Raw genomic sequence first — 57,671 nt, forward strand, 5'->3', positions numbered from 1 at the left:
ATTGGTTATACATATCGGAATTTTCAAAAAGATTTAACCTTATACCTTCCTCTTCTAAATCTAAGGTTGCCCAGAAAACACCACTGAAGTCACCATTTCTCCACTGACCTGTATATTTTCTAATATAGAACTCTGCTAATTGCCTATAAGATGCTGTAGTTAAACGCTCTTTTACAATTTCCTTACAAGCATTCTCTATATCTTCATAATCATCATTATATTTATCAACAATTCTAGCATCCTCTTCATTCCATCTTCCCCAACTATCGAAGTTAGTCCCCTTTAATATTGAAGTCCAAGAGGATTCGCTACCTTTCCAAAGATTAAACTCTGTAATAGTACTAACTCTTAACAATGTACTTACTAATATTAGTGGAATTATAAATGCTCCTACTATATAAATTATTGCAACAGCCTTTTCTTTAATTGATTTTTCAAAGTATATTAATAAATACATTATATATGCAATAACTACTACTGGCGCAACCATTCTAAAGAAATTGCCTATTGTTAAGCTCAATGCAGAAAAAAACAAAAATTTTAAAGGTTTCTTGCCTTTTATAACTAAAATGAAAAAGTATACGCTTAATAAATAGAATGGAATGGCCATATTTTCGCCACAATACACTGCGGTGTATAAAATAATTGGAGGATAGATGGCAGCTATAAAGCTTGCCCATATTCCTTTTACTTTACTGCCAAATACTTCCTTAACAATAAAATAGATAAGAATCACACTAACTGTTGAACATAAGACGTTTATTATTTTTATGGTTATCAAAGGATAAGTAAAAAACCTCCTAATAACTGCAAAGTATAAAACTATAATTGTTAAATGAGGAAATCTAGCGTAATAATGGTTTCCTTTAAAAATATAATAATCTCCTTCCAAGACCAATTGACTTCGCTCATACATTCCTGCAAAGTCTGATACTGGGATACTGTCTATAGACCAGATCCATATTAACCTTATAATTAATGAAAATGTTATTATTGCTACTAATATTTTATTTGTTTTAATATTTTTCTTTAATGCTATATATGTAACCAATCCGCATAAAAGAAAAAAAACTATAAAATATAAACCTTGCTTTTCAACATCTTTATATTGATCTTTCAATTCATCATAAGTAGTAAAAACAATTAAAAGAAACAATAGTTTTAAAGTTATATTTACGAATCTCGAAAATCCATCTTGAAAAGTTCCTATTGAATTTTTTATTTTTAGAAAACCTAATTGCACTTCTCTTATGTTTGTCACCTCCTGTTTTGTTTGCAACTGTTATTTTATCTCATACAATCATATATATCAACTATTTTATTGAATTTTTATTTATTTTTTATATTTATGTATTTTAATTTAAAATAAGATAAATAACAGTTAGTTATAGATATAATATCTACAATATAAAACAATCGGTTGTCTAGATAAATTTATGAAGTTCATATGTTTCTTCTATTTTATTGTCTTTTAACAAATCTTTATCCTATAATTCTCTATTTTTTAGCTTTTCCTTTTCCTTCAAAATAAACGACTAAACTAAAGCCAAGCAATATTACAAATTTAAAAATCCATTGTTTTTCTGTTCCCGGTTTAGCAATAAACAATACAAACCAAATTCCACAAACAACAATCAGCGTAGGACATATTAATCCTAAAAAAGAATGTTTCCTTCTACTCAAAATATGCTGAAGTATTAAAAATAAAACGCATATTACAACCGCTATTAGTGCTGCCATTTATTCCACCTTATTCCTTTCTATCAAGTTCTAATATGAACTATTATCTACAGTTGAGGTAATTACTGGCTTTCCTTCTCTATCTAATAAAACAGTAAGGCCACCGCCATAACCATTTATCGTAAACAGATAATTCACTCCAGTTTTTTTATCAACAATTACTTTTATCTGTTGCAAAGTCCCTTGCTGATAAGTCACTATAAATCTATCTCCGTCACTATTCTTTTTATTCCCAAACATCCTAATAACATCTCCTCACTATTTTTATTTAATATATTTATTACTTCTAATTCTAAAATTTATTATAACATATGTTTTCAATAGTATATTCCACAATATAAAATTTTTTCCATATGAAAATTTAACACCTCTACAATATGTATATTACAGAATCATAACTTTTATAATCCTTATGTATTTACTGATAAGTATTATAAACCCTACAAAAATTTATTTAGTAGAGAATTTCTAATGTCGTCAAGTCTGTAAGAATTTAATCAAACTTAATTAAAATCCCTTCCCTTTGACGACACCGTAAAAAAGCCCACCTGTCTAAGTAACAGATGGACTTTCTGCTTTATTGTCTAATACTTAAAAGCTTATTCTTCAATTGTTCTTCAATGTTTCTTAACTCTACTTCCGCTTCTTTACGTTTTTGACGTCCTTCAGTTTGTATACGAAGTACTTCATCAAGAGTTGAAATTAATGATTCATTTGTCGCTCTAAGTGTCTCAATATCAACAATTCCTCGTTCTGATTCTTTAGCAGTTTCTATAGTTGATATTTTAAGGGTTTCTGCATTTTTTCTTAAAAGTTCATTTGTCATATTTGTTACTTCACTTTGAACTTTTGCTGCCTTGCTGGAATGAGCTACTCCAAGAGCAAGAACTATTTGACTTTTCCAAAGAGGAATTGTATTTACAATAGTAGATTGTATCTTCTCAGACATTAAAGTATCATTATTTTGAATTAATCTAATCTGAGGAGCCATCTGAAGGGAAATCATCCTAGTTAACTCTAAGTCATGGATTTTTTTCTCAAAGCGATTGCAAAGGGATACAAAATCATTTGTTGCCTGTGCATCCTCTGGAAGTCCGCTTTTTGTTGCTTTCTCTACTAAAAGAGGCAATTCTTCTTTTTCTAATTTTTGAAGTTTCTTTTTACCTGCTAAAATATACATAGAAAGTTCTTTAAAGTACACCTTATTTATCTCATACATTTTATCTAACATCGCAATATCTTTTAAAAGTTGTATTTGATGATTTTCAAGGGTAGTACAAATTCTATTTATATTGTTTTCAACTTTATCATACTTTGTTTTCATCTGTGAGAACTTTTCTGCAGGTTTTTTAAATAGTCCTAAAAATCCTTTTTTCTCTTCTACTGCTTCAAAAGTCTTTAGTTCTCCTACTACGTTAGTAAGCATATCGCCTATTTCCCCTAAATCCTTTGTCTTTACATTATCTAAAGCTGACTCAGAGAAATCTGCTATTTTCTTTTGGGCACCTACCCCATATTGTAAAATAGAATTTGAATTCGTTACATCTATCTTTTTAACAAACTCATCTACCATTCTTTTTTCTTCTTCCGATAAAAAGCTATCATCAAAAACCTCTGTTGGTTTCTTTTCTTCAACTTTAGCTACAGGTGCCTCCTCTTGAAAAGGCTCAAAGCTTAAGCTTGGTGCTATATTGATATCGTCTTTAAATTCATTACTCATTTTCAATTCCCCCTTCGTTATAATTATTGCTTCTTAAGATCATCTTTAGTCAATCCTTCTTGAGAAAATAAAGTTTCTAAAACAGAAATATCTGTAGATATGTCCATAGCCATCTTTCCAAACAAATCGTCTAACATTTTCTCAAAGGCAACATTTATTAGATCTAAACTCTTTTCAATTTCATTTTTTGCATTTTTTATATTATCTCCTTGAACAGGAAGATCATTTAAATCTTTATATGAATTAACCAACTTTAAGGTAATAGGAAGATAGTGGTTCATAAATTTGTTAACTTCTCTAAGTTTTTCAGGATTGCTCTCTAAATAATTGAAGATTTCATTTACAATCTTCTCAAGTCTGAATAATTTTTCAGAAATTTCTTCGCCTTCAATAGCATCATTTGCAACTTTAATTTGGTCTATATAATTTTTACCTAATTCAAGAGCAGTTCTTAATTCCTTCTTATCTGGATCATTCATTTCTTCTTTTATCTTTTCTTGTCTTTTTAATTCTTCTTCTTTACGCTTATTCAATTCTTCTTGCATACTTAAATAATTTTGATAAACCTCATCGCTTATCATAAAATAAGTTTGCTTTTCATCAATATGCGCTTGTTTAAACATTCCCAAAGAAATCATTCTTCTTAAATCTTTAATAACAAAGTTTTGCTTCATATTAGTAGTTTTTGCTATCTCCTCAATAGAACAATAGCTTTTATTATTAAGAGCCTTTACATAACCTTTAAAACGCTTTATCCTTTTTCTTAGATTTATACCCCTAAAAAGCATACCTATACTTGACACAAAGAAGAAAGCTATAGCTGCTAAAGCTAAATATCTAACAGTTGTAAATGACTTCACAAGACAAAAAACAAGGTAAGCTATTAATACTACTCCTAATGTAGCAGATCCCATACTCCCAAAGACCACATAAAGTATTCCAGATACTCGTCCAACTGGTTTCTTAGAAACATACTTTCGAATACTATTGATATCACTAGGATCTGCAGTAGCTATATCAGCATATTTATCTTTATATTTATCTTTATCTCTAGTTCTATGGTGATGTCTATTTACTTGATCATAAACCTTATCATTAAGCTTTTCATCAAAGTATTCTACCTTATCCCTCAACTTTGATTTCACATAATGTTCCTTTGATTTAGCATACTCTATAGCATCGAATGTATTTTCTAGTGTATTTTCTAGTGTATGTCTAATTTGGTCTTCCAACCAAAAGAAATCTTTCCTTCCCATATCCATGCCTCCAATTTTACTTACATCTCACTTATAATTATATATACTATTTTATTTTAGCATCTACCTATCTAAAATACAATTTGTAACAACATAGCTTTCTATAATTTAACGTAGTGTATTATAGTTAAAATTATATTACTAATTCAAGTTATATTACTAGTTTAGATTATATTACCACTTCATCCTATACGTTACAAAGTTTTTTATAACAATTTAAAAGGTATAAAAACTAGAACGAGTCTTTATACCTTTTAATAGTTACTTACAAAATTCATTATATAATTTTATATATAGCTTTTCTTTTCTATCATTTTTTATATTAAACTTTATTCTATAGTCCTTAACATTTTCAACATTTATATCTCCTATTACTAGTCCTTGATCATTAATTTTTTCAGTAATAACCTCTCCATAAGGATTTATTATCATAGAATTGCCATTATACAGGAGATTATCTCCTGAGCCAACTCTATTAACGCCAGCTATATAACATTGATTCTCTATAGCTCGTGCCTTTAACAAAGTCCTCCAATGTTCTATTCTACTTTTAGGCCAGTTAGCAATAACTATAATCAATGAGCTTTTATATGAACAAGCTTGAAATATTTCTGGAAATCTTAAATCATAGCAAATCAACGGTGAAATTATAATTCCATTTACCTCACAGTGTTGTATTTCTTCTCCACTAGAATAGTGCTTAGTTTCATTTCCATATGAGAAAGGATGTATTTTAGTATAATTACTTATGATTTGTCCCTGTGCACTAATAATGATAAACTTATTTAAAGCAGTATTTTGTTTTTTTTCAACATATCCAAAACCAATATTTATACTTTTACTTATTGCCTGTTTTCTGAAAAAATCAATGGTTGTAGACTTATCAAATATCTCACCAATTTCTTCTATATTCATAGAAAAACCTGTTAAGGTCATCTCCGGAAACACAAGTAAATCAACATTTTGGTCTTTTGCCTCATTAATTAATTCTATACAATTTATTTTATTCTTGCTCTTATCTTCCCAAACTATATCAATTTGTGCTAAGCCTAATTTCAAAATTCTCATCCTTCCATGTTATTAGATCACTCTTTAGACTAATGTAAAAAACACTTAACTTTTATGCTTTCGCCTAAAATTTCTATGGATATTTCATCTCGCAAAGCTGCTTGTACATAAAAGTATATATAGTGTTTATCTAGCGCTACTTTTACAATAACTATCTTTGCTAATAATCTATTATCCTCAAATAATTCAGGTATATTGAGAACTGATTCAAGTATTTCGAATTTCTCTTTAATATTATCATTATTACTAATATCAATATACGGTAAATACCAATTTTCTTTATATTTATGTTGGTACACCCGCTTATTGTCTTTATCATGGGAGATTCTAAACACTCCTTGTTCTTTCACAGTTTCTCTGATTATAGTAATAATATCCTTTTGACATATTGTTCCTAGAATCTCAACTCTTTCGCAACATATTTCTTCTACTATTTCTAGCATAAAAAACTTTTCATGTTTGAAAGTTTCAAAAGCTTCTGGCTGACTATCTCTGTTTTTATCATCATAAAAGGTCAATTCTTTAAATAGCTTTGTATTTACGAAATTAGAAATATCATATTGTTTTACCGGTAAAATTTCCCTTATAAATATTTCTATCTCATTTTTTTCTTTTTTTATATCATTTCTATTCTTCCCTTTTGCTGACATAAAATTTTCTATAACTTGATTAAGCATTCCTTCGTAGCATTTTACTAATTCTTCTATAGCTCTTTGAGAATAGTTGTTTTTGTTATACCATACCTCCATATTAAACTCTCCATCAATAACAGAACCATTGAATATAATGTTACTAAATACGTTATCTTTTGAAATATCATTGCCTCTAGATAAATATGAGTTTTCAAACTTACCTTTAACATCATCTCTTATCTTGAACTCTCCAAGATAATTAAAAGAAATATCTACTTCCATTTCAGGCATTTCATAAATACCACTTTGTTTAATCACATTATATCCTATTCCATGCTCTGGAATATTTCTTAACATTTCTTTTGTATTAACAATACTTTTCTCAAGGGAGTCTGTTGCTTCAAGGACTATAGGAAAAATACTTGTAAACCATCCTACTGTTCTGTCTATTTGTATTTTTTCACTAATCCTTTCTCTTCCATGATCTTCTAGTTTCAAAACCAATTTCTTTTTACCTCTCCATAGCTTATATGCCATTACTAGTGAACCAAGTAAAACATCATTGATTTCAGTATCATATATTTTTCCTACTTCATGCAATAACTTGCTTGTTTTCTCTAAATCAAAGTGAAATGTAAACTTACCATATCCATATTCCTTGCCACTTGAATTATTGGCTATTTTACCATAAATCAAGTCTTTATTAATCTTTTCCCAATACTCTATTTCTTTTAATATTTTCTCACTTTGACTATATTCACTTAACTCATTTGCCCATTCTTTATATGATGTTAATTTCTTAGGTAAGCTTATTTCTTCATTATCAATATATTGATTATATCCTGTTTGAAAATCTTCAATTAATATTCTCCACGAAAAACTATCAACAACTAGATGATGTATACATACTATTAAATGATCTCCGTCAACGGTCTGATATAAAGCAGCTTTTACTAACGGCCCATTTGATAAATCAAAAGTACTTTGTAATTTATTATTTTCGTATCTTACTGTTTCCTCTATATCACTATTACTTAAATCACGTAGATCATACTTTTTAAATTGAAACAGTTTGCTATTATTTATACTAAGTATTTCTTGATTTCCACTTTTAAATACGGCTCTTAAAATATCATGATGTTTCACTATAGCAGTTAAAGTTTCCTTTATTGCTTTCTCACTAAAGCCCTCCTTAGCCATTATCATAATAGACTGATTAAATTGATTTGGCTTAAATAACTTCCAACTAAAGAAAGTCTTTTGAATAGGCGTCAATGGTACTTCCCCTGTGATTTCTTCTTGACTATCTATTTTTTCTATATGCTGGAGATCACTAATTGGCAACCATCTAACTAATTCTACTTCCATACCAGTTGGTATCAAGCTATTATATATATCTACAAGTCGTTTATATAAAAGTGAAATATCCAACTGATCAATTATTAAGTGATGAAATTTTAATAATATATGATTTCTTTCTTCTGCAATTTTAATCAGTACAACTTTAAACATTCCTTCATATATATTAAAAGCTTTTGTAAACTCTTTTTTTTGCCATTCAATTGAATATTCTCTTGAATCTTTATAAACAGCAAAATCATGATATTCTATTTTGTAATTCATTCTTGGAAGAAATTTATAAAAAGGTTCACCTTCTCTTTCACCCATTATTATCCTTAGTATATCATCCTCATTAACAACAATATTTAAAGCCTCACTTAACATGTCATAATCTACTTCACCATTAACCTCTATATATCCCCCAATATTATAGAAAGGCATTTCAGAATGTATTTTCTGCTGCATCCATATATCCTTCTGGTAAGAAGTTAATGGATATTCCTTCGTAAACGTATCCATTTTTGCTGTACCATTTCCCATAACTTATTCCTCCAAGCAACATTTTAGTAGATTAATTGATTTTTAAACCCCATTTTTTATCAATTAATGAAAATAATTCTTATGTATATTATACCACTTTTCTCCATTAACTGTAAAATATAAACTGTCATTTTATGAGGTTTATATCATATGTATAAAGTTGGTTTTTAGAGAATTTTATTATGAAAAAAGTTGCTTTATAATACTTTGATTAATAACTTTTTGAACGATACTCTTTTGGCGTTACTCCAAAATGCTTTCTAAATTTTCTCGTAAAATAATTGCTATCATTAAAACCACTTTCAAAAGCGATATCAGAAATACTAAGCTTGCTTTCTTTAAGTAATAATGAAGCATGTTGCATACGCAACTTCATGATGTAATTCATAGGAGTTGTTTTGTATGTTTTATTAAATATTCTATTAAAATGTCTTATAGATATATTCGCTTTCTCTGCCAGTTCAGTCAAAGTAATTTGTTCTTTAAAATGATTTTCTATATATGAAATTGACTTTGCAATACTAACTAAATTCTCCTTCTCCCCCATATTATTCAGTGTATATCTTCTTGATAAAAAAACTACTAGTTCCATAAAATATGCCCAAATTAAGGTTTGATATCCTCTTATTTTACTTTGATATTCATCATACATGCTAATAATAAGTCTTTTTACTTTTTCTAAATCAACAAAAGCTAATTTGAGATGACTGTTAAAACTGCATTCTTTTCTTAAAAAAGGTTCAATAACAAAAAGAGCATGATAGCCATAAGATCTTTCTATATCACTACTTTTATTAAACAAATTCTCTGGTTGATACATGATATTACATATCTCAAAGTCGCAAGTATTTTCGTAGGAATGCCAAGTTCCACCGTTGATGACAAAAACATCACCTTTGTTGATAACATATTGTTCATTATTAACAATATGCGTAGCTGTACCATTCAAAACAATCACTAATTCAGAAAAATCAAAATGATAGTGAACACCCATCCCATTTTTATGTTGACCATATTGTATAAAAAAAGGAAATTTGTTATCATTTGTAAAGTAATATAAGTACATGAATTGCATAATTACCCCCATTAACTATAAATCTATGAAGAATGTTATTAGTTGGTTTACTGATTAGTGTTTATTTTGTCACCCACTATAACGTTTACATTTTTCTATAATTTTCACCATAATGAAGCTTTGCTACTAAATATAATTATTTCAATTATTATTTTATAAGTTTCTAAAAACACTTCATATTTTCAATAAGATAAAAGAAATTTAGTTACTTTCCTACAATGTAAATTATAACATATTATTACAATACTTGAACACTAATCGACAAAACCAAAATCAACTTATTTAAAACAACTTAAAAATCTCTAATTAATGGTTACTACTTACCTTTAAAACTATACTTGTCTATATAATGCTATTATGGCTAAAAAGTCAAGGCAACAATTATTTATACATGATATCCTATTTTTACATTATGTATCATTTTTTGCTTTAGATTCATAAAAACTTATTTAGGAGGGAAAAAAATGAATAAAAGAAGTAGAATTGCGGCATTTATTACCGCAAGTATTATGACTCTTGGCTTAGCTATGACAGCAAATAGCCAAATAACAAAAGCTATAACATCAAATCCTAGTGCCGAAAAGACCATTGTACGCGATAATATGACAACTACTCAATTAGTTGCAGACATGGGGCTTGGTTGGAACTTAGGTAATACACTTGAATCATGTGGTAGCTGGATTACTGGCAACTCAGTATCAAGTTATGAAACTGCATGGGGAGCTCCTATTACCACAAAAGCGATGATTGACGGTGTTCATAACGCAGGATTCAATTCAATACGTATTCCTGTGGCATGGTCAAACCTTATGGCTGCTGATTATACAATCAGTCCAGCACTACTTTCTCGTGTTGAAGAAGTTGCAAACTATGCACTTGATAATAACATGTATGTAATTATCAATCTTCATTGGGACAGCGGTTGGTTAGCAGGATTTTCTACTAACTATGATGAATGTATGAAAAAATACAAATCAATTTGGACACAACTAAGTGAACGTTTTGCTAATTATGGAGACCACCTAATTTTTGAATCATTAAATGAAGAAGCTTGTTTCAATGATATCTGGAATAGATGGGGTGGCACTACTGGAAAAGATAAGGCATATGGAATTGCCAATAACATCAACCAAGCCTTTGTAGATTTAATAAGAAGTTCAAAGGGGAATAATCCAAAGCGTCATTTATTGATTGCAGGTTATGCAACAGATATTCCGCTTACTTGCGATCCTTTATACAAAATGCCAACTGACCCAGCAAACCGTTGCGCTGTTTCAGTACATTACTATACTCCATCTACTTTTACAATCTTAGAACAAGATGCTGACTGGGGTAAAGCACGTACTACCTGGGGAACAGCTGAAGACGTTGCAGAACTTCAAAACTATATGAATATGATGAAAGTTAATTTCATTGATAAAGGTGTTCCTGTAATAGTTGGTGAATATGGTACAAACAACAAAAACAAAACAACTGATATGGTAAGATTATATCTAACTTCTGTAGCTAAAGAAGCATATAAGCTTGGAATGTGCCCAATGTTATGGGATGCTGGTAACATGGTTATGTATGATAGAAACGCTTGTCAATTTAAAGATCCTCAATTCATTACTGAAATGAAAACTATTAGAGATACAGCTCGCCCAACAACTCAAATTATCTATGGTGATTTAAACAATGATAAAAAAGTAAATGCAATTGACTTCGCATTAATGAAAAAATACATATTAGATAATTCAACACCAATAGATTTAAAGATTGCAGATCTTAATGGTGACGGTAAAGTAAATGCACTTGATTATGCAGTATTTAAGAAATTTTTATTAGGTCAAATAACAAAGTTCCCTGTACAAAGTTAGAATTGGTGCAAGTTCTAAAGGATTTGTCCGTATAAAGTTTTTTGTCTAAACTGTATAAATATAACTTATTCCTGATAATAACTTAAACAGCCTAATATGATAAAATATCATATTAGGCTGTTGTTATGTTAAAATCTGATATACTATTAACTTTGTTAAGCTATGCTACTCTTTACTACATCAAGCCTTGTTTGTAGATTTACTTTTTCATCCCCTGCTGGTAATAAGTTTATAGCTGTTTGCGCTAAATTGACATTTGCTAGAGTTCTAGTAGTTTCTGCAGCCTCTACCTTTGTTGTGGCATTATTCAAATTAGTCGTATATGTTATATACGTTTGTACTGCTGTTAATCTGTTTAATAGGTTAGTTTTATCTGTTACATTGCTTAATGCATTTACTAAAGTCTTTGCACTATTTACATCTGCTTGTAATTTACTTTCTTCTGCTTTAACTACAGCATCTGTTGCTATCTTCAATTTTCCTTGGTAATCTATATAAGTTTTCACTGCGTTAAGTCTTGTCTGTAGAGCCGTTCTTTTAGCGTCACCTACAGGTAACATATTGATATCAGCTTGTGCCAAATCTACATTCTCCTGTGTTTTATTATTCTCTGCTTCTACTACTTTCGCTGTAGCATTAGCTAAATTAGCTATGTAATCCTCTACCTTTGCTAACCTGTTTAATAAAGTTGTTTTATCTGCATCATTGGTTAAACCATTTATTAAAACTTTTGCTGCATCTACAGTTTCTTGTAACTTACTTCCTTCCGCTTTAACTACTGAAGCTTCAGCTGCTACATATGCTTTTACTATGTCTAACCTATTTTGTAGAGATATCCTTCCTTCATCACCACTTGGTAGTAAGTTTACAGCTGTTTGCGCTAAATTAACATTTGCTAGAGTTCTAGTAGTTTCTGCAGCCTCTACCTTTGTTGTGGCATTATTCAAATTAGTCGTATATGTTATATACGTTTGTACTGCTGTTAATCTGTTTAATAGGTTAGTTTTATCTGTTACATTGCTTAATGCATTTACTAAAGTCTTTGCACTATTTACATCTGCTTGTAATTTACTTTCTTCTGCTTTAACTACAGCTTCTGTTGCTACATTTAATTTCCCCTGATAATCTATATAAGTTTTCACTGCGTTAAGTCTTGTTTGTAGAGCCGTTCTTTTAGCATCACCTGTAGGTAATCTATCAATACTTTCTTGAGCTGAATCTACATTTTCCTGTATTTTATTATTCTCTGCTTCTACTACATTTGCTGTAGCATTCTCTAAATTATTTATATATGTATCAACTTTAATTAATCTATAAAATAAAGTCATTTTATCTTCATCATTTGTTAAGTCATTTATTAAAACTGTTGCAGCATACACATCTTCTCTCAAGCTACTTTTTTCTGCTTTAACCACTGAAGCTTCAGCTATTAGATATGTTTTTACTACATCTAGTCTATTTTGTAGAGATACCCTTTCTTCATCATCAACTGGCAATAAATTTATAGCTGTTTGTGCCAAAGTAACATTTGCTTGAGTTCTAGTAGTTTCTAAATTAATTACCTTTGTAGTAGCATTGTTTAAATTAGTCGTATATGTTTGTACTACTGTTAGTCTTTTTAGCAAATTGCTTTTATCTGTTACATTACTTAAAGCATTTACCAAAGTCTTTGCACTATTTATATCGACTTGTAACTTACTTTCTTCCGCTTTAACTACTGCTGCTGTAGCTGTTGCCAATTGATCTTCATAAGCTGTAGAATTTTCCAATGCACTTACGTAAGTAGGCTCAGTAAGAATTAAATTGGATGTAGATACTGTACCAAACACAGTTGCAACAATGGTTAAGTCTGTAATTAGTTTAATTTTCATTTTTTTACCTAAGTATTTCATATCTTCGTTCCCCTTTATATTTTGTATTTAATCCTTTATTTACCACTATACACTATAGCTGGTTTTCATTCAACTTAATAGGATATGTAAAAACTTAATATTTTGTGTATATACTGTTAAATTACAAATTCATATAAAAACCACCTCAAATCCCCCCTTCAAACACCTTATATATTCCTAACAAAAAGCATAGGACATGGCATATCCTATGCTTTAACTATATATAAATTTTTCTTCACTTTATGAGCCTAATGCGTTGACTTTGTATGAGTAATGATTTTACTAACATTACTTATACTATTATGAGGAATTACGTTATTGTTCTCTCTATACTTAGATTATTTTACTAAACTTGAACCCCATGAACCATACCAAGCATATCCTGTTCTTCTCTCTTGATCAATATCAGCAAGTCTATATTTTACTTTACCATCACGGCCTACAAATATTGGCTTATTAGTTCCAATTTCATAAAAACGAGCCCAAATAGGGGTTTTTACACTTGAATCACTTATAACAACAACATCATTATTTTGTTTAACTACTTTTATTCCAGTAATTCCAGTTGCTTTAAACCAATCTGTGGCAGCCTTAATTGACGCAGCTATTTGAGGAGTAGACGGTCTAGTTTTTAAGAAATTTATAATTCCTACGCTTTCACTAGAACAAAGAGACGGAACTTCATAAGCTCTTGCGTTTGTAGGTTTTAAAGTATTTTCATCATGTTGTTGTCCCCAAACTGTTAACTTACCATTAGCTATAACTTGAGTTTTTAATATGCAATCTACACCTTTTGAAACTGCAGTTTTACATCTATTAGCTAAGTTACTATCTACAAATGAAAAATTACCTTTTTTATTTGCAACTTCATCTAAAAGATACATTACATTAATCATTGCATTGTCATTATAAGTAATGTGTTTATGATAACCTTCACTTTTAGCAATCTGTGGCCATCCTCCATTACTATATTGCATATTTAACAAGCAATTAATCCCTTTTATAGCTGCTGCAGAATATGTACTATTTTTAGTTTTTACATATTCAGAAGCTAATCTTTTTATCTCTGAATAAGTATATCCATTATCAATAGTGGAATTTTTCCAATCTCCTGTTGCAGTATTATATCCTTTTGACCATCCGCCATCTGCATTTTGATACTTTAAAATATCTGAAACACTTGCTGTTGATGCACTTGAATTAGCAGCTACTGCTATTTCAGGATGTTGTAATACAACTCCAGCACCACTTAGAATAAACGTGCAAGCTAATGCAAAAGACATAGCCTTTAACCTTGACTTTAATTTCATATTTAACATAATGACACTCCTTTATATATATATCAATAAATTTATGGTCTCCATCCATCTTTGCCCGATAAGACATTTACTTTTGTATACTTAGCAGCCTCGCTACTAGTAAGAGCTTTTGACCAAGTTACTCTTTTAGATCTATTAGCACCAGTACCTGTACATCCAGATTCCTCAAGCAAAGCAGTATTATTTACATTTCTATTGCTCATTTTTAACCATCCAACTGGATTAACCGGAGCATTTAACTTGCAGTTTATATAGGATACATGACAGTAATCTCCATAAGTCCTTCCAAGATATACCGTAGAAGGTTTTTTCCAACTTGGATTAGTTTTTGCTGTATAATTAGCATCTCCATTAGCAGTTAAGGTACAATTTGAAAATACGTAACCATACTTTTGCCCTTGAGGTGTGTTAGCAGCTGTATACATACCACCATCTCTTAACTGATTTAATGTGCAGTTTTCAAAGAAAGCAATAGCACCTCCCCAAATAAAATCAACACTTCCTTGTATAAAACAGTCCTTAAAATATACTCTAGATTTATCAACTCCATAGGTATATGCACATAAAGTATCTTGTCCACTATAAAAGTTGCAGTTATTAAAAGTTGCTCTATCTCCATAGGTGTATACACAAGATGCTTGAACATCATTTCCAGTATCCTTTAAATGACTATTTTCAAAGGATATATTTTGTGCAACAAAATCGTTTGTTGCAACTATTAAAGCTGCACAATCTGCTGAACCATATTTACCACCACTAGGTTTAGCATCTCCATTAGCAACATTATAGGTTAACTTTGTATTATTTTTATTCTCTCCTACTATACTTACATAAGCCTTAGAGATAGTAAGCTGTTCTTTATAAACACCAGGCTTCACATGGATAGTCTTTCTTTTATTGTCATTAATCTTTGCTAAATAGTTATACGCCTCTGTTATTGTTTTATAATTTCCACTTCCATCTTTGGCAACAGTAACATCATAAGAAGTTGCTGCCAAAGCAACTTGGTTTGACATAACCACTGCACCAACAATTGCAGAAGTTACTACAAAAACCAGTGCTTTTCTTAAAATATTTTTCTTCATAAATTCCCCCACTTTTCTCACTTTAATTTATTATTTTTATTTGAAATTTAGAAAAGTAGCTAATTTTTCTAAGCTTCATTTTAAATATAAGATATTTATGATAACTATCATTATCTAGATTACAGCGTTCATTCTAACTAATACAATTCTTTAGATTTTATATTATGTCTTGAATGGAAACGTTACCTTCAAAGGTAAAAAATCGCCAAACTAAATATCATGACAAATTATTTTATAAAAATATATTTGTTTTAACGAAGAACTTCATAATATTATATTGATTCTTCAATATATCAATATACTTTTGATGTAACTTCAATAACACAACTTGTATACAAATAAATTATATCAAATATATTAAAAATTCTCCTTAACTTTCCAGACATATAATAGCATTATTAGGACATTTACCCACCCTTGAAGTAATAAAACTAGCATATAAGTTCACTTTTGAACAAACATATAAACTTTTGATGCAATTTCAATAATTAAGCTTACATATTATTAACTTACGAAAACACAAAAAAGCTAGGATACAAAACTTTAAATTTTAGTTATTTATCCTAGCCCATAATTTCGTTGAAATGTTAGCTATACTTCTATAGAACTTATTTCCTATATAAATAAGCATTATTCCAACATTTACTTTTACATTTTAATACCATATTGCTCCATTGCTTGTTTCAACTTATTCTGATTACCTTCTTCCATCTTCGTTAAAGGTCTTCTAAGTTCACCTACCTGATATCCCATAAGGTTCAACGCTGTCTTTACAGGGATAGGATTTACCTCGCAGAACAATGCTTCTACCAGTGGAATTGCCTCTAATTGCATTTTAGTACTAGCTTTAACATCACCCTCTAGATATTTTGCAACAATATCATGAGTTTGCTTTGGTGCAACATTGGATAAAACAGAAATAACACCAACAGCTCCTAATGATAACAATGGAACTATCTGCTCGTCATTACCTGAATAAATATCAATTTCTCCATTGGCAAGATGAGCAAGCTTTGCTACTTGAGAAATATCACCGCTAGCTTCCTTTATACCTACGATATTTTTAACATTCTTCGCTAAATCCACTACAGTTTCAGGAAGTATATTGCAACCTGTTCTACCTGGTACGTTATAAAGAACAACTGGTATACTTACAGATTCTGCAATAGCTTTAAAATGCTCAAATAATCCTCTTTGTGTTGCTTTGTTATAATATGGTGTAACTAAAAGAAGCCCATCAACCCCCATCTTTTCAGCTTCTTGTGATAAATAGATTGCAGTGTCCGTAGAATTTGAACCTGTTCCAGCTATTACTGGAATTCTTCCATTTACCTTTTTCACAGTATACTGTATTGTCTCCAAATGTTCCTCATGAGTTAGTGTAGATGCTTCACCAGTAGTTCCACAAATGACAATACAATCAGTCTCATTTGCTATCTGATATTCAATTAGTTCACCAAGTTTATCAAAATTAACACGATTATCTTCAGTAAATGGTGTTACAATTGCAACAGCTGCTCCTTTGAAAATAGACATTATTTTGTCCCCCTTTTATTTTATTGTTCGAAACGCAAAAAGCCGCCCAAATAGGACGACCTAAATATACACCAAAAAATATTATGTACATGTAGCGCCCCATCAAATATATTGATGACAGTCATACGGCTCTTAACCGTATCCCCAAGAATCTTATAGTTAAGGATATAAAATTCTTTCGGCGTTATTCCCTTTCCACTATAGTCAGCTATCCTTACATATCCTATAGTCTACTCTTGAGTAACGCAACCTCTACGAAACTTTATGTGTATGGTATCATTATCGAGTTAATATGTCAATAAGTTTTTTCTGCATTGCTTATTATTAAAATTTTTGAGCAGAGTACATACCCCAAATAAGTACTGCTCTGCTCAAAAATACTATATCTTATTTATCTTCTTCAGTAATATCTATCTTTATATGAACATCTTCAAGTTGTTTTTGTTCAACTTCAGATGGTGCACCCATCATAACATCCATAGCATTTTTATTCATTGGGAATGGAATTATTTCTCTTATACTTTCTTCACCTGTGATTAACATAATCATACGATCAACACCTGGTGCTATTCCAGCATGTGGTGGTGCTCCATAGCAGAATGCATTGTACATAGCAGGGAATTTAGCTTTCACATCCTCTTCTCCTAACCCAACAAGTTCAAAGGCCTTAATCATAATTTCAGGGTCATGGTTTCTTACTGCACCTGAAGAAAGTTCAACACCATTACATACTAGGTCATATTGGTATGCTAAAATTTTCTCAGGATCTTCATTCATTAAAGCATCCATACCACCTTGTGGCATTGAGAAAGGATTGTGGCAAAACTCAAGTTTACCAGATTCTTCACCGATTTCATACATTGGGAAATCAACAATCCAACAGAATTCATAGCAATCTTGTTTCATATGAGTTTCAGAAGCATAACCTAATAACTTACGAAGAACTCCGGCAGTCTTCTGAGCTACAAGCTTCTTACCTGCTGTTAATCCAACGAAATCTCCTGGTTTTAGTCCAAGTGCTTCAATAACTTGTTCTTTTTTATCAACTAAGAATTTAGAAATACCGCCAACTAATTCATTATTCTCATCTAGCTTAAACCAGAAAGCTTTGTTTCCTGTTTGAACTTCTACATCAGCACAAATTTTATCTATAACTTTTCTTGTTGCATTAAATTTATCAACAACAATAGCCTTAACAACTTGATTTTCAAAAGGTCCGAATCCACAATCTGCCATCACTTCAGTTGCATCTTGAATTAATAAATCAATACGAAGGTCTGGTTTATCTGATCCATACACTTCCATTGCAGTTGTATACTGAATGTGCTTAAATGGTGCTTTTGACGCAGTCTTATAAACACCATACTTTTCAAACACTGGTGGTAATACTTCTTCAACGATACTGAATACATCTTCCTGTGATGCGAATGCCATTTCCATATCTAATTGATAGAATTCACCTGGTGAACGATCTGCTCTTGCATCTTCATCTCTGAAGCATGGTGCAATTTGGAAGTATCTATCAAATCCAGATGCCATTAATATTTGCTTAAATTGTTGTGGCGCCTGTGGTAATGCATAAAATTTACCTGGGAAGTTTCTAGAAGGAACTAAATAATCTCTTGCTCCTTCTGGAGATGAACATGTAAGAATAGGTGTATTGATTTCTAAAAAACCAAGTTCGTTCATTCTATTTCTAAGATCCGCAACTATTTTACTTCTTAAAATAATCTTTTCCTTAACATTAGGATTTCTTAAATCAAGGTATCGATATTTAAGTCTTGTATTTTCATCTGCTTCTTTAGATTGATTAATTTCAAAAGGTAAAGCATTATATTGGCATTTACCTAATATAGTTATCTTTTCTGGTACGATTTCTATATCACCAGTCGCTAATGTAGCATTTTTGCTTGTTCTTTCACGAACAACTCCTTCTATTGAAAGGGTAGACTCATTGTTAACACTATCAACAATATCCATCATTTCTTCAGTCTCAATAACCACTTGAGTTACACCATAGTAGTCCCTTAATTGAAGAAATCCTAGATTTTTACTTACTCTTCTTATGTTCTCATACCACCCGACAATTATAACGCACTCACCAACATTTGACATTTTAAGTTCGTTACACGTATGTGTCCTTGACTGAATCATATTTTCCATCTTCCTTTATATGTATTTTTATCATATTATGTTATGTCCTATTATGTTATATTATATCATATTAATCTTAAATAATTACTAAAATTTCGCTAAGTACTTATCTAATATCCCATATGGTATTATATCTAATATCCTATTGGTTTTCAACCCTAATATAGCTGTCCCACCTAGTGTTATCTTAGATGGCAAAACTAGATTATGAATATCTACCGAATCAATTAATGAGTTTAAACTCCAAATATAAATCTATGTTCAAGAATTTAAACATAATCTTCTAACTATATATAAGTTAAATTTAAGACTCTGAAATTTAAAACTTCAGAGTCTTACTAGTTCAATAATAAGTATAACTATTAGCTATTCAAATTCAATAATAAATCTGAGGCTTCATTTGTAGAAGATGTTATACTAGTAATATTAGCCATAGCTGCAGGTGAGGAAGTCCCTATAACTTCAATGGCTTTTTCTAAATTAATATCATACACTGATATTACAGGAGAAACATATGTACCTTCTAACACCTTAGTAACATCTTCTGTTTTTAAGGTTTCTCCATTTTTAAACTGTATTTCTTCTAAAGAGTATTTCCCGTAGTTAAAGAATCCTGAAACAGTTACAGAATCAGTGGTTCCATTAAGTTTTATGATTAAATCTGCATTAGATTTTGTTATAGTAGCTTCTGCAAAATTAACATCATTAAATAACAGTCTATCATCATCATTGTCTAGACTAGATACGTTATATACTATATCTGCTCCATCACCTTTATTGAAGATATATGTATCATTACCACCTTCTCCATATAATCCATCATTCCCTGATCCGCCAATTAATTTGTCATCGCCGACTCCGCCGAATAAGGTATCGCTACCTATTCCTCCATCTAAAATATCTGCTCCTTCTTGCCCTGATAATCTATCATTATCTCCTTCTCCATATATAGTATCATTTCCTAACCCACCATATACTCCATCATATACCCCATCGTGACCTGCTCCGCAATATATTGTGTCATCTCCTCCGCTAGCATAAATCGTATCATTTCCCTCTATCGCTACTATAACTTCATTAAGATTTGTTCCACTTATATTGTCATTGCTTGCAGTTCCATATATCGTAAGAGTTTTTAATATTTCATTATCTAAAACTGTTCCATCTGAGAACTTAAATACTTCTATTTTACTGTTCCCGTAGAATTGGTTTGAAATTCTAATACTATCGTTAGTTCCTTTTACACTTATAATTAAGTCATACATTTCTCTTTTCAGATCAATGTTATCCTTCGTGATTCCATCTACAAATTCTATTGTATCTATATCTGTATTTACTGTATCTAATTCACTTATACCATCGGCTCCGAATCCTGATCCAAAGATATATGTATCACTTCCACCTTCTCCATATAATCCATCATTCCCTGATCCGCCAATTAATTTGTCATCGCCGACTCCGCCGAATAAGGTATCGCTACCTATTCCTCCATCTAAAATATCTGCTCCTTCTTGCCCTGATAATCTATCATTATCTCCTTCTCCATATATAGTATCATTTCCTAACCCACCATATACTCCATCATATACCCCATCGTGACCTGCTCCGCAATATATTGTGTCATCTCCTCCGCTAGCATAAATCGTATCATTTCCCTCTATCGCTACTATAACTTCATTAAGATTTGTTCCACTTATATTGTCATTGCTTGGAGTTCCATATATCATTAAACTGTCTATAACATTTTTATCAAAGACACTTCCATCATTTAGGATGAATTTCTCTATTTCATAGCTTGTACTCTTGTAGAAATTTTTTATTATTAATTTATCACTTATATTTTTAATGCTAATCTCTAAGTCATCTAGATTCCTTATAAAACCTATCCTATCAATAGTTATCCCTTCTCCAAATTTTATCGTATCTATAGCTCCTACTGTTTCATCATAATCATCTATCACTATAGTTCCATAGCCAATATTAAAAATATATGTATCTCCATCAATTCCACCATTTAAATAATCATTTCCACCTTTGCCATCTATAACATCAGCTCCAAAATATCCATAAATCTTATCTTCACCTATACTTCCAACAATACTGTTCTTTCCTATAGTTCCTTCAATAACTCCGCTGCCAGTAACATATGTATAATAAGAAGTAATAAATTCATTATTCCAAGCAGTACCATCAAAAAAATCAATTTCCTGTATTTTATAGTGTTCAACTTTATAATAATTTTTAATTATTATCTTATCACTAGTTCCTACTATGCTTATCTCTAAATCTATACCTGTCTTTGTAAAAACTATATTTCCTGGTGTTATATCTTGTCCAAATTTAATTGTATCTATAATTTCTGGAGCCCTATTATCATCTTCTATAACGATTACTCCAAAGCCTAAATTATAAATAACATTTTCTCTACTAATACCGCTATATTTCTCTACAATCTTCTTATCCCAAATGGTACCGTCAGAAAATATGATTTTTTCTATCCTGTACTTATAATCGTAATAATAATTTGAAACCGTAATAGAATCTTCTGTTCCTATAATTGATATTTTTAAACTGTCCCCAACTCTCGTAAATTCTAAATCACTGCCTGTGATATTTTCACCTAATACTATCGTATCAATATTATCAATAGTTTTATCTGAATCCATTATTACATCTTTGCCATAACCACGACTAAAAACATACGTATCATTTCCCATTCCTCCTAATAGTAAATCATTTCCCAATCCACCATCTAACAAGTCATTTCCAATGTTGCCACTTAACATATCATTTTTTTCCGTTCCTTTTAGTTGATAATCTTTCATAATTTCCCCATACCTCCATAATATTTATTATGTTTATAATACACTAAAATTCTACCATTTATTATTTTTACTTACAAATAAATACCTACTTTCTATTATTTTAGCATTTGTATACTTTACTCTAAATTACCAGTGTTTTTGCTAAACTTAAGCTTAAAACTATAACTAAAAGGATATACGTGACAATATGTTAAAACTTTCTATTATTTATATAGTTATAAAGCTAGATTAAAGAATTTTAGCCTAAACTTCTAAATTCTTTAACCTAGCTTCTTTTCCATCTATTTATAAAAAGACCTTGAATACCTTTTCCCATACTTATCTCTATTCTGAACACAACCAATACTTTCGAAACCTATAGTACTAGCAAGTAGATTCTTAATATCAATTACCTTATTACTAACTGTATAAGCTGTCTTTTCACAGATAAACACAGGATCAAGACAAATGGATTCTCCCCCTTTTAGGATCACTTGCTAGATTTGTACCTACAAAATTAACTATAATACGTTAATTGTGCATTATATAAACTGAAATATATTCCATCCTTGTTTTTAACCAATTCATCATGAGAGCCTTCTTGGACAATATGCCCATTATCAAAAACAATAATTCTTTCACAAAATTTACAACTAGACATTCTATGTGAAATATAAACAGTTGTATTATCTAATGCTAGGTCATTTAATCTAGAATATATTTCTGATTCTGAATATGGATCTAAAGCTGATGTTGGTTCATCCAAAACTAATATAGGAGAACCCTTGTAATTTGCTCTAGCAATTGCAAGTTTTTGACTCTCTCCACCCGAAAATTCTGTTCCTTCTTCATCAAATATTTTATAGATAGAAGTGTCAACTCCATACTTTAGCTTTTTAATAGTTCCTTCAAGACCAGCTTGAAGTATAACTTCATTAAGTCTCTCTTCATTATATTCTTTATTTATCACAATATTTTCTTTCACTGAAAACGCAGCCAATGAAAAATCTTGAAAAACAACTGCAAATAATTCTAGATATTTTTTATAATCGTATTCTCTAATGTCTATTCCATTTAATAATATTCTTCCCTCTGTTGGATCATACAACCTAATTAACAACTTAATGAATGTAGTTTTTCCTGCTCCATTAACCCCAACTATAGAAAGCTTGTCCCCTTTTCTAATTTTGAAATTTACATTTTTTAATATCTCATCTTTACTATTAGGATAATGGAATGAAACATTTTCGAATTCTAATTCAAAGTCATTCATATCAGCAGTCTTTGACTTAGATTTATCCATATTATTTTTTATATTTATAAATTCAACATATTCGCTAATAAAACTTATCTTTTTTCTTAATTCTAATATCTGTTCAATAAATTCCTTTAAACTTGTAGAGAATAACGTTGTAGCTGCAATATATAATGAAAATTCGCCTAAAGACAATTCTCCATTTACAGTTTTCATTGAAATAGATGCATATATAATTATTAACTGTACTACTAAGAATACTATTTCAAATACTCCCCAGAACGATAATTTAGAAAAATGCTTTGAAGAAAAACTATCAAACTCATTGGTGAATTTATCTAATTCATCAAAAACTAATCCTTTAGCATTATGCAGTCTAATATCTTTACCACATTTAAAGTCTTTAGCCATATCACAGAAATAACTATATGTACGATTTATTCCTACAGCGGAATTCCAAAAATTCATATCCATTTTTTTTATTTTAAATTGAGTAAACCAACTTAAAACTGTTAATAGGAACAATACTAAAACAACCCATATTTCAATTCTAGAAATAATATATACTGTACCAATAAAAGTTATTAGTTTACTTGTAACATTAATCAAATCAGTTACAATACCCTTTACCCCTCCTGAATAGAAAGACATACCAGTAGTCGCTTTTTCTGCTTGTTCTAACACTTTCACATTTTCAGTAAAGGCATAATCCATGTCCATAGCTCTTTTTCCCATATTTTCTCTATAGTAATCATCAAGTGCAACCAATTCAATATTCATCTTATAATTTAATAGCGTTTTACCTAACATGATAACCACAAGTGATATGACCAAATATATAATTTGAGATATAAAATAAGAACTTCTACAATATCCCTCTAACTCACTGATTACATTACTAGTAATAAAAATTGCAACGAATGGTTCAATTGAATTTAAAATTATATATATGAAAGCAATACCAAAAAAAATTTTTGTTTCTTTCATAATAGAATGTACAAAGTATTTAATTGTATTCATCATTTTTCTAACATTCCCCATATGTAACTTCCTTGTCTCTATAATATTTAGCTTGAACTTCGAACATATCATAGTATTTTCCTTTTTTATTCAACAACTCATCATGCGTTCCGTATTCGATAAGATCACCATATTCGAACATAGCTATTTTGTCACAAAACTTAGTACTTGATAATCTATGGGAAATAAATATAGCTGTTTTATCAGCAATCATTTCATTGAATATAGAATAGATCTTTTTTTCAGCCAAAGCATCTAATGCAGAAGTAGGTTCATCTAAAATTAAATATGGTGCATCACGATATAATGCTCTTGCCATGGCAAGTTTTTGACTCTCTCCACCTGACAATTCAATACCCTCTTCATCTATTATTTTAAGTAACTTAGTATCAATTCCTTTTTCAAGCTTATTTATTTTTTCATATAAACCCGCTTCTCGCAAACAATCAAGTGCAAGTTCTTTATCAGTAGCACTTTCTTTCCTCATAGATGTATTTTGCAGTATTGAAAAGGCAAACATATATATTTCCTGGAATACAACTGAGAACATCTTATAATAATCTTCTCTCGGGATATCCGTAATATCTATATCATTGATTAATATTTTCCCACTTTGTGGTTCATATAATTTTGTTAAAAGTTTTATCATAGTAGTCTTACCTGACCCATTCAATCCAACTACCCCTAATTTTTCTCCTTTTTCTATTACTAAGGAAATATTTCTTAGTGCATATTTTTCACTTCCTGGATATGAAAAAGATACATTCTTAAACTCTATTTTATATGTTTGGGTTAAATCTAAAATACCCTTATTTTTACTTACATAATCATCATCTTCTAAATTAATAAAACCTATTAAATCATTTACTATCAAACTTTGCTGCCTAATATGTGCTATATCATCAAGTGACATATTTAAAGTACTAAATAATGTTCTTACAGCAGAAACACTCATTGTAAAATCACCAATTGACATTCCTTTATTTACTACTGTATTTATTAAGAAGATATACAGGCTCAATTCTACAAGAATATTCATTATATTTCCTATTATATTTGCATCTTTTTTCTTGCTTTCAACATCCTTCAATTTTTCTCTTCTATATGCCGAAACTTTCCTAAACGCATTTACTAACCATTGCGACATGTCATATAGTCTAACATCTTTTCCATTTTTAAAATTATACATTGTATTAAAAATATAATCTCTTTTTCTTTCATGTATTAATAATTCATCACTTACTTTTTTTTCAAACTGCCTAGCTCGTGTGTTAAATACAAAATATATACCTACACCGGCTATAACCATAATTATTAACCATATATTAATAATTCCAATTATAGATATACAGCCTACAAAAGCACCTATTTTTGACGTTATTTTAACACTTCGTCTAAACATACCTTCAAATCCATTTTCATTATAGCTTGATGCTTGATTTGCTCTTTCACACAAATCAAGAACTTTAGGATTCTCAATGTCTGCCTGTTTCATTGACATGAATTTATCAGCTGCTCTTTTTTTAATTTTCATTCTTACAATTATATACCTTGGCCAACTCATATTATCTGAGACACGTACAAGCACAAAGCAGATCAAATATATTGATAATAAAACTAAAATGTCTGAAAGCACCTGATTCTGTGTTTTATGATTTTGTATATCATCTAAAACTATTTTAGGTAAAACAATTAATAACAATGTCTGAATGGAATTGCATATAGAAAATATTAATATGTACAAGAAAAGCAGCTTATCTTCTTTCCAGGATTCTTTCAATATCCACTTCAAATTCTGTAACGTATTATATTTCATTTTTAAGCTCCTTAAACAATTCTTGATTTTTCAAACTTAGTAATATTTGTTCTTCATAATTTTTAATTACTTCATAATAGTCACATTTAGTGTTTTGATATAAATTTATCTCTTTTCCTAAATAGTAATCCTTTAAAATTCTTGTTCTAGTTTTTTCAATAAATTCTATATATTCATCAATGTTTTTATTAAGAATAATGTTGTCTTTTTCTATCATCTTGCACATATAAGAAAAACTTTTTTTAACATTTATAAAATTGCCCATGTTTGTTATAATACTCATAACCGTTTCTTCTTCTAAAGGTTTCTGATATATTTCACTTTTTGATATTTCTTTTATGCAGCGATTATAACTATCAAAATTTTCTTTTGCAATTGAGTATAACTTATATTTCTTATCACTATCTGTTAATGAAGAATTAAAGTCTGATTTTTTGTACACGCTATATACAGGATATTTTTTTATTTCTTTAAAATAGGTAACATATCCCTTAATCATCTCCATTAAATCTTCCTTACTAACACAATTCACTTGATAATTAAGACTATCCTTATGTGAATGTTCAACAACATGGAAATTATTATCTTCATAACCTACAATTAGTAAAGCATGAAGCCAATGTTGTTTATGGTATAAATCAACTATCAATGGTTGATAGTATCCATCTATCCATAATATTACTGGGTCTTGATCTTTTAACACCTCTATAATATCGGAAATTATATTGTCTGAGTATATTCCTTGTTCAACAGTTATACCCTTTTGTGCCCAATATTTATAGGGTTCATCCTGTTCTTTAACTACAATATTTATAAAATTATTTTCAATAATATAAGTACTTTTAAAATCTAGAAGTACTTCTGAGATATCTCTCTTAAATTTATTGAGCAATGAAAACATTGCGTTGTAATAACAATTAATAAAATAAAAATCGTTAAATGGTTCAAAATCATATTTCATAAATGCCTCCAATATATTATCCTAATAAATGTCTTGCATTTTTATATAGTATTTTCTCTCTTTCATCTTCAGTAATATAGTTCATACTATATATCATTTCTACGGCTTTTTTTTGTGATGCAAACATAGGCCAATCTGTTCCAAAGAGTATCTTGTCAGAATAATTCTCACACATAAACCTAATCTTTTTTTCAGTTTCTTTATCACTTATGTAATTTTGAAAACCTGACAATTCCAAGAAAATATTGTCAAACATTAATGGAAGCTCATAACACACATCATATTCCTGAATCGCACCATGTCCTAATATAAACTTGCAATCTTTATATTGTTTTGCTACATTTTTTAATGATTGAGGAAATTTAAAATTACTTTTCATAGATTCTAATGACTTACCAGTGTGAACAAGAATAGGCAATTCATACTTGTTACATATTTCATATAAGGGAAATAGCTCTTTATCGTCTAATTCAAATCCACATGGAGGATATAGTTTTAAGCCTTTAAAATCATATTCATTAATCCCATTTTCAAACAGCTCATAGCCTTCTTTTCCTCTTCTTGGATCACATCCTGCAAATACAATAAGCCTGTCCTTATATTCAGCAATACTCTTTCTATGCTCATCATATATATCTCTTAATGAGAACTCCATGTCTTTAACTCCATATCCAAAATCAGCCATAACTATTACAGTCTTATCAATTCCAGAGTTATCCATACTCTTTATTAATTTCTTACAATCAAAATCATTTAATGTAGTTTTTATCAATGCTTTAACTATTTTATCTGCATCTTCTTTGCCATTAAGAGCTTTATATATATTATTCATAACTCCATTTATCCAATAATCAGGATATATTTTGATGTTGGCTAAGTGAGCATGTATATCAATAATTTTATTAGACATATCAGTACTCTCCTTTAATATATTTTTCCTTGCATAAGTTTCGCTTTATTTTTCCATTTTCAGTAATTTCAATTGCTCCATTATTAACGACAACAATATCATCAATTAAAATATTAAATTTGATAGATACAGTTTCTTTTATTCTGATAATATCCTTATCTGTAATATCCTTATCTATCTCAACTTTTTCAATTATACAAACTATTTTTTCTTCTCCACATGATACTATAGAAAATGTAACTGCTTTATTAATTCCAATTGTTTTGTAATTTGAAATAATGTAACTTTCAATATCTGTTGGATTTATGTTTTTACCATTACATATAATCATTTCCTTAATTCTGCCACAAATAAATAAGCATTCTTGATACCAAAATCCCAGATCGCCGGTCTTATAGTATGTTTTATCGTTACACTTTTTAATTTTTGCTCCAAAAGATTCTTCTGTTAACTCAACATTATTATAATACTCAGTTGCTACATTAGAACCAGTTATCCATATTTCGCCTATTCGATTATCAGTGATAATCTCCGATTTTTCATTGTCAACACATATTACATCTGTTGACGGAATTTTTCTTCCACATGATACTAAAGCTACAGCATTATCAGCATCTTTATCACAGGCTTCTACTATTCCTATATTCAGCTTACTTTGATTGAAATACTTTATAATTGGTTCACGATTAACATCACTTCTTGTAACTAATATTATTGCTTCTGACATCCCATAGCATGGACACATTATACTTCTTCTAATTCCGCATTGTTCATAATATTTAAAGAATCTATCTATTGTTTTAACTGATATTTGTTCTGCACCATTAATAAGCAACTTCAAAGATGATAAATCTAGATTCTCCTTTTGATGTTCTTGTATTTTACTTACACACATTTCAAAAGCAAAATTAGGGGCAAGTGTAATATTAGCATGCGTCTCTGCAATCTTCTCTAACCATATGTACGGATTCTCCATAACAGCTTTAGTTGGTATCAAGTGTACTCTATGCCCTTTGGTAATATATAAAAGCATTCCTGATATTAGTCCCATATCATGGTATAATGGCATCCAATTTACACAGACAACCTCTTTATTATCATTAGAACTTGAAATTACTTCATCAAGATAATCTAGGTGCTCTAACACTGCCTTATGTGTTATAGCAACTCCTTTTGGAATACTTGTTGTTCCTGAGGAATATTGCATAAAAGCATAATCAGGAATTCTTTCTTCTTCAAATTTTTCTTTTGTATATACTAGCTTATCAATAAAAATCCAAGTAGTATTCATACCACTTATTCTTTCATCATTCAATTTATCTATTTCCATCTTTTCTTGAGAAAATGTAAATATAAATTCTGCTTCTGCGTTATTAGCAATATGTATCAACCTGTCTTTAAAATTTGGAGATTCATTTGATGGAAAACTAGGCACTGGTATTCCGCCTGCACACATGACAGAGAAAAAACTATATATGTACTCTAATCCCATGGGGAACATTAGTATAACTTTTTTATTGTATATATCAAATTTTTTTAAAGAATTTGCGATTATACGTATTGTCTCTCCTAATTCTTTATATGAAATCTCGTTATTATCAAACTCTAAACAGATAGTATCTGCTTTTTCCTTTTCATATTTTTTAAAAGAGTCCCATATCGTGTTTAATGAATCATTAATCTTAAGCATATATACACCCCCATTAACATCTTCTATTTTTTAAATTTCTCTACTACATATTTACGATTAAGTTTTAAGTTTGGTGTGAGCATGTTATTCTTTACTGAAAAATCTTCATCTGTACAAGAATATTCTGAAATTCTTTTGCTTAATTCAAGTTGTTTATTAACTGCTTCTATAGCAGCAGCTATCTCTTTATTTGATACCTCTTTATTCCTTTTTACTACTATAGCTTTTACTTTTTTTAAATCATCCGAATATACAATACTTTGTTTTATATATTCATTTTTGTTTATCATTTTTTCTATATCAGCAGGATTTAACTTAATACCATTTTTTAATGTAATTACATCAACGCATCTTCCCCTAATAAATAAAAATCCGTCCTCATCAATGTATCCTATATCGCCAGTTTCTAAAAATCCATCTTTATTAATATTAGATCCATTTTCACTATTTAAATATCCACTACTCCAAAAATACTCTGATTTTACAAGCACCTGCTGTTGACTATCAAATGTAATTTCGTATTGTGGTAAAATCTTACCAACACTACCAAATTTACAGTTGTTAGGGTAGTTTACAGTTAGAACCCCTGTTTCATTTAAACCATAAGATTCAAATAAATCGATATCTGCTTCCTTATATAAAATTAATGTTTTCTCTGATATAGGTGCTGTTCCAGTTACTAAAATCCTTATTTTTCCGCCAAAAATATTTTTAAATTCACCAAATATCCTTTTTCTACATTTTTCATACATACTGTTTATACCCAACTTTTTATATATTTGATAAGTTATATAATAAAGTTTTCGCGAAATGGTTTCACCAAGTTTTATCTTATATAAATTTGCCATGTTTTCGAAAAAGTATGGCACTCCTTGCATAATTGTAGGTTTAAACATTCTAAGTGCACTCATTACTAGTTCTGGTGTAGTTATTGCAACGTTAAACCCTAGCAAAAATGCACTATATATATATAATCTAGAAGTAAAAATACTTAATGGTAAGAAACATAAGTTTTTATCATCTTTTTCAAGTTCAAAGAATTTAACCGAAGACATAATTGTTTGCTCAATTGATTCTTGCCTTAATGCCATGGCTTTAGGAATTCCTGTAGTTCCTGATGAAAAAACAATAGTAAAGTTTCTTTTTCCATTTAATATAGGTATATCAGTTATTTCATCTTCTTTATCATAAAAAGCAACTTGTTCTAAATTTTCTATGTCTATTTGAATATCTAGATTATTCATAAGATCATTATCAGCAAATAAAATTTTAACATCAAATTGATTAATATTGTTTTTTACAATCTCACCACTTAAGGTGTCTGGAAATGCAACTAATACATAGTTACCTATAAAACACGCTACATCTACAACTACCCATTCATAACTATTTTTACCATATACACCTACAGATTGACCTTGCTTAATATCTCTTTTTCTTAAAAAACTAATAACTGATAAAACATCTTTATAAAACTCTGAAAAGTTCTTTTTTATATTTGATTTTTTAGAGTAAAATTCAATATAATTTTCTGAATTATCTTTAATTTTATATGCTAAATTGCTCAGTTCCATTTATGCGCCTCTATTTCATAATATTATAATTTAAACAAATCAATTTTCTATTTCATTAAATCTTCTAAAGTCTGTCTACTTTTTAATATTTCAATATCATTTTTATCATTGATAAGCAATCTTGAAGGAATAGGATTCATATTTGCATTAGAAGCAAAAAAATGTGACTCGGTTCCACCTACATCATATGTAATTACATATTCTCCTCTTTTTGGCTCTCTATCAAATTTTATTTTGTAGTTTGAAATCATATCGCCGTTATAACATAAGTTACCACAAATAAAAGCACTAAATTCCTCATTGCTATCTACATTAGAATAATCTTTAAATAAATCCCAACAGTTAAATAAATTATGTATTACAGACCCAGCATAATTCACATTTCCCATTTCCACGACTAATAAATTATTGCCATTTACTTTTTTTATGCCATTTACTTTTGCAATTGTAATTCCAGCATCTCCTACTATACTTCTGCCTGGTTCTATAATTAATTCTGGCTCACCGATTTCCTTAAGTACATCTTTTATCTTTTTGCTACTATCTTTGTAATTTATATAAGTATTGAGAACCTTTTCAAGCATCTTACTTTTCTCATAGTCAGTATAAAATAATTCATTAACCTTATAATCTGCCTTTTCGTTTTTCCATATAAAACAATTGGAATTTTCCTCTCCCTTATATGCCATAGACTTTTGAAACTGCTCCCACTCCACCTTATCAACATAATTAATTGGGAATCCACCACCAATATTTATTATCCTCATAAAATTCCCAATATGAGCTAACTCTTCTGATAGCTTCACAATTTTTTCAATCGCATTGATATAAGCTTCATAATAACCAATTTGAGAACCAATATGTACTTGAAATCCATATACATCTATATACTGATGATATACGGAGTTATTAGTTAATAACTCTTTCGCTTCAAGATAGTTGATTCCAAATTTAGTCCATTCTCCAGATGTATAAATACATTCATCCGTTGCTTTATCTACTTTTAGTCCTGATAATCGTATTAATACCTTAGCCTTTTTATTAATATTTTTTGAAATTTCTAGTATTCTCTCAAACTCATATACACTATCAACATTAATAAGAATATCTTTAGTTATTGCAAGTTCTATAATTTCATCCGTCTTACAATTTCCATTAAAAACCATTCTATCATATGGTATCTCTGCAATTTCTGCAAATTTAAACTCATTATATGAGCTTACATCTACTCCACAGCCCAGTTTATTTATTATCCTCAAAACACCTATAGAACAAGAACTTTTAACTGCAAAACATATTTTTGAATTAGTATAATTATTATTCAAGGCATTCCTAAATTCCATAATATTTTCTTCAATCTTTTTACCAAACAATATGTGTAATGGCATTCCATACTTTTGTTCAAGTTCATCTATGCTATATCCTAAAATATTCTTGTTTGTAAAATCTATATATTTATCATACTTATGTGACTTGAAGTTCAACACTATCTTTCCCTTCTTCATAACTCTTGCCTTCTACGAACTCGTTATATCTTTCCTTTGCGGCAATTACTATTTTATTTACAAGTTCAGCATAGTTTTGCTCTTTAGAATTCTGTGGATTGTATAGATTATATATTTCAAATATCCTACTCTTAATAGGATTTAATCCTGGTATTCCATTCAATTCTATTACTCTAAACTCACCAGACTCATTTTTTCTAATATCTATCCTTACAGTATCACAAACACCTAATGCTTTTGCTGCTTCAATAGCCAACTTGTTAAGTTCTTCCATTTCATCATATGGTATTTCAAAACTTAACATTTTATCAGTCTTTAAATTTTGAGTTATAACAGGATAACGCTCATATGCCTTACTACTAACAACATTTTTTATAGGCAATACCGTAACCTTTTCTTTGTTACCAATTATCGCAGTCGTATATTCGTCTCCTGACAAATATTCTTCAACTAAAGCATGTTGATTATAGTTCTCTAAAATATACTGTACTCTTTCATTAAGTTCTTCCTCATTATGAACTATACTCTTCTCACTTACACCATTACTTTCTGATTCAAAACAAGGCTTTACAAACCACTTTTTCGTAAAATCTAACTTAGGTATTGCAGAGCCTTTCTCAAGAACATATTGCTGATGTGTACTTAAACCATACTTCTCTAGCAATTCTATTGTTTTCTTTTTATTAATCATATTCTTCATTACTTCTGCGTTAGCACCAACATATGCAACGCCCATCTCTCGTAATATATCCATAACACATGTCTTTTCATTAATATTATTAATACACTTTATATTATCTGTGAAATAATAAATTGAACTCCAAACTAGATCATACTCATTATATTTAATATGCCTAATTAATTCCTCATTAGACTCAACATATAATACAACTACCCAATGTCCATATGATTCAAGGGCACATTTCATTTTTTCTGTGGTCTCCATATTTCCCCATCCCTGTATTGCAGAAGCCTGGCCACAAACTAATAATATTTTCATTTCAAACCTATACTCCTTTTAAAAAAAATAATTGTATTCAACACTTAAATAAATGCTGAATACAATATGCAAATAAATTTTAAATTATATTCAGATAGACTATAGTTCAGTTACTTAGTAAAAATACTACTATGACTTATTAAATTATTCTTTTATAATTTTTATCAACTTTTCTGTACCTAAACCTTCTATAAATGGTTTTGAGCAACCAACTTGATTTTCCCAAAAATCATTGCTATCTAACAATTCTATTACTAAAGGAAGATGCCCATCATGGCAACAAAGCACCCCGCCCTTTGATAGTAGAGGATAAAATTTAGTAACACATTCCCTTACTGACTCAACTAAATCAACATCAATATAGGCTCCTGCTAATGGTTCATGGAAATCTCCAAATGTATCCTTAAACCATCCTTTTACAAATGTACATATCTTTTCTGAACCATACTTTTTTACATTGCTTACAGTTTGATCATATGCACTACTATACTCACCCTTAACAAAAGTAACATCTTTTCCATATATATTTTTTTCATGATTTTCATTATGTTCTGGTAAACCTTCAAATGAATCAAATACATACATTTTCTTATTTATAGCTTCAGATAAAAGACTTATTTTGGCACTTCCACCACCTTTATAGCAACCTGCCTCGACAATTACACCTTCTGGCTTATTGGTTAGCAAACATTCTATAAATGTTAATAGTTCTTCCTCTTTATGCACACATTCAATATTTTCATCAATTGTAATGAATTTATTAACCATCGATTTCTTTTCATCATCGGTTAATACTATCTTTTCATTATTAATAAACTTTAAATAGCACTCTTTCATAATTCTACTCACCAACATATTTTCTTTGATTAGGATCAACCCTTGTTATTCCAACGAATTTTTCTTTAAATTCAGTATATCTTCTGTATTTTTCTTCTTCATCAACTTGTCCATCCATTTCAGCTGCTGGTGCTCCATCTCTTGCAGAGAAAACATGACATGCAACTGTATCAAAACAACTATCTTTACAATATTCAAGTGTTTCTTGGAACTCTTCTACAGTTTCTGTTGGGAAACCAACTATTACAGCTGAGGATAATGTAGTATTTGGTGCCGCATTCTTAAGTTCTTGCATTTTTTCTTTTACAAGAGCCATGTCTCCTGTTCTCATCATTAATTTAAGAATTCTATCACAACCACTTTGTATTGGAACATGTAAAGAACGTATAACACCTTTAATACATAGTTTTTTAATTGCCTCATAATTTCTCAAGAAATAGATTGGTGAAATATCTTCTATTAATAAATCATAATCCCCTTCAATCTTATCAATTTCTTCAAGTAATTCAGCAAAATTAGAACCAAAATCTAAGCCGTATGCCCCCATACATTCACCTAAGAAATAAATATGTTTAAAGCCTTGTCTTAATCCATAATTAAATTCTTCTATTACCTCTGCTATTGGCTTGCTTGTACTTTTTCCAGCAGCCTTCCAGATTGCACAGTAAGAACATCTATGGTTACATCCATCTTGAATCTTAATAAAGTAATTATCTGTAAAGTTCATTACATTTCCATCTTTTATTTCATCAAAAGAAACTTTGTGTTCAACAAATTCATCTAATAAATTATATGATTTTGCATCAAAACGCTCTCCATCAAACTCTTCATCAAGTCTTTCTTTAGCAATTTTTACAATACAACCACCTACAATAACTTTAGCTGATGGTTTTTTATATTTCATTATCATTTTTAATGCATCAAAATCTCCATCTTCAATAGACTTTGAAAATCCGCATGTTGTTAATACAAATAAATCTGCTTCTGGAGAAATAACTAAATCCTCTAAAGGAAACGCATATTTATTTGTAGGATCTAATCCTGTTCCATCATTAACTAATTCGTAACCATTCTCTCTAAAGAAATTACGCATTTTTTCAACCTTAAGTCCTTCTCTGTGACAACTTTTTTCAACAATTTGTACTTTTTTCATAATATTATCTCTCCCTCTAAAAATATTGATATTTTATATATTGTGTTATATGTAAACACATCGATATTATCACTTATAATATTTTCTCTCTCAAATTCAGCAAGCAATCTAATTGCTTTAAGTGAGTTTCCACCAATTTCATAAAAATTATCATTTAATCCTATTTCGTCTATTCCTAAAAGTTTACTCCAAATTTGTTTAATCTTTTGTTGCAATTCAGAGAACTCTTCAATCTCTACTTGATTCTCTGTATACTTTATTTCTTTTAGTTTCTTATAATCAATTTTCCCACTATTATTAGTTGGAAATTCATTAACTCTAATATAATGAGTTGGAATTATTGATCTTGGCAAACTTTTCGTTAAGAATCCATGCCAAACTTTGGGTGATATTTCTTTTGGAGAAATGTAATAACAAACTAAATATTTTGATCCATCGCTGTCATTACAACATAGAACAACAGCATTTTCTATTTCGTTATAGCTCATTATACATTTTCTAATATCATCCAATTCAATTCTATGTCCATTCAATTTAACTTGGTTATCCATGCGCCCTAAAATTATAAGTTCTCCAAATTCATTGAACTTTGCTAAATCACCTGTAGCATATAAAATTTGCGTATTTCCTAAAACATCATTTATCAAGGAATTACTATTTATTAAAACAAATTTATTGTCTGTTTCAGTCTTATTATTAACATATCCTCTTGCTAATCCTTTTCCACCAATATATAATTGACCAGCAACGCCATGTGGTAACATTCTCCCTCTTTTATCCAAAACAAAAATACTTGTATTTACTATAGGCTTTCCTGCAGTAATTTCAGAATCTAATCCTATTTCCTTATATGTTGACCAAATTGTAGTTTCCGTTGGACCATACATATTATATATTTTGGCATGTGTCAATTTTCCTAACTTCTCAATATCTTCCTTTATCAGCATTTCTCCGCCGATTAATATTTTCTTAATATTCTCAAACACATTGTATTCATGACTAATTAAAAGATTTAGTCTTGAAGGTGTTATTTGTATAAAGTCAACATTGTATTTACTTATAATATTGTATAGTTCCTTATCATTTAGTCGTTCCTTTTCATCTACTATTACTACAGTTCTTCCATATATAATTGATACAATTAGTTCTAGTAATGAAATATCAAAGCCTACAGAAGTTATTGCAAGAACAGTATTTATGTCACACATTATATCTTTCATTCCTAAAATGAAATTGTTTAGTGCTGAATATTCTATCATAACGCCCTTAGACGCCCCTGTTGAGCCTGATGTATACAATATATAAGCTAAATTTTCCTCAGGTACTCTTCTATAAAGATTTTCTATATCTATGTGAACATTTTTTCTACAATACAATTCTTCTATATCAATCTTCTTACAACTTAACTCAAGATCAATTTGTTGTTGAGATAATATAATTTGGGCATTGCTATTACTTAGCATATAATTTATCTTTTCTATTGGTTGATTTAAGTCTATAGGTAAAAATGCACATCCAGCTTTAAGCACCCCAAGATAAGCTATAATTATCTCTTCAGTTCTATTGAGTAAAATCCCAATTACGTCTTCTGAAGAATAATTTTTAATTAAATATTCAGCTACATAATTTGATTTTATGTTTATCTCTTCATAAGTAAAAGAGCCTTTTGAAGTATGTACAGCTATTGAATTCTTATTGTTTTTCAAATTTTCATAAAACTGTTCGATAATAGTCTTATTTATTTCCATTTCACTAGAAATAATATTTTCATATATTATTTCTTTATCCCTAGAGGTTAAAATATTTAACTCTTCTACTTTTTTATCTGGTGAAGCTATTATTTGTTTAAGTAATGTTTTATAAGAATCAATTATGTGATCCATTCTTTCTTGCTTGTATAAATCTGTGTTATACTCCATTACTAATCTAGTTCTTTTGCTTGAAATATTTACTTCTAACATCCACTCAAATCTTGAACCTTGTCCAACATATTCATATTCATCAAAATAACAATTATCATCAATCCTTACTTGAGCATTTTCCATGTTTTGAAATAAGAAACCTATATCAAACAATGGTGTTCTACCAATATTTCCTGACAATCCTAAGTCTTCGATTACATTTGAATAAGAATATTTTTGATATTTATATGCTTCTTTTAATCTTTGCTTAGTTTCTTCTATAAGATATTCATAATTATATTCATCACATATCTTAAATTTAATTGGAATTGAGTTTATGAAAATTCCTAACATATCATTGATATCTCTGTATTCTCTACCAGATGATGTAGTGGCTATACAAAATTCCTCTTCTAAAGAATACTTATAGACTAAAATACTAAATGCTGTAAACATTATTGTATTCAACGTTGTATGATATTTTTTAGCCATTGTATTTAGTTCACAAATTATCTGCTCATCAATGTGATATTCTTTCCTGACCCCACTAAATGTTTTTCTTCCTTTTCTTAATCCATCTTTAGGAAAGTCAAATTCACTATGCCAATTTTCGAATTGATTTCTCCAATACTTTTTACATACATTTGCTTCTTCAGATTCATACCATTCAATTTGCTGATTAACAAAACTATCATATTGTGTACATTTAATACTTTCATTTCTATATGCTTCTGCAATTTTCTTTAATAATATATTTACTGAAACACCATCTGAGATGATATGATGTTGGTCAATAAATAAATATTTTTTGCATTTCCATACATCATCTATTAAGATAAATCTAATTAGAATATCTTTTTCCAAGTCATATTGTTTTAGATTATCTTTTATATTTTTTGTAAAATCTTCAATAGCTATTTGCTTAACTTCAAAAGGTAATGCTACTTTATCATGTACATTTTGATAAATCTCTTCACCTTTAATACTAAAATTTGTCCTCAAAATATTATTATTTTCAAACACATGTCCACATGCGTTTTCCAATTTCTTAATATCTATAACGCCTTTTATTTCACAGATAACTGGCATATTATACGTCTTGCCAATATTCTTATATTGTTTATCTAAAATAAACATATTTTTCTGATTGATAGAACTTTTATACCTATTTCTCCCGTTCTCTATTTCTTTTTCTAGGTTATTACGAGTTTCTGTTATAATACCATTATTTATATACTCAACAATACTTTCGAAATTTGAATCAAAGAAAACATCAGCAAGTTCAACATATGCATTGAGTCTATTTTGAATTTCGGCAATCATAAGAGTAATCTTAAAAGAATCTCCTCCATTGTCATAAAAATCCACTTCTATGTTGCTTTCTTTTTCTAAGACATTGTCCCATATTTCCTTTAAAACAACTCTTATCTCATTACAATCCATATTTTATACCTCATTATGAAACAAATCATATTACTCTTAATAAAGCCACATTAAATACGAAATCCATCCCTGGTCTCATATTGCCTATTGAATAAGTAATTAAATACATGTCTTTGCAATATTCCTTAGTTAATATATCATTTAAATTTCTTACAGTATCTACATCAGCTAAGTGACCTCCACATTCTAAATTCTCCAAATAGAATTTATTTATATCCAATGCTGCAAATTTTGACAGAAGATGAGCATTAGAATATGATAAATTTTGTGGTACTATAAGCTGTATTTTATCTTTTAATTCTTCGTTATCATTGATAAAATCTTTCAATTGTTCAGCTGATCTTTTTATCGTTTCCACAGGACTGTATTTTCTATTTTCTGATATTCCATGACTATATAATCCGTATGATTTTGAAATACAATCTATAATTTCATACTTCAAATCTTTACAATCAAGGACCATTAATCCAGCCCCATCACCTAAAATTGATGTTTCAATAAACCTTTCATCAATTTCATCATCCAATATATTTAATGAAAGAATCATTATTCTTCTCGCTTGTTTACTTTCAAATAATGCTTTAGCAAATTCAAATGTTTGTAAAGTTGTAGAACATTCTTGAAAAATGTTAATAACTCTTGCGGAAGTCATATTATACTTTTCAATACAATAATATGGAATGTTAATCCCATCATACATCATTCCATAAGGGTTTCTGCAAAAAAAGAGATAGTCAATCGATTCCAACATATCTGAATTTTTAGCCAAAAACTTTTCGAATAAACCATCTACTATTTCAATTACATTTCTTTGTCTTTCTACATATACGTCATATATCTTATTTTGATTAATGAAAAATTTGCAGTATTCATCATTTTCAGTCTTTTCATTTTTACTTTTTTTAAGAATTGAAAATGTATCTTCTTTTTCATTAGGCTGATAAAAATCTAAATAACTTATTCCAAACACAACGCTCTCTCCTTAATTATTCACTTACTACAAATTATTTTTAATTACTTCTACCAATTTAATTACTTTCACATCAGATACAAAATCAATATTTTCACTAAATGTAATTACACTTACACCTGTTTTTTCCTCAAGCAGCATAGCTAGTGATACTAAGAGCATAGAATCCATCTGCAAGTCTTCTATTAACCTAGATTCTAGCGTAACTTTGTTATTATTAGTTCTTATCTTTTTTACACATTGCAAAACCACTTTTTCAACATTTAACATTAAGCAATTACTCCTACCTTATATTGTTTCACCATAACTTGTTAAAATATTACCATGGATTATTTTTACTGTCAATTAAATATTTGTATTTTTAACATTTTTATTGAATTTTGTCTTTTCATTGCATATTGTTACTTTTAATGTAATAAACTATTTCCATGTCAAATACCTTTCTTCTATAAACCTTATTTTTTTATATTTATTGACATATAAATTAATTATAGGTTATTATAATTACAAATTATTTCAATATTTTAGAAATTATAAACTTACGAGGGTACTTTGAAGTGAATGGTAACAAGTCAAGTGTTATACACAAAACCCTCTTGAGACAAGAGAGTTACTCTAATTATCTAATTAACTCATTAGCCAATTAATTAGTTACCTCAAAGTAAGTAATTTGTATTAATATATTTTTGTACCTTGAGCACAGAGAAAGGATTGTATATTAAAATGAGAAAATATAAGTATAAGAAAATTGACGCTTTTATAACAGAAAAATCTTTAGGAAATCCTGCAGCATATATATTATTAGAGGATAAAAACTTAACTCCAGAAGAAATGTTACAAATTGGGAAGGATCATAAAAACTATGTTTCAGAGGTAGTTTTTTGTGAAAACTCCACTATTGCTGATATAAAACTTACCTATTATTCATCAGAGTGTGAAGTTGATTTTTGTGGTCATGGCACAATTGCTGCTATGTATGATATTGTTAAAAGTAGTGAGTTAATAGAAAAGGAAATAATAACAATAGAGACAAATAAAAAAGGCATATTAACTCTATATAATAGAATTTCAACAGAAGATGCAGTGTATATTACTGCCCCTACTGCTGAAGAATATGTTGCAAATATAAGTAAATTAGATATTTCAAAAAACCTCGGTGTTAATTTAGATGTTATATCAGATTCATTACCAACGGATTTTATTAATGCTGGACTTTCCACATATATTATTCCCTTTAATAACTTAAATGACATGATAAATTTTTATCCAAATATAGAAGAACTAAAGAAATTCTGTCTAAACAATTCAATTGATATTGTGTTGACCTTTACAAAAGAAACACAAAATAAAGATATGTATATTCATAGTAGAGTATTTGCTCCAAAGTTTGGATATCTAGAGGATCCTGCAACTGGTTCTGGAAATAGCGCTCTAGGAAAGTATATGCTAAAAAATCATATTTGGGATGGTAGAAGTATAAATATTGAGCAAGGTGGTAATGACAGAATATATAATAAAGTCATGTTATCACTAGATGGTGACAAAATTTTATTTGGTGGAAATGCTAAAGTAAGAATTGAAGGAACTATTTATATAGATTAATATTCCAAATAAAATTGCAGTTTTTTAGTATTGTAGAATACTAAAAAACTGCAATTTTTGTTTTCTCTAAGATTTCAAACCTTCAATTTTTCAAGTTCATTTTTTAATACTTTTATAAATTATACTTTTTCATGTCTTTAACGAATTCCTATTTTTTGTAGAATAACCACAATTACAATTAATATTCTACGTAAATATATAAATCATATTTTAATCAAATGACGCTATAATCTTGCAAATTTTTTCAATAGTTCCTGTCTGACTTACCGATAATTGCTCTTCTGGAAATTCAATATTAAATTTAGCTTCTATTGAAACAATAAGCTTAATAAACGCTAATGAATTTACTCCTACTGTCCGTAAATCTGTTTGAGCAGTAACTCCTTTAAGTAGTTCAGTAGAAGCAATGATATTCTCTAATATTTCTCGCACCTCATTTTCATACTTTATCATACTTATCTCACCTTTTTAGTCCTTTTATAAATATATTAATAATCTTATCATTTCAGTGTTCTTGTACATCAGGCGTTTCTATACTATTGGGGAAAACAAATATATTCTATTTTTTACCTTATGATACATTATTTTAAATTGAATACATTATCTATTATATGTTTTTTTTTAATACTTTTCAATAATATATAAGTTTCGTTATTGAAACTATATCAAGTTCCTGGAAAGGTGTTGAAAAATCAATGTAATCTATGACTAATATTTATTGGAACTTATGTAACTTCATAATCAAACTTTGTTAATGGCTGAATAGTTACAACTTTGTAGTTCTAACCTTAATCTGTATGATTAAACAGTATATAACCATAGCTAGTCCTGAGTATATAAATACATTTCTTAAAACATATTCACCTAAAAATCCATAAAATATATATGCAATAGGCACTACTATATTTAAAGAAAGTATTATTATAGCCATTATTCTACCTAGATACTCTAAGTTTATATTTTTTTGTATATATGAAATAAACAAAACATTAAAATATGAACTTAAACCTCCTACTAAAGCTATACCAGCAATCAATATAAAGATATGTAGCCTTATTGTGAAAATAGTATATATTACTCCGATTAAAAAAATAGAGTTAAATATTGTTAATAACTCTATATCTTTTTTTTCTTTCTTAATCAAATATGTTGTTGCTATTATAGCACCTATTGCTTCAGCAGATAGCATATAGGAATAAAATTTACTATCCTTATATAATATATTTTGTGTAAATATAGGCAACATTATATTAAAAGATACTAAAAAGAAATTTACTACTGCTGCATTTATAATTGCTAACTTTATATTTTTTTCCTTAAATGCATACTTAAATCCTAGTAAAATATCCGGAAATACCTTTTTAAAAGAAATTTTTCTTTTAACTTTCACTTTATAATTAACACATAGCTCAAAAATGGCTGAGATAATAAAGGAACTTCCATTAAGAAACATGCAGCCCCATATTCCAAAAAATTTTATTGTCACTAAATAAGAAGCTATAACTGGACCAGCTATTCTAATAACTGCACCTATACTTTCTAATAAGGAATTTGCTTTTACTAGTTTTTCACCATTAACAACTTCAGGAATAAATGATTTAATTGTTGGTCTAAATAAAGCATTATTAATCCCTAATATCGCACTAGCTAAAATTAAAAAAATCATATTTAGAATATTAAATTTAATCATAATAGCTACGGATATACAAACAAGACCACTTAAAATATCAGTAACTACTAATATGTACTTTTTGTTTGCATTATCAGCTATAATTCCACTAAATAAACTTATAATTATTGTTGCTAACATAGCTGCTGCAAGTATTAGTGATCCATCTTTAGCCGAACCTGTATATTCTGTCACCCACCATAGTATTGCTGTATCATATATAACAGAACCTAAAACTGATATTGTATTTCCAACAAATATTAATGAAAAATCTCTATTTAGTATAGTTTTCATTTGGTTATAGCCCCTCATCTCTCAATTATTTTATTAACCATAGATCTTTCTTAATTATACGAACATCATTATCTATGGAAAATGTACCTTTTAACCAATAACTATGTGGCTTTAAATTTTCATTAGTTCTAATAGATGTTGAATAGACTTTTTCGTCTTTAGGGGCAACTTCTACTGGAAAAAGCTCTTCACTATATTCAGCACCCATATCCTGACCGGAAACAAGTCTAATTCCACCATAGCCACTAATTTTAACATTGGAGTTATTTCGTATGTATACTTTTTGTTCAATTAACTGGCCGATGTTATATTTTGAATCACCAACAAAATATATTTCAATATTACTATCACCTGAATAATCCAATATATATCCGCATATTGGACACATATGAAATATTCTTTCTAGATTTTTATACATTATATGCTTGTACCTAAAAACATAAATTTCTCTACCACAATTATTGCATGTTCCTTCTTTCACATATTCATCAAACTGCATTCCATTTGACAAGCAATGCTCACCAAATGAGAAACCCTTACTATTAGTGAGATCATTTAATAATTTAGCTATCTTATAATTAATTAAATTGATTTTTGTTAAATAATTATTATATCGAGAATATAACTTTTTAGTATTAGAAATTATAAAAAAACTTTCTTTTTTCTCTGCACATAAATTTAATCCCATTTGTTTAGCAGTTCTAAATTCTTTTTGTACTTCTTGAGATATACGCTCATATTGAGCACATAAATACTCCAACTTCTCAATTTGAGAAAAATCAAACAATTCACCATTTTTTATAGATACATATATATTTCCTGCTTTTATCATTTCACTTGAGAATAAATATAAATATGTTTTATTATTACTGTATCTTAACACTCCGTATAACTTCTGGTTTTCATCATTTGATACTACTACTCTGATTTCACCACTAAAAAACTTATTAACAAGATTACCTTTGCCTAAATCAATAATAATTAAATTACAATCTGCAACATAATATTTCCCATAAGATTCTTCATTTTTAACCCACTCTATCTTAACAGGACTTTCATAACATTTTTCTTTATATGAAGGGTCACCTATAACAAAATATCCTGATTCACATCCGAAGCCATAGTCAAGATATGCTTGATTTATGAAAGCAGAGATTTCCCCAATCCTAAATCCACTCCTAATTAATGCAATATATAAATAGTTTAAAAAACTACTTCCATCAACTATATGGGGAGATCCTATAAATGAAGCAATAGTGCCATCTAATGCACTATATAATAAGCTATACTTCAATCCAAAAAGAGATTCATTTGTTTTTAGAGAAAAGCATGATGAAATAAAAGTATTTCTTACATTTAGTTTCCACATAGGCATTACATTCATTTCATCCCTAAAACACCCCTCTCCAAAAGCGCAACTTGGAAGGTTCTCAGAATCATTATAGGATTGGCAATACTTTGATCTAGCACATAATGAACCTTTAGTCATCCATACTATATCATCTCTTCCATGACCTACTACTGTTAAGTGGGAATGCATTTCTTCATTAAGATAATTTTCTATATTATCTGTTGTTGCATTTTTATATCCTAATACAATCCTATTGTTAGTATTTAAAACTTTTTCTAAATTAAAATCTAATCTATCAATTATCATTGATTTATCTTTTCTGTTTATTTTTCTGTATAAATACATCTTCATAGTTATAAAGCTTAACATTTCTAAATCTCTAGCAGTAATTGCTCCAAAATACACCTCATTGTCTGTTCCCCAATTTTCCACCTGATATTTTTGCATTTTCTCTAAATTTGAAGGAGTCATTTTTTCAGGTCTTCCGCAAACAGTTATAAATTTTCTTTTAAAAGTTTTTAAATAACTAAATATTTCCTCCATCTTGGAAATCTTAATTAATTCTGAGTTAGTCAAAATAGAGTAATACCTTGTTATGTCATACCACTCATCATCTTCAAAGCAAAAAATAACATTTTTTATTTTTTCATCTTCTGTTTCATTCTGTTCTTCTTTTTCTAATAAATTAATTTTATATCTTTCAATTATTTCCTTTATATCATCATAAACTCTTTGTTTTAATACTAATAATCCCTCTCCATTTTCTTCTATAAACTTTTTATATTCTTCAATACTACTTGCCTTAATAATGTCTACCATAATATTTACCTCATTTAACTTCATTATTTAGAGATTGCCGAGCATCCACTATTTAGCTACAACTTATATTTAAAATAATCTGATTTACATGGAGTACCGATGGCAATATGGGCCTCTCTGCTTTCCAAATCGAATATAGAAGAAAATACAGTTTCATTTCCTCTGTATTTATCTTCATTAAGATCACCATGCTTACAGATTGAATAAGGATAATTCGTATGATCTGTTAAGATGTTCTTTATATCTTCTAGGACAAAACTTTCTTTTCTTTTATTCAATAATTTATTGCAAACATGTTCTCTTATTATGGTACTTCCTCTTCTTGAAAATGAAGAATCTAAACTCAGATCATATGCCATCATATCTTTTTTTATTAGCTTCTCACTTTTATAATGATTTGAATGAGACATAAACCCATCCTTCATTTGAAGAATATCAAAGTCTTTTCCTGCCATCTCTATATCAAATATATTCCCTAATGAATCTGATAACAGATAGTTCATTCCACTAGCTTTAAATCCAGTTGTTATAGCTCCTAAAGCATCACCTATTCTATTTTGTTGTAGTGCTTTTCTCACAACAAATGGATATAATATACCAGTTCCTAAGTCATTTGCCTGCAAATAATTTATATTTAATCCGATTCCGCAACTATTGAATCCAATACATCCTAAAACTCCTGCAAAAGTTATTAATAATGTATCTGTCTCTCTTTCCTTGATCTTAATTAATGTTATATAATCTTTATAATATTTTTCCATATCATAATTTTGAGCAACATATACTTTTTTGTTGTCCTCATTGTCATTAGCTACCCCTAAGCTTGTACACCCAAATATTTCTTTACATGTTTTTGGAAATCTAAAATTTATTAACTCTAAAAATGAATTAATAAAGATAATATCATCTATTGCAACATTAGAAGCCTTTGCTATACCTTCCAATTCTATATATAAATCTGGAGCGAACTTTTGGGATATATCTAAACACTTACCTAAATGTTCCCTTACCTCTTCTATCTCTAAAATTCCTCCACATAATTCTCTATAATTTTCATGGACCATACTTACAAATTCCTTAATAAGAAATGCATTTTCTTCTCCTATCTGAAGTCCTCTTTCTATAGGATTAGAACTCACCTCAAGTACCTTTAACTTCTTATTCATGCTGACCTCCTAATAGTTAGCTGAATTTTTTTCACTGTTTTCTAAATATTCATAAAGTATTTTTGATATTTTTTCTGAAACTCCATCTCCCCCAAATTGGTCTAACTCATATATCAATTTAGGATTTTCCATATAATAATCAATGTAATGCTTCATTTTTGTAATGTTATTTCCTATAATCACTGCACAGTTATTTTTTAATGTTTCCTTTACCTCTGTAGATGTCCTAAGGATAATGCATGGCTTCTTTAAAAAATATGACTCCCTTTGAATTCCATTTGAATCTGTAACCACAACTTGTGAATTTTCAATTAGCTTCACTATATCTTCATGATTAACAGCATCAATTAGAAGTATTTTTTCATTATCAAAATACTCCTTAAGCTCTTTATCTTCTAAAAAAATTGATTTTACTTTAGGATGCATTGGAAATATGACTTTATAATTCATTTCATTTAAGCTTTCCATTACTTCTCTTATATAATTTTTGTTTGAAGTATTTTCCTTTCTATGCATTGTCAATAATATATATCCGCTATAGAATCCTACTGTATTTACAACATCCTTTTTATAAGTATTGGTTTTGTTAGTTTTATTTATTGCTTCAAGTAAAAGATCTCCTACAAAAAATATATTGTTATTTATATTCTCTCTTTTAAGATTTTCAATGCATCCTTTTGTTGTTGTGAAGTATATATCAGAAATTCTATCTATTAACGTTCTGTTTGCCTCTTCAACCATGTTTTCATCATAATTTCTCACTCCTGCTTCTATATGTGCAACTTTAACATTAGATATTTTTCCCGCTAAAGCAGCTGCTAATGGTGTATTAGAATCACCTATAACTAAAATACATTTAGGCCATTCTTTATTTATTAGCTTACATATTTCTATACTCATGCCGAAAAATTTTTCATTTTCCATTACATTGTCTTGAACTAGCATATAATCTGGATTTCGTATTCCCAAATCCTCAAAGAAGGTCGTTGACATATTATAGTCATAATGTTGACATGTATGAATTAATACAACATTAAAATTTTTCTCTAGTTCCTTCAACAATGAAGAAATCTTAACAAAATGTGGTCTAACCCCTACTATTAAAAATATCTTATTCATATATCCTCCTTTACTGAGAAGCAACTATATATTATAGGGTATATCATATAAACTTATTCCATCTTCATAATCCTTACTTCTCCTCTGTAATTCTAAGCTTAACATTAGTTCAAAAGGATTTAATAATTTATAACTTTTAGGTTTTAATTTACTCATATCCCTATTGAATATGTCCTCAAATTTTTCATATTGTCCTATTCTTCCAAGACTTGTACTAAAGTCAAATAAATCTCTTTTCTCTCCCTTTGGAAATGCATCATCATGAAATGGTACAATAAAACCTGCTGGATCTATAAATACTTTGTAATATATTAACTCTTTCGCTACATAATCTCCATATGGCTTATTTGAAAATATATTATTTTTAAATAAAGAGCCTCCTACAAATACTTTAAAAGTGGTATCAGCAGTTAATTCATTAATTAATTCCACTTGTTGCTTTACTAATATAGACAATTTTTCGCTAGCTCCGGTACTAAAATCACAGCTAAAATCAATAAAGTTAATGCCCATTTCCAAAGCTTGTTTTGCTAATATGGCCATATTTCTTACATTGTCCTCAGTTATTACTGATTTAATCCCTATAAGAACTTCTGAGTTTAAATTTTTCTTTTCTTTTACTAACTCTTCAATATTATTTTTCAATATTGAAAAGTCTGATTTCCTTCTTGCATAATTAAAGGCATACTCATCAGAATTTATCGCATTTAAGCTTATTCTTATTTCCTTAAGATTAAATAAGGCTTCTTTATTTTTTAATGTGTTAATTAAAAATCCATTTGTAAATAATTTTACAGGTATATTATATTTTTTTGCTTTTGCTATTATATATTCAACTCGCTTATAATCTGTTAGAGGCTCTAAACCACCTGATATTTTTATAGTTGAATGTCTACCATCATTCTTCATTTTATATAAATAATCAAATACCATATCAATTTCTTTAAAAGTTATTAAATCTGAGGAAGTATACGCATATTTATTAGACTTACGCTCATTATCATTTTGCCAAATTACAGATTGACAAAAATAACACTTATAGGGACAATTAATTCCAATAAAAAATGTAACTTCTGCACTTTCATTTTTTAGTAATCTTAATCCATTGTAATAATCATAATTATCACTATTAATTATTCTTTGTTGGCTAACCTTGCTTTTCCTTATTACCTTATATATATCTTTAACTTCTTCTAGTGCTATTCCTAATTTGCTCCCCATCTCCCTTGCTGAAATATAGGGTTTCTCTGATAATATTTCTATAGCATTTGAAACATTTTTCAAAATGCTTTCATAGTTCCATAGCAACTTTCTATCTCTTATCGACCTTAAATTACTTATGTCAGACTCTTCAGATATAATATTAAGTACCTCTTCTTTGAATGCATTACTTTCTTCATTATTTTTCCTAGCTCTCTCTAAAATCTTTTCATGTAATTTCAAATTAATTTCATTAGTTATACTAACTATTTGCTCATTTTCTAAATATTCATTCTCTTCATAATTTGATTTGATGAAATGTATAATTTCACATTCTAAACTACTAGGTGAAAGATCTATTTTATCTTTGTAATTTTCCAAATCGACATTTTCATAACTTTTACTATCAATATAACTAAAATTTACATTCTGATTATCAAAATCTAAATATAATTGTTTATCACTACCCATGATTTTTATTTCTCTAATATTAGAATTTTTCATATAACTAGATGATGCATTTAACCTTACTTTTATATCTCCGTATTTAAAACTTAATTTAATATAGTTTTCATCTATTATTTCTAATGAAACATCTGAAAATTCACTATATCCAAATAACTTTTGTATAATACTTAATTGATGGGAAACTATATTCTCTACTACAGTCAATTCAGTAGAACTTTTTGTATTTTTTATTTTATTAATCATATTGATATGAACATCATTTATATGTCCTAGTTCTTGGTTTTGTATCAACTGATTAATAAATTCAAATCTCTTATCATATTTATATTGGAAGCCTACTTGCAAACATAGTTTTTTACTTGAAGCAATAGAATTTAATTCAATAGCTTGTTCTATTGTTATAACAAATGGTTTTTCCACAAAAACATGTTTCTTTTTATTTAAAACAGTTTTAACCAATTCATAGTGCGTATAAAATCCAGTTATAATCATAACATGAGTCACTTTTTCATTGTCCAGTACACTCATTAACTGATCTTTCTTATATATGAGTTTATTTTCACCTTTATATTTATCCAAGATACTTTCATAATTGCTACCTGCTATTATATGTATCCTTCCTATTAAACCTGACTCTAGTAACTTTTCTAAGTGTTGAATAATAACATTTCCCCACTTACCCCCACCAACTACAGCTATCTCTAAATTATTATTTCTATTAGCATTCACTCAATCTCACTTCCCAACACAATTCACTTTATATTTGGCGTTCAAAGTAAACATCCTTATCTTTACAAACTATATCTTTATAAACCAGTCGATCTTCATTTTCAAACTTACTAAGGGCATATCTTGTATCAATAATTTTTTCCTTATACTTATTTAACAATTCATAGTTAAAATAATCATGATCTGTATGAATAATTATTAAGCCGCTCTTTTCTAATAGCTCTTCATTAAAATCAACTGATAACATTTCACAACTTTTGCCATCTGCTTTAATTAAAATTTTATTACAAAATGCATCAGAAAATCTAACTTCATATCCATTGTTAATCAACATTTCTATAAGCTCTATCGCTGATGATTCACGTAAATCATTGATATTTTTCTTATAAGCTACTCCTAATACAGTTATAATTGAATTTTTAACCCCTTTCATTCTCATCATCGCTTTATTGAAAACGTTTTTAGGTCTATTAGCATTAATTTCAAAAGCTGCATCTATTAATAATGTTTCAAAGTTTTTTTCATTAGCATACCATTTGTAATAGAAAGGATCTATAGGAATGCAATGCCCGCCAACCCCCGGTCCTGGATAAAACTTTTCAAATCCAAAGGGTTTTGTACTTGCAGCTTCAATAACTTCATAAATATCTATATCCATTTCACTACAAAATGTTTCTATCTCGTTGACTAGTGCGATATTAATGTATCTATATGTGTTTTCTAGTAATTTAGCCATTTCTGCAACTTCAGGTTTAGAAACTGGAACAACTTTATCAATTACACATCCATATAATGCTGTAGCAATTTGTTTACATCTTTCAGTTTTACCTCCTACTATTTTAGGTGTGCTACTAAACTTAAACTTTTCAACCCCAGGATTTATTCTCTCTGGAGAAAAAGCAACAAATACATCATCACCTACTTTAAGTCCTAATTTTTCTAAGTAAGGAACAACAACCTCTGATGTTGTAAATGGATATGTTGTACTTTCTAAAACAACTAATGTTCCACGCCTTATATTTTCTCCTATTGATTTTAAGCTATTGTTCAAAAAAGTTAAATCTGGAGTAAGCTTATCTTCTTTTAATGGAGTTGGTACACAAATTATCAAAACATCGCATTGAGAAATTTTGTCAAATTTATTTGTAGGATAAAATCTATTAAACTCATTGATCTTTTCAATGTCTTTATCTGTGAAATCAGTAATATAACTTTCATTTTGAATCAATTTTTTTATCTTTTCATCATCAATATCGAAACCTATTGTTTGAAATCCACTCTTTACAAAACTCTCTACTATTGGTAATCCGACATATCCAAGCCCTATAACACCTATAATAGACTTCTTACTAATTATTTCTTGGTTAAGTTTTTCATAAAATTCTTCCATGTACATTTTTCTCCTTTTTAAGATGAAAACACATTTTATACTTTAATTTTACAATTTATTTGCTTTTTGTCAATGTTTCTTCTTTATGTATTATATGTTTTACAACTTACAAACTATGATACTCCTCAGCACCTTCAAAACAATAGCAATATCATATAATCATCTACACATATTTGCAGTAAATCTACATCTCTATTTATAAGCCTTGAAACTAATATAGATAATGATATATATATTAATAACTATCTCCTATAATTTCTGTAAATCTATAAGGTTCACTTTGCCACTTAACAGCTCCTTGGTTATATCAAACAACTTCAGCAGTTCCAGCTTTAAAATGAACACCAAAGAAGTCTTGTCCACCACTTTCTAAATAAGCTAAATAGTTGTGGCTTATAAGTTGGTGAATTTCATAGATTTTATTTATCTACAAATTAAAAGCTAGATTAAAGATTATCTCAAGCACAACCGCCTAACTTCTTTTTCATCTATTTATAAAAATACTCCGGATACCCTTCCCTATACTTCCCTCTAGTCTGAACACCACCAATACCTTCAAAACCAGTTATTGTACTAGCAAGCAATGTCTTAATATCAACCACCTTATCAATACTTGCATAAGCGATCTTTTCACAGATAAATACAGGGTCGAGGCAATGAATTAAGACTCGTTTAGGTGTACTAGCTAGATTTGTGCCTGCTCACATCACCAAATTATTGTAATTAGGGGAATATTTTCAAATTCCACTTTAAATCTTTATCAAGAACTTTATAAGAATCTACCTGAAAAAACTATAGCTGAGAAAATAGTTAAGATTAGAAAAACTCATAACTTAGAACGTCATGAGTTAGCTGATATGCTTGGCTTACATTTTGATACTACTATTAGATGGGAACAAGATGTGTTTCCTAAACCTGAGAATGTTAAGCTTTTATGTGAGATGTTTTCTATTCCTATTAGATATTTTGATGAATATTATTCTATATATTATAGTAGATATCGGGATAAGATCAAGGAATGGGACAATAGAAATAAGTATTCTTATTCTATGGCTGCTGGTATTTTAGCGGTGTCTCATTCTGGATTTGCTCGGTTGATTAGTGGTAGGATTAGGCTTTATTATGATATGTATTTGAAGTTAAAGACTTTTTCTATATTCTAAAACCTAAATTTAAAAGCAGGTAATACTGCATTAGTAGCTGTTTATGCTAATCTAAAGTTGGCTTTTATATTTACGCTACAATACCATAATTATTTAAGCATCGTATTCTTTTCATAAACAATCCTATTATCTATTTGAGTTACCTTAGTAAATATAGTACATAGCAAAGTCGAAAGTATAATTATTATCCCACTTATTTTAAATAAAGTAAAAGACTCATAATTTTCTACAATAATACCTGAAATCATACCAGCTAGTGGAACTGACAAACTTTCAAGCGTAGATGAAATACTAAAAACTCTTCCAAGTTGTTCTTTTGATATATTCATCTGCCACAATGTATACATTACTCTATTAATTGTCTGACTACAATACATTATGATTCCAAATATTCCTCCAACTAATAGTCCACTACTAATATAACCTAGACTCAAAATACATAACCCCATTATTGCAGAACAATATATAATTAATTTACCATTCATAATTTTCTTCATAATGATAGGTAATAAAAACCCTGCCATTATTACGGCTAGACCATCTGCCGAATAAATTAAACCTATTGTTTGAGATTGAAAATTTAAAATTTCACTTAAATGGTATATAAACATAGAAAACATTGAAACATATCCTATATTTAACATAAAGTTTAATATAACCAGCGAAAATATAAAATCTGTTCCTAAAACAATTTTAAATCCCTCTTGTAAATCTCTTGTAAAACTCTTTATTGTATTTTTATCTTTAATCTGTATTTTTACCTCATCATTAAAATCAACAAATTTCATTAATACAAATACTAATAAAAAACTAATACCGTCAATCCATAAACTATTAATAGGAGATATCACAGAAATTACTATCCCAGCTAAAGTTGGTCCAATAGTTTTGCTAATAAATTTTGATAATGAAATTTGAGATGAAGCTAATGGTAATCTTTCTTTTTTTACGATATTAGGTATTAATGAATTTATCGCAGTTTTATATAAAAATCCGCTAGCTGTTAGAAAAAAACCATCTATAAGAATGAAATATATGTTTATCATAGATAACTTATGTAAAATAGGAATAACAGCAATAAGTATAGTTTGTAAAAGTGCATTATATACCAATACTTTTTTAGGATTACTTCTATCTACAACAGTTCCAGATAATAATCCCGAAAAAATTATGGCACATTGTTGTATCGCAAATGAAGTTGCCATCCATAACGGAGAACCCGTAAGAGATAAAATATAAATCGGTATACCAAGTTGATAAATATAATCTCCTATTCTTGATATTGAATCTCCAATTATAACAATATAAAAAGATTTGGGTAATATTAAATTATTTTTAAATGTATTAATTTTTTTATTACTATATCTCATTTATCCTCCACTACTTATTACAAACTAATTATTTACATATGATATATTAAATTGATTTTTAATACTAGTTAACTTATTAGTTACGTCATTACTATTTTCTCCTGTTACTATAAAGTAAGCAGCAGTGTCTGTGCTGTGTTTTGCTACCAATGCTTTATTTCCTGTCTGAGCAAATATTTCATAAGATTTAATCCATTTATTATAAAGCAAATCCCCGTATGAGATTTCATTTATTTCTCCATCTTTATAATAGAACATTATAAATCCTGCACAAATGCTATTTTTTTTATATTTAGGTAGTTTTTCTCCTAATTCCAAGCAAATTGAACACTCATAGAGGTTAAGTCCATACATAATTTCAAATTCTTCAACTAAATTTCCGCCTCCTATTCTACAAGCTATTTCACAAAAAACTATTTCATTATTTTCATTTAAAAACATCTCATGATGAGTAACTCCATCTTTCATATTTAACGATTTTATTACATCCTCATTAAACCGTTCTATTTTATCCAAAATACGTATATCATCTTCTACTACAAATCCGAGACTATTTTTAGATGAAAAATCTAAAGTTGAACCTAGATATTTTGTTACATTACAAAGTTTTATATTTCCATTTTGTATAATTGTATCGCAGCAATACATAGTACCTTCAATAAACTCTTCCATTATATAAGAATATATATTATTTCCTATATATTCAAAAACTTTTTCAAGAGATTCTTTACTCTCAATAACTTGTACACTTTGTGACCCAATTCCAAGCCTTGGTTTGAAAATTATTTTTTTATACTTATTAAAAAAATTTAATGCTTCTTCATAGCTAGTTATAATACTAAAGTCAGGAACTTTTATACCTTTATCATTTAATTTTTCAATCATTACATATTTATCTCTAAATGGTACTGTTTCATTATACCCCATTCCCTTTATGTGTAAGTGATCTCTAATTTTCGCAGCAATAAGTACTGTTTTTTCAGATAATGCTATTACGTGATCAATTTTATTTTTATTGTTTATTTCACAAGAAATCTGCAATATCTTATCTTCTTCATTCATCTCACAGCAAAATATTTCTTTAAAATCTTTTGAATTTAATTCATTTATTCTTTTTTTGTTTGAAATAATAAATATATTGTATTTTTCCTTATTAATTATAAAATCACCATCTTTTAAATATTTATTATATGGTGTTGTATTTAATATTAAGATGTTTTTTTTAGTCATTATATCCTCCGTATAAATATTTATTTTAATTGGTTGCGAAATACCTCAGCTGGTAGATTTTGTTAACTTACTTGATCATGCCTAAATTTACTTATAAAGATCACAATATCAAATTAGGCTTTGTAAATGAAAATTTTAGTTACTTTATAAACTTGTCATAATTTTTAATAATCACCAAAACTCTTTAAATCTACACTTCTTTGATAAATATTTTTACAAACCTATTGAAAAGACTTTTAAATTTCCGAAGGGCAAAAATATTGTTATGATAATTTTGCTTTTTCAAAGAATGTGGACTTGAAAAAGTATTCCTTCCAATAAATCCTCCTACCCAATGTAATAGTAAAGTAGGCGACCTTGAACATGATGTGGAAGACCTTCCGTTATGTCCATTAGATGCCTCTCCATTTAAAACTAGAGGTATTTGCAATGGCAAAAATAGAAACTTAAGATTCAAATTTACTTCCTCCAATGTCTAGGGATAAAAAAGCTAAATGCTATCATACATGTGAAAATCCTTGTACTAACAAAAAGTGGTCGTATGACTTACTTCTATATCGATAAAGATTTTAAACTTTATCCTAGTTTTCAAAGAAATTCTAAAGAATGAAACACTGAATACTCTGTTCAATTTCATATTGAAAGAACTCTTTCATCATTAAAATATAACCCACGCATTGAATCACCAAGAACATTAAACACTACAACTATACGGTATCTGTATCTAACAGCCATTTCAAAACTTATAAATGCTATACTAGCTTATTCATTAAATAAACCAAAGTACATCAGAAGTATTATTAAACTTCTTAAAATAGCCACTTAAATATCTTATCAACAATATGTATATAAAAATAGCGTTCACGATACTCTGCATTACCTTTCCTAAAGAATTTTCTTGTATGCACATTTTTATTCTTTTCTAAAATTTATTCATAGTTTTTTATTTTGTCATTTTACAATCCCATAAAATATTCATTTTATAGATTTTACTCTTGCCTTTTCAACAATATATGAATGAGTAAATCTTATACTTTAAAATATTAATTAAATACATAATATTTACTCCAAAATTTTCTTCAAATTAATTTTTTACCCAAATGTTTTTACTAGACACATAAATCTTTCCATCTATAATTCCATAAGCTCTCAACCAATATATATCTTGATTAATTATTGGATTAGTAATATCTACATTAACATTATATGAAAAAATCTCATTTGGTTTTAAAATGAACTCAACTCTTGCATTTTCAAATTTGATACCAAAAGCCTTAGAATTTACTTGCGCTAATTCTAGCACACCTCTAATAGTTTTTTTTGTAGTATTTTTTATAAACAATTCTTGTTCATATTTATATCCTTTTTGTAATTTACTTTCACCCAAAATACATATTTTAAGTTCATCAGAATCATTATCAAAAATATGTCCACAATTAGGACATATTGTTATTTCTCTAATGATATGCTCATTAAATAGGTGTCTTATTCTTTGTATATTTGTATCTTCATTACATATATAGCATTTACCTTGCATTCTATAATCTGTCGTAATAAATTCTTCTTCATTATTTTCTGTGAAGCTATACCATCCATTATTAGTTATACTACTTAATCTTTCTACAATAGAATTCTGAATATTACTGGAAATATTGTAAAATTCTTGCTTCTTTTTCATGAACTTTTTCCTATATTGAAGATTATAAAGTGAATTGTTTTTATACTTTATTAAACTTTTAGCTACAAAGTTTACGTCATTTATTAAGTTTTTTATCGGTTGCGTCGGGATATTTATATAATTTAAATTCTCTATATTCGTAATAAATTTATTTTCTAAAAATAAATTGTCTTCTTCAAAATTAACTACTATCTCAAACTCCTCCGGTAATTTTTCACTAGAGTAAATAAATATTGATAATTCTTTATTGACTTCATCAGGATAAATATTATAAAAAACAGGACATTTACTTTTACTACCAATGTAGTCTATCACAAATTGTTTAACTAAATATTTTTTATATATTAACGAATCACCTATAGATATG

General features: G+C 28.6%; 41 protein-coding genes, 1 pseudogene and 1 riboswitch (2 of these 43 cut by a window edge). Of the genes and pseudogenes, 3 read left to right on the top strand and 39 right to left on the bottom strand.

Translation table 11 applies throughout. The features are described from left to right. The 8 genes from CLOCEL_RS15545 to CLOCEL_RS15580 all read right to left on the bottom strand — a co-directional run. Window positions 1–1,279, bottom strand: the 5' portion of a protein-coding gene (locus CLOCEL_RS15545) for a glycosyltransferase family 39 protein (protein ID WP_013291824.1). Its footprint begins 278 nt before the window's first position; 1,279 of the gene's 1,557 nt are visible here — the first part of the coding sequence; it begins with the start codon at window positions 1,277–1,279; its stop codon lies off the left edge, out of view. 218 nt (window positions 1,280–1,497) lie between these two features. Beyond that, window positions 1,498–1,740 (bottom strand): hypothetical protein, encoded by a 243-nt coding sequence (locus CLOCEL_RS15550; RefSeq protein WP_010075892.1) that lies wholly within the window; start codon window positions 1,738–1,740, stop codon window positions 1,498–1,500. Between the two features lie 30 nt (window positions 1,741–1,770). Next, entirely contained in the window at window positions 1,771–1,980 is a 210-nt protein-coding gene (locus CLOCEL_RS15555) for a DUF6440 family protein (RefSeq protein WP_010075893.1), read from the bottom strand. 337 nt (window positions 1,981–2,317) lie between these two features. Beyond that, on the bottom strand, window positions 2,318–3,460 hold the full coding sequence (locus CLOCEL_RS15560; protein ID WP_013291825.1) for a toxic anion resistance protein: 1,143 nt from the start codon (window positions 3,458–3,460) through the stop codon (window positions 2,318–2,320). Window positions 3,461–3,483: 23 nt separating this feature from the next. Next, window positions 3,484–4,716 carry a 5-bromo-4-chloroindolyl phosphate hydrolysis family protein gene (locus tag CLOCEL_RS15565; RefSeq protein WP_010075896.1) on the bottom strand — a complete coding sequence of 411 codons (1,233 nt, stop codon included), beginning with the start codon at window positions 4,714–4,716 and terminating at the stop codon, window positions 3,484–3,486. A gap of 261 nt (window positions 4,717–4,977) precedes the next feature. Next, window positions 4,978–5,775 carry a carbon-nitrogen family hydrolase gene (locus CLOCEL_RS15570; RefSeq protein ID WP_010075897.1) on the bottom strand — a complete coding sequence of 266 codons (798 nt, stop codon included), beginning with the start codon at window positions 5,773–5,775 and terminating at the stop codon, window positions 4,978–4,980. Window positions 5,776–5,813: 38 nt separating this feature from the next. Then, window positions 5,814–8,297: a condensation domain-containing protein gene (locus CLOCEL_RS15575; protein WP_010075898.1), complete on the bottom strand. Its 2,484-nt coding sequence runs from the start codon at window positions 8,295–8,297 to the stop codon at window positions 5,814–5,816. Window positions 8,298–8,508: 211 nt separating this feature from the next. Next, window positions 8,509–9,372 (bottom strand): helix-turn-helix domain-containing protein, encoded by an 864-nt coding sequence (locus tag CLOCEL_RS15580; RefSeq protein WP_010075899.1) that lies wholly within the window; start codon window positions 9,370–9,372, stop codon window positions 8,509–8,511. A gap of 464 nt (window positions 9,373–9,836) precedes the next feature. Between CLOCEL_RS15580 and CLOCEL_RS15585 the strand changes: the two genes are divergently transcribed. After that, window positions 9,837–11,231, top strand: coding sequence for a cellulase family glycosylhydrolase (locus CLOCEL_RS15585; protein WP_010075900.1), 1,395 nt, complete (start codon window positions 9,837–9,839; stop codon window positions 11,229–11,231). A 155-nt stretch (window positions 11,232–11,386) separates the two neighbouring features. Here CLOCEL_RS15585 and CLOCEL_RS15590 read toward each other — a convergent pair whose 3' ends face one another. The 20 genes from CLOCEL_RS15590 to CLOCEL_RS15680 form a co-directional block, all read right to left on the bottom strand. Beyond that, window positions 11,387–13,123, bottom strand: a complete 1,737-nt coding sequence (locus CLOCEL_RS15590; RefSeq protein ID WP_013291826.1) for a GA-like domain-containing protein — start codon at window positions 13,121–13,123, stop codon at window positions 11,387–11,389. 338 nt (window positions 13,124–13,461) lie between these two features. Next, entirely contained in the window at window positions 13,462–14,442 is a 981-nt protein-coding gene (gene pelA / locus CLOCEL_RS15595) for a pectate lyase (protein WP_010073099.1), read from the bottom strand. Between the two features lie 32 nt (window positions 14,443–14,474). Continuing rightward, entirely contained in the window at window positions 14,475–15,527 is a 1,053-nt protein-coding gene (locus CLOCEL_RS15600; protein WP_010073100.1) for a pectinesterase family protein, read from the bottom strand. 648 nt (window positions 15,528–16,175) lie between these two features. Further along, a complete protein-coding gene (gene dapA, locus CLOCEL_RS15605) occupies window positions 16,176–17,063 on the bottom strand; it encodes a 4-hydroxy-tetrahydrodipicolinate synthase (RefSeq protein WP_010073101.1) in 888 nt (295 codons plus the stop codon). An 84-nt stretch (window positions 17,064–17,147) separates the two neighbouring features. Continuing rightward, a riboswitch (Lysine riboswitch) is annotated at window positions 17,148–17,326 on the bottom strand. 124 nt (window positions 17,327–17,450) lie between these two features. Further along, entirely contained in the window at window positions 17,451–19,217 is a 1,767-nt protein-coding gene (gene aspS, locus CLOCEL_RS15610) for an aspartate--tRNA ligase (RefSeq protein WP_010073102.1), read from the bottom strand. 362 nt (window positions 19,218–19,579) lie between these two features. Continuing rightward, window positions 19,580–22,042 (bottom strand): calcium-binding protein, encoded by a 2,463-nt coding sequence (locus CLOCEL_RS15615; RefSeq protein WP_013291827.1) that lies wholly within the window; start codon window positions 22,040–22,042, stop codon window positions 19,580–19,582. A 281-nt stretch (window positions 22,043–22,323) separates the two neighbouring features. Beyond that, the gene (locus CLOCEL_RS22860) at window positions 22,324–22,476 is read right to left on the bottom strand and encodes a hypothetical protein (protein WP_010073184.1); all 153 of its coding nucleotides are present in this window, start codon (window positions 22,474–22,476) and stop codon (window positions 22,324–22,326) included. A gap of 62 nt (window positions 22,477–22,538) precedes the next feature. Next, complete coding sequence (locus CLOCEL_RS15620; RefSeq protein ID WP_010073185.1) at window positions 22,539–24,317, bottom strand: ABC transporter ATP-binding protein; 1,779 nt, start codon at window positions 24,315–24,317, stop codon at window positions 22,539–22,541. Then, on the bottom strand, window positions 24,304–26,112 hold the full coding sequence (locus CLOCEL_RS15625; RefSeq protein WP_010073186.1) for an ABC transporter ATP-binding protein: 1,809 nt from the start codon (window positions 26,110–26,112) through the stop codon (window positions 24,304–24,306). Before CLOCEL_RS15625 ends, CLOCEL_RS15620 begins: the two co-directional genes overlap by 14 nt. Continuing rightward, complete coding sequence (locus CLOCEL_RS15630) at window positions 26,102–27,073, bottom strand: hypothetical protein (protein ID WP_010073187.1); 972 nt, start codon at window positions 27,071–27,073, stop codon at window positions 26,102–26,104. Before CLOCEL_RS15630 ends, CLOCEL_RS15625 begins: the two co-directional genes overlap by 11 nt. A gap of 16 nt (window positions 27,074–27,089) precedes the next feature. After that, complete coding sequence (locus CLOCEL_RS15635) at window positions 27,090–27,983, bottom strand: amidohydrolase family protein (protein ID WP_010073188.1); 894 nt, start codon at window positions 27,981–27,983, stop codon at window positions 27,090–27,092. Between the two features lies 1 nt (window position 27,984). Further along, on the bottom strand, window positions 27,985–29,673 hold the full coding sequence (locus tag CLOCEL_RS15640; RefSeq protein ID WP_010073189.1) for an AMP-binding protein: 1,689 nt from the start codon (window positions 29,671–29,673) through the stop codon (window positions 27,985–27,987). 23 nt (window positions 29,674–29,696) lie between these two features. Then, window positions 29,697–31,247 (bottom strand): AMP-binding protein, encoded by a 1,551-nt coding sequence (locus CLOCEL_RS15645; protein WP_010073190.1) that lies wholly within the window; start codon window positions 31,245–31,247, stop codon window positions 29,697–29,699. Between the two features lie 47 nt (window positions 31,248–31,294). Further along, on the bottom strand, window positions 31,295–32,752 hold the full coding sequence (locus CLOCEL_RS15650; protein WP_010073191.1) for a diaminopimelate decarboxylase family protein: 1,458 nt from the start codon (window positions 32,750–32,752) through the stop codon (window positions 31,295–31,297). After that, window positions 32,712–33,752, bottom strand: a complete 1,041-nt coding sequence (locus CLOCEL_RS15655) for an ATP-grasp domain-containing protein (protein WP_010073192.1) — start codon at window positions 33,750–33,752, stop codon at window positions 32,712–32,714. Before CLOCEL_RS15655 ends, CLOCEL_RS15650 begins: the two co-directional genes overlap by 41 nt. A 144-nt stretch (window positions 33,753–33,896) precedes the next feature. After that, the gene (locus CLOCEL_RS15660) at window positions 33,897–34,589 is read right to left on the bottom strand and encodes a TylF/MycF/NovP-related O-methyltransferase (protein WP_010073193.1); all 693 of its coding nucleotides are present in this window, start codon (window positions 34,587–34,589) and stop codon (window positions 33,897–33,899) included. A gap of 4 nt (window positions 34,590–34,593) precedes the next feature. Further along, a complete protein-coding gene (locus CLOCEL_RS15665) occupies window positions 34,594–35,742 on the bottom strand; it encodes a radical SAM protein (RefSeq protein ID WP_010073194.1) in 1,149 nt (382 codons plus the stop codon). Next, complete coding sequence (locus CLOCEL_RS15670; RefSeq protein WP_010073195.1) at window positions 35,739–39,086, bottom strand: amino acid adenylation domain-containing protein; 3,348 nt, start codon at window positions 39,084–39,086, stop codon at window positions 35,739–35,741. The genes CLOCEL_RS15665 and CLOCEL_RS15670 overlap by 4 nt, the downstream gene beginning before the upstream one ends. A gap of 25 nt (window positions 39,087–39,111) precedes the next feature. Next, window positions 39,112–40,056 (bottom strand): beta-ketoacyl-[acyl-carrier-protein] synthase family protein, encoded by a 945-nt coding sequence (locus CLOCEL_RS15675; RefSeq protein ID WP_010073196.1) that lies wholly within the window; start codon window positions 40,054–40,056, stop codon window positions 39,112–39,114. Between the two features lie 27 nt (window positions 40,057–40,083). After that, window positions 40,084–40,326, bottom strand: a complete 243-nt coding sequence (locus tag CLOCEL_RS15680) for an acyl carrier protein (protein WP_010073197.1) — start codon at window positions 40,324–40,326, stop codon at window positions 40,084–40,086. Between the two features lie 453 nt (window positions 40,327–40,779). On the opposite strand from CLOCEL_RS15680, the gene CLOCEL_RS15685 reads away from it, so the two are divergent. Continuing rightward, window positions 40,780–41,658 carry a PhzF family phenazine biosynthesis protein gene (locus CLOCEL_RS15685; protein ID WP_010073198.1) on the top strand — a complete coding sequence of 293 codons (879 nt, stop codon included), beginning with the start codon at window positions 40,780–40,782 and terminating at the stop codon, window positions 41,656–41,658. A 210-nt stretch (window positions 41,659–41,868) separates the two neighbouring features. Here the strand turns inward: CLOCEL_RS15685 and CLOCEL_RS15690 are convergent, their stop codons facing one another. From CLOCEL_RS15690 to CLOCEL_RS22395, 8 genes and pseudogenes are all read right to left on the bottom strand, one after another. Beyond that, on the bottom strand, window positions 41,869–42,111 hold the full coding sequence (locus CLOCEL_RS15690) for a phosphopantetheine-binding protein (protein ID WP_010073199.1): 243 nt from the start codon (window positions 42,109–42,111) through the stop codon (window positions 41,869–41,871). Between the two features lie 313 nt (window positions 42,112–42,424). Next, window positions 42,425–43,621, bottom strand: coding sequence for an MFS transporter (locus CLOCEL_RS15695; RefSeq protein WP_010073200.1), 1,197 nt, complete (start codon window positions 43,619–43,621; stop codon window positions 42,425–42,427). A 25-nt stretch (window positions 43,622–43,646) separates the two neighbouring features. Beyond that, window positions 43,647–45,815 (bottom strand): hypothetical protein, encoded by a 2,169-nt coding sequence (locus CLOCEL_RS15700; protein ID WP_242655171.1) that lies wholly within the window; start codon window positions 45,813–45,815, stop codon window positions 43,647–43,649. Window positions 45,816–45,847: 32 nt separating this feature from the next. Further along, window positions 45,848–46,957, bottom strand: a complete 1,110-nt coding sequence (locus CLOCEL_RS15705; protein ID WP_010073202.1) for a C45 family autoproteolytic acyltransferase/hydrolase — start codon at window positions 46,955–46,957, stop codon at window positions 45,848–45,850. 9 nt (window positions 46,958–46,966) lie between these two features. Further along, complete coding sequence (gene wecB, locus CLOCEL_RS15710) at window positions 46,967–48,076, bottom strand: non-hydrolyzing UDP-N-acetylglucosamine 2-epimerase (protein WP_010073203.1); 1,110 nt, start codon at window positions 48,074–48,076, stop codon at window positions 46,967–46,969. A gap of 24 nt (window positions 48,077–48,100) precedes the next feature. Further along, window positions 48,101–50,473 carry a Gfo/Idh/MocA family oxidoreductase gene (locus CLOCEL_RS15715; RefSeq protein WP_010073204.1) on the bottom strand — a complete coding sequence of 791 codons (2,373 nt, stop codon included), beginning with the start codon at window positions 50,471–50,473 and terminating at the stop codon, window positions 48,101–48,103. A 28-nt stretch (window positions 50,474–50,501) separates the two neighbouring features. After that, the gene (locus CLOCEL_RS15720) at window positions 50,502–51,863 is read right to left on the bottom strand and encodes a nucleotide sugar dehydrogenase (protein WP_010073205.1); all 1,362 of its coding nucleotides are present in this window, start codon (window positions 51,861–51,863) and stop codon (window positions 50,502–50,504) included. Between the two features lie 488 nt (window positions 51,864–52,351). Next, window positions 52,352–52,564: pseudogene (locus tag CLOCEL_RS22395) on the bottom strand (sporulation peptidase YabG); the annotation flags it as partial. Window positions 52,565–52,720: 156 nt separating this feature from the next. On the opposite strand from CLOCEL_RS22395, the gene CLOCEL_RS15725 reads away from it, so the two are divergent. Further along, a complete protein-coding gene (locus CLOCEL_RS15725) occupies window positions 52,721–53,026 on the top strand; it encodes a hypothetical protein (protein WP_010073207.1) in 306 nt (101 codons plus the stop codon). Window positions 53,027–53,115: 89 nt separating this feature from the next. Here CLOCEL_RS15725 and CLOCEL_RS15730 read toward each other — a convergent pair whose 3' ends face one another. The 3 genes from CLOCEL_RS15730 to CLOCEL_RS15745 all read right to left on the bottom strand — a co-directional run. Next, window positions 53,116–54,396 carry an MFS transporter gene (locus CLOCEL_RS15730; protein WP_010073208.1) on the bottom strand — a complete coding sequence of 427 codons (1,281 nt, stop codon included), beginning with the start codon at window positions 54,394–54,396 and terminating at the stop codon, window positions 53,116–53,118. 24 nt (window positions 54,397–54,420) lie between these two features. Then, on the bottom strand, window positions 54,421–55,626 hold the full coding sequence (locus CLOCEL_RS15735) for an ATP-grasp domain-containing protein (RefSeq protein WP_010073209.1): 1,206 nt from the start codon (window positions 55,624–55,626) through the stop codon (window positions 54,421–54,423). Between the two features lie 1,084 nt (window positions 55,627–56,710). Further along, window positions 56,711–57,671, bottom strand: partial view of a hypothetical protein gene (locus CLOCEL_RS15745; RefSeq protein WP_010073211.1) — the final stretch only. Its footprint extends 1,382 nt past the window's final position; only the last 961 of its 2,343 coding nucleotides appear in the window; the start codon falls outside the window, past its right edge; it ends in the stop codon at window positions 56,711–56,713.

The sequence above is a fragment of the Clostridium cellulovorans 743B genome (genome assembly GCF_000145275.1).
Lineage (GTDB): Bacteria > Bacillota > Clostridia > Clostridiales > Clostridiaceae > Clostridium_K > Clostridium_K cellulovorans.

What these genes read in the sequence shown, in the direction of transcription:
- CLOCEL_RS15550 (WP_010075892.1), bottom strand. Translation starts at nt 1,740, where the DNA reads ATGGCAGCACTAATAGCGGTTGTAATATGCGTTTTATTTTTAATACTT.
- CLOCEL_RS15555 (WP_010075893.1), bottom strand. Translation starts at nt 1,980, where the DNA reads ATGTTTGGGAATAAAAAGAATAGTGACGGAGATAGATTTATAGTGACT.
- CLOCEL_RS15560 (WP_013291825.1), bottom strand. Translation starts at nt 3,460, where the DNA reads ATGAGTAATGAATTTAAAGACGATATCAATATAGCACCAAGCTTAAGC.
- CLOCEL_RS15565 (WP_010075896.1), bottom strand. Translation starts at nt 4,716, where the DNA reads ATGGGAAGGAAAGATTTCTTTTGGTTGGAAGACCAAATTAGACATACA.
- CLOCEL_RS15575 (WP_010075898.1), bottom strand. Translation starts at nt 8,297, where the DNA reads ATGGGAAATGGTACAGCAAAAATGGATACGTTTACGAAGGAATATCCA.
- CLOCEL_RS15580 (WP_010075899.1), bottom strand. Translation starts at nt 9,372, where the DNA reads ATGCAATTCATGTACTTATATTACTTTACAAATGATAACAAATTTCCT.
- CLOCEL_RS15585 (WP_010075900.1), top strand. Translation starts at nt 9,837, where the DNA reads ATGAATAAAAGAAGTAGAATTGCGGCATTTATTACCGCAAGTATTATG.
- CLOCEL_RS15590 (WP_013291826.1), bottom strand. Translation starts at nt 13,123, where the DNA reads ATGAAATACTTAGGTAAAAAAATGAAAATTAAACTAATTACAGACTTA.
- pelA (WP_010073099.1), bottom strand. Translation starts at nt 14,442, where the DNA reads ATGTTAAATATGAAATTAAAGTCAAGGTTAAAGGCTATGTCTTTTGCA.
- CLOCEL_RS15600 (WP_010073100.1), bottom strand. Translation starts at nt 15,527, where the DNA reads ATGAAGAAAAATATTTTAAGAAAAGCACTGGTTTTTGTAGTAACTTCT.
- dapA (WP_010073101.1), bottom strand. Translation starts at nt 17,063, where the DNA reads ATGTCTATTTTCAAAGGAGCAGCTGTTGCAATTGTAACACCATTTACT.
- aspS (WP_010073102.1), bottom strand. Translation starts at nt 19,217, where the DNA reads ATGATTCAGTCAAGGACACATACGTGTAACGAACTTAAAATGTCAAAT.
- CLOCEL_RS15615 (WP_013291827.1), bottom strand. Translation starts at nt 22,042, where the DNA reads ATGAAAGATTATCAACTAAAAGGAACGGAAAAAAATGATATGTTAAGT.
- CLOCEL_RS15620 (WP_010073185.1), bottom strand. Translation starts at nt 24,317, where the DNA reads ATGGGGAATGTTAGAAAAATGATGAATACAATTAAATACTTTGTACAT.
- CLOCEL_RS15625 (WP_010073186.1), bottom strand. Translation starts at nt 26,112, where the DNA reads ATGAAATATAATACGTTACAGAATTTGAAGTGGATATTGAAAGAATCC.
- CLOCEL_RS15630 (WP_010073187.1), bottom strand. Translation starts at nt 27,073, where the DNA reads ATGAAATATGATTTTGAACCATTTAACGATTTTTATTTTATTAATTGT.
- CLOCEL_RS15635 (WP_010073188.1), bottom strand. Translation starts at nt 27,983, where the DNA reads ATGTCTAATAAAATTATTGATATACATGCTCACTTAGCCAACATCAAA.
- CLOCEL_RS15640 (WP_010073189.1), bottom strand. Translation starts at nt 29,673, where the DNA reads ATGCTTAAGATTAATGATTCATTAAACACGATATGGGACTCTTTTAAA.
- CLOCEL_RS15645 (WP_010073190.1), bottom strand. Translation starts at nt 31,247, where the DNA reads ATGGAACTGAGCAATTTAGCATATAAAATTAAAGATAATTCAGAAAAT.
- CLOCEL_RS15650 (WP_010073191.1), bottom strand. Translation starts at nt 32,752, where the DNA reads ATGAAGAAGGGAAAGATAGTGTTGAACTTCAAGTCACATAAGTATGAT.
- CLOCEL_RS15655 (WP_010073192.1), bottom strand. Translation starts at nt 33,752, where the DNA reads ATGAAAATATTATTAGTTTGTGGCCAGGCTTCTGCAATACAGGGATGG.
- CLOCEL_RS15660 (WP_010073193.1), bottom strand. Translation starts at nt 34,589, where the DNA reads ATGAAAGAGTGCTATTTAAAGTTTATTAATAATGAAAAGATAGTATTA.
- CLOCEL_RS15665 (WP_010073194.1), bottom strand. Translation starts at nt 35,742, where the DNA reads ATGAAAAAAGTACAAATTGTTGAAAAAAGTTGTCACAGAGAAGGACTT.
- CLOCEL_RS15670 (WP_010073195.1), bottom strand. Translation starts at nt 39,086, where the DNA reads ATGGATTGTAATGAGATAAGAGTTGTTTTAAAGGAAATATGGGACAAT.
- CLOCEL_RS15680 (WP_010073197.1), bottom strand. Translation starts at nt 40,326, where the DNA reads ATGTTAAATGTTGAAAAAGTGGTTTTGCAATGTGTAAAAAAGATAAGA.
- CLOCEL_RS15685 (WP_010073198.1), top strand. Translation starts at nt 40,780, where the DNA reads ATGAGAAAATATAAGTATAAGAAAATTGACGCTTTTATAACAGAAAAA.
- CLOCEL_RS15690 (WP_010073199.1), bottom strand. Translation starts at nt 42,111, where the DNA reads ATGATAAAGTATGAAAATGAGGTGCGAGAAATATTAGAGAATATCATT.
- CLOCEL_RS15695 (WP_010073200.1), bottom strand. Translation starts at nt 43,621, where the DNA reads ATGAAAACTATACTAAATAGAGATTTTTCATTAATATTTGTTGGAAAT.
- CLOCEL_RS15700 (WP_242655171.1), bottom strand. Translation starts at nt 45,815, where the DNA reads ATGAAGTTAAATGAGGTAAATATTATGGTAGACATTATTAAGGCAAGT.
- CLOCEL_RS15705 (WP_010073202.1), bottom strand. Translation starts at nt 46,957, where the DNA reads ATGAATAAGAAGTTAAAGGTACTTGAGGTGAGTTCTAATCCTATAGAA.
- wecB (WP_010073203.1), bottom strand. Translation starts at nt 48,076, where the DNA reads ATGAATAAGATATTTTTAATAGTAGGGGTTAGACCACATTTTGTTAAG.
- CLOCEL_RS15720 (WP_010073205.1), bottom strand. Translation starts at nt 51,863, where the DNA reads ATGGAAGAATTTTATGAAAAACTTAACCAAGAAATAATTAGTAAGAAG.
- CLOCEL_RS15725 (WP_010073207.1), top strand. Translation starts at nt 52,721, where the DNA reads ATGCTTGGCTTACATTTTGATACTACTATTAGATGGGAACAAGATGTG.
- CLOCEL_RS15730 (WP_010073208.1), bottom strand. Translation starts at nt 54,396, where the DNA reads ATGAGATATAGTAATAAAAAAATTAATACATTTAAAAATAATTTAATA.
- CLOCEL_RS15735 (WP_010073209.1), bottom strand. Translation starts at nt 55,626, where the DNA reads ATGACTAAAAAAAACATCTTAATATTAAATACAACACCATATAATAAA.